The sequence below is a fragment of the Flavobacterium sp. genome (assembly GCF_036405015.1).
Lineage (GTDB): Bacteria > Bacteroidota > Bacteroidia > Flavobacteriales > Flavobacteriaceae > Flavobacterium.
Genome location: NZ_DASWYK010000161.1, coordinates 1 through 45,612, shown reverse-complemented (window position 1 = coordinate 45,612; position 45,612 = coordinate 1). Strand labels below are relative to the sequence as shown.

At 32.5% G+C, this 45,612-nt stretch carries 43 protein-coding genes; 32 read left to right on the top strand and 11 right to left on the bottom strand.

The annotated features are described in order from the left end of the window. Positions 1–359: 359 nt before the first annotated feature. Positions 360–1,436: a peptide chain release factor 1 gene (gene prfA, locus VGE71_RS13030; RefSeq protein ID WP_144214776.1), complete on the bottom strand. Its 1,077-nt coding sequence runs from the start codon at positions 1,434–1,436 to the stop codon at positions 360–362. Positions 1,437–1,757: 321 nt separating this feature from the next. On the opposite strand from prfA, the gene VGE71_RS13025 reads away from it, so the two are divergent. The 4 genes from VGE71_RS13025 (at position 1,758) to VGE71_RS13010 (ending at position 4,716) form a co-directional block, all read left to right on the top strand. Next, positions 1,758–2,297 (top strand): hypothetical protein, encoded by a 540-nt coding sequence (locus VGE71_RS13025; protein WP_331138720.1) that lies wholly within the window; start codon positions 1,758–1,760, stop codon positions 2,295–2,297. A 137-nt stretch (positions 2,298–2,434) separates the two neighbouring features. Further along, positions 2,435–3,640 carry a Shedu immune nuclease family protein gene (locus VGE71_RS13020; RefSeq protein ID WP_331138719.1) on the top strand — a complete coding sequence of 402 codons (1,206 nt, stop codon included), beginning with the start codon at positions 2,435–2,437 and terminating at the stop codon, positions 3,638–3,640. A 64-nt stretch (positions 3,641–3,704) separates the two neighbouring features. Continuing rightward, complete coding sequence (locus tag VGE71_RS13015) at positions 3,705–4,457, top strand: hypothetical protein (RefSeq protein ID WP_331138718.1); 753 nt, start codon at positions 3,705–3,707, stop codon at positions 4,455–4,457. A 100-nt stretch (positions 4,458–4,557) separates the two neighbouring features. After that, positions 4,558–4,716: a YodC family protein gene (locus VGE71_RS13010; RefSeq protein WP_331138717.1), complete on the top strand. Its 159-nt coding sequence runs from the start codon at positions 4,558–4,560 to the stop codon at positions 4,714–4,716. A 104-nt stretch (positions 4,717–4,820) separates the two neighbouring features. On the opposite strand, the gene VGE71_RS13005 is transcribed toward VGE71_RS13010, so the two are convergent. Beyond that, positions 4,821–5,135, bottom strand: coding sequence for a hypothetical protein (locus VGE71_RS13005; protein ID WP_331138716.1), 315 nt, complete (start codon positions 5,133–5,135; stop codon positions 4,821–4,823). 810 nt (positions 5,136–5,945) lie between these two features. Between VGE71_RS13005 and VGE71_RS13000 the strand changes: the two genes are divergently transcribed. The 4 genes from VGE71_RS13000 to VGE71_RS12985 all read left to right on the top strand — a co-directional run bounded on the left by VGE71_RS13000 (position 5,946) and on the right by VGE71_RS12985 (position 9,394). Continuing rightward, entirely contained in the window at positions 5,946–6,545 is a 600-nt protein-coding gene (locus tag VGE71_RS13000) for a hypothetical protein (RefSeq protein ID WP_331138715.1), read from the top strand. A gap of 84 nt (positions 6,546–6,629) precedes the next feature. Next, on the top strand, positions 6,630–7,427 hold the full coding sequence (locus VGE71_RS12995; protein WP_331138714.1) for a PhzF family phenazine biosynthesis protein: 798 nt from the start codon (positions 6,630–6,632) through the stop codon (positions 7,425–7,427). 272 nt (positions 7,428–7,699) lie between these two features. Next, positions 7,700–8,503 carry a hypothetical protein gene (locus tag VGE71_RS12990; protein ID WP_331138713.1) on the top strand — a complete coding sequence of 268 codons (804 nt, stop codon included), beginning with the start codon at positions 7,700–7,702 and terminating at the stop codon, positions 8,501–8,503. A gap of 165 nt (positions 8,504–8,668) precedes the next feature. Further along, complete coding sequence (locus tag VGE71_RS12985) at positions 8,669–9,394, top strand: DUF4304 domain-containing protein (RefSeq protein ID WP_331138712.1); 726 nt, start codon at positions 8,669–8,671, stop codon at positions 9,392–9,394. Positions 9,395–9,596: 202 nt separating this feature from the next. Here VGE71_RS12985 and VGE71_RS12980 read toward each other — a convergent pair whose 3' ends face one another. Then, entirely contained in the window at positions 9,597–9,989 is a 393-nt protein-coding gene (locus VGE71_RS12980) for a helix-turn-helix transcriptional regulator (RefSeq protein ID WP_144214786.1), read from the bottom strand. A 320-nt stretch (positions 9,990–10,309) separates the two neighbouring features. On the opposite strand from VGE71_RS12980, the gene VGE71_RS12975 reads away from it, so the two are divergent. The 9 genes from VGE71_RS12975 to VGE71_RS12935 all read left to right on the top strand — a co-directional run bounded on the left by VGE71_RS12975 (position 10,310) and on the right by VGE71_RS12935 (position 16,261). Next, positions 10,310–11,323, top strand: coding sequence for a hypothetical protein (locus tag VGE71_RS12975; protein ID WP_331138711.1), 1,014 nt, complete (start codon positions 10,310–10,312; stop codon positions 11,321–11,323). A gap of 197 nt (positions 11,324–11,520) precedes the next feature. Further along, entirely contained in the window at positions 11,521–12,153 is a 633-nt protein-coding gene (locus tag VGE71_RS12970) for a hypothetical protein (RefSeq protein WP_331138710.1), read from the top strand. Beyond that, on the top strand, positions 12,150–12,791 hold the full coding sequence (locus tag VGE71_RS12965; RefSeq protein ID WP_331138709.1) for a hypothetical protein: 642 nt from the start codon (positions 12,150–12,152) through the stop codon (positions 12,789–12,791). The genes VGE71_RS12970 and VGE71_RS12965 overlap by 4 nt, the downstream gene beginning before the upstream one ends. Before the next feature lie 132 nt (positions 12,792–12,923). Beyond that, positions 12,924–13,433 carry a hypothetical protein gene (locus VGE71_RS12960; protein WP_331138708.1) on the top strand — a complete coding sequence of 170 codons (510 nt, stop codon included), beginning with the start codon at positions 12,924–12,926 and terminating at the stop codon, positions 13,431–13,433. Positions 13,434–13,589: 156 nt separating this feature from the next. Next, positions 13,590–13,793 carry a YqaE/Pmp3 family membrane protein gene (locus VGE71_RS12955; protein WP_331138707.1) on the top strand — a complete coding sequence of 68 codons (204 nt, stop codon included), beginning with the start codon at positions 13,590–13,592 and terminating at the stop codon, positions 13,791–13,793. 148 nt (positions 13,794–13,941) lie between these two features. Next, on the top strand, positions 13,942–14,313 hold the full coding sequence (locus tag VGE71_RS12950; RefSeq protein WP_331138706.1) for a lysozyme inhibitor LprI family protein: 372 nt from the start codon (positions 13,942–13,944) through the stop codon (positions 14,311–14,313). Positions 14,314–14,352: 39 nt separating this feature from the next. Further along, positions 14,353–14,847 (top strand): SRPBCC domain-containing protein, encoded by a 495-nt coding sequence (locus VGE71_RS12945; RefSeq protein ID WP_331138705.1) that lies wholly within the window; start codon positions 14,353–14,355, stop codon positions 14,845–14,847. Between the two features lie 13 nt (positions 14,848–14,860). Then, positions 14,861–15,334 carry a DUF6998 domain-containing protein gene (locus tag VGE71_RS12940; RefSeq protein ID WP_331138704.1) on the top strand — a complete coding sequence of 158 codons (474 nt, stop codon included), beginning with the start codon at positions 14,861–14,863 and terminating at the stop codon, positions 15,332–15,334. A 66-nt stretch (positions 15,335–15,400) separates the two neighbouring features. After that, positions 15,401–16,261: a hypothetical protein gene (locus VGE71_RS12935; RefSeq protein ID WP_331138703.1), complete on the top strand. Its 861-nt coding sequence runs from the start codon at positions 15,401–15,403 to the stop codon at positions 16,259–16,261. A gap of 87 nt (positions 16,262–16,348) precedes the next feature. Here VGE71_RS12935 and VGE71_RS12930 read toward each other — a convergent pair whose 3' ends face one another. Continuing rightward, a complete protein-coding gene (locus VGE71_RS12930) occupies positions 16,349–16,720 on the bottom strand; it encodes a GreA/GreB family elongation factor (protein WP_331138702.1) in 372 nt (123 codons plus the stop codon). Positions 16,721–17,430: 710 nt separating this feature from the next. Here VGE71_RS12930 and VGE71_RS12925 point away from each other — a divergent pair. From VGE71_RS12925 to VGE71_RS12885, 9 genes are all read left to right on the top strand, one after another. Then, positions 17,431–17,859: a hypothetical protein gene (locus VGE71_RS12925; RefSeq protein ID WP_331138701.1), complete on the top strand. Its 429-nt coding sequence runs from the start codon at positions 17,431–17,433 to the stop codon at positions 17,857–17,859. Positions 17,860–17,881: 22 nt separating this feature from the next. Continuing rightward, the gene (locus VGE71_RS12920; RefSeq protein WP_331138700.1) at positions 17,882–18,466 is read left to right on the top strand and encodes a hypothetical protein; all 585 of its coding nucleotides are present in this window, start codon (positions 17,882–17,884) and stop codon (positions 18,464–18,466) included. A 72-nt stretch (positions 18,467–18,538) separates the two neighbouring features. Next, positions 18,539–18,949, top strand: a complete 411-nt coding sequence (locus VGE71_RS12915; RefSeq protein WP_331138699.1) for a DUF3997 domain-containing protein — start codon at positions 18,539–18,541, stop codon at positions 18,947–18,949. Positions 18,950–18,997: 48 nt separating this feature from the next. After that, complete coding sequence (locus VGE71_RS12910; RefSeq protein ID WP_331138698.1) at positions 18,998–19,984, top strand: toxin-antitoxin system YwqK family antitoxin; 987 nt, start codon at positions 18,998–19,000, stop codon at positions 19,982–19,984. A 115-nt stretch (positions 19,985–20,099) separates the two neighbouring features. Further along, the gene (locus tag VGE71_RS12905; RefSeq protein WP_331138697.1) at positions 20,100–22,406 is read left to right on the top strand and encodes a DNA topoisomerase 3; all 2,307 of its coding nucleotides are present in this window, start codon (positions 20,100–20,102) and stop codon (positions 22,404–22,406) included. A 396-nt stretch (positions 22,407–22,802) separates the two neighbouring features. Then, a complete protein-coding gene (locus VGE71_RS12900) occupies positions 22,803–23,276 on the top strand; it encodes a DUF6265 family protein (RefSeq protein WP_331138696.1) in 474 nt (157 codons plus the stop codon). Positions 23,277–23,278: 2 nt separating this feature from the next. After that, the gene (locus VGE71_RS12895) at positions 23,279–24,016 is read left to right on the top strand and encodes a protein phosphatase 2C domain-containing protein (RefSeq protein WP_331138695.1); all 738 of its coding nucleotides are present in this window, start codon (positions 23,279–23,281) and stop codon (positions 24,014–24,016) included. Positions 24,017–24,023: 7 nt separating this feature from the next. Next, positions 24,024–24,527 carry a DUF6265 family protein gene (locus tag VGE71_RS12890; RefSeq protein WP_331138694.1) on the top strand — a complete coding sequence of 168 codons (504 nt, stop codon included), beginning with the start codon at positions 24,024–24,026 and terminating at the stop codon, positions 24,525–24,527. A 159-nt stretch (positions 24,528–24,686) separates the two neighbouring features. After that, a complete protein-coding gene (locus VGE71_RS12885; RefSeq protein WP_331138693.1) occupies positions 24,687–25,112 on the top strand; it encodes a hypothetical protein in 426 nt (141 codons plus the stop codon). A gap of 69 nt (positions 25,113–25,181) precedes the next feature. Here the strand turns inward: VGE71_RS12885 and VGE71_RS12880 are convergent, their stop codons facing one another. Next, positions 25,182–26,342: an MFS transporter gene (locus tag VGE71_RS12880; protein ID WP_144214809.1), complete on the bottom strand. Its 1,161-nt coding sequence runs from the start codon at positions 26,340–26,342 to the stop codon at positions 25,182–25,184. Positions 26,343–26,594: 252 nt separating this feature from the next. Here VGE71_RS12880 and VGE71_RS12875 point away from each other — a divergent pair, with 252 nt between their 5' ends. The 5 genes from VGE71_RS12875 to VGE71_RS12855 all read left to right on the top strand — a co-directional run bounded on the left by VGE71_RS12875 (position 26,595) and on the right by VGE71_RS12855 (position 35,026). Beyond that, positions 26,595–28,916: a TonB-dependent receptor gene (locus VGE71_RS12875; RefSeq protein WP_331138692.1), complete on the top strand. Its 2,322-nt coding sequence runs from the start codon at positions 26,595–26,597 to the stop codon at positions 28,914–28,916. Between the two features lie 82 nt (positions 28,917–28,998). Continuing rightward, complete coding sequence (locus VGE71_RS12870) at positions 28,999–30,138, top strand: PepSY-associated TM helix domain-containing protein (RefSeq protein WP_331138691.1); 1,140 nt, start codon at positions 28,999–29,001, stop codon at positions 30,136–30,138. 165 nt (positions 30,139–30,303) lie between these two features. Beyond that, positions 30,304–31,029 (top strand): DUF4198 domain-containing protein, encoded by a 726-nt coding sequence (locus VGE71_RS12865; protein ID WP_331138690.1) that lies wholly within the window; start codon positions 30,304–30,306, stop codon positions 31,027–31,029. 249 nt (positions 31,030–31,278) lie between these two features. Next, positions 31,279–33,573 carry a TonB-dependent siderophore receptor gene (locus tag VGE71_RS12860; protein ID WP_331138689.1) on the top strand — a complete coding sequence of 765 codons (2,295 nt, stop codon included), beginning with the start codon at positions 31,279–31,281 and terminating at the stop codon, positions 33,571–33,573. Positions 33,574–33,712: 139 nt separating this feature from the next. After that, the gene (locus tag VGE71_RS12855; protein ID WP_331138688.1) at positions 33,713–35,026 is read left to right on the top strand and encodes an APC family permease; all 1,314 of its coding nucleotides are present in this window, start codon (positions 33,713–33,715) and stop codon (positions 35,024–35,026) included. A gap of 204 nt (positions 35,027–35,230) precedes the next feature. On the opposite strand, the gene VGE71_RS12850 is transcribed toward VGE71_RS12855, so the two are convergent. Further along, positions 35,231–37,864: a valine--tRNA ligase gene (locus VGE71_RS12850; RefSeq protein WP_331138687.1), complete on the bottom strand. Its 2,634-nt coding sequence runs from the start codon at positions 37,862–37,864 to the stop codon at positions 35,231–35,233. A gap of 277 nt (positions 37,865–38,141) precedes the next feature. Between VGE71_RS12850 and VGE71_RS12845 the strand changes: the two genes are divergently transcribed. Further along, a complete protein-coding gene (locus VGE71_RS12845) occupies positions 38,142–38,522 on the top strand; it encodes a DUF1573 domain-containing protein (RefSeq protein WP_223705182.1) in 381 nt (126 codons plus the stop codon). A gap of 99 nt (positions 38,523–38,621) precedes the next feature. Here VGE71_RS12845 and VGE71_RS12840 read toward each other — a convergent pair whose 3' ends face one another. From VGE71_RS12840 to VGE71_RS12820, 5 genes are all read right to left on the bottom strand, one after another. Next, positions 38,622–39,101, bottom strand: a complete 480-nt coding sequence (locus VGE71_RS12840; protein WP_331138686.1) for a hypothetical protein — start codon at positions 39,099–39,101, stop codon at positions 38,622–38,624. 67 nt (positions 39,102–39,168) lie between these two features. Then, positions 39,169–41,298, bottom strand: a complete 2,130-nt coding sequence (locus VGE71_RS12835; protein WP_331138685.1) for an OmpA family protein — start codon at positions 41,296–41,298, stop codon at positions 39,169–39,171. 10 nt (positions 41,299–41,308) lie between these two features. Beyond that, on the bottom strand, positions 41,309–42,235 hold the full coding sequence (locus VGE71_RS12830) for a type IX secretion system membrane protein PorP/SprF (RefSeq protein WP_331138684.1): 927 nt from the start codon (positions 42,233–42,235) through the stop codon (positions 41,309–41,311). A gap of 31 nt (positions 42,236–42,266) precedes the next feature. Beyond that, positions 42,267–44,900 (bottom strand): gliding motility-associated C-terminal domain-containing protein, encoded by a 2,634-nt coding sequence (locus VGE71_RS12825; RefSeq protein WP_331138683.1) that lies wholly within the window; start codon positions 44,898–44,900, stop codon positions 42,267–42,269. Positions 44,901–45,050: 150 nt separating this feature from the next. Next, the coding region (locus VGE71_RS12820; RefSeq protein WP_331138682.1) for a PDZ domain-containing protein at positions 45,051–45,612 on the bottom strand (562 nt) is incomplete at its 5' end.

The window sequence follows — 45,612 nt, the reverse complement described above, 5'->3', positions numbered from 1 at the left end:
GCGCATAAAAAAAGCTTCCAAAGAAGCATAAAAATAGTAAAGTTTTCTTCATAGATTTTAAAAATAGATTGGTTGGTTTGGCAAATATGAAGCAAAAAAAGTTTAAAAAAAACTTTAGATTTTATGAATTCGTTAACTTTTGACAATGAAAGTATCGGATTATAAGTTCGTTTATAAAAAGAAAGAAGGTTCTTTCTTTTTAGGGGCAAAGGGACAGAGTAACAAAGGGACAAAGGATTGAAAAATTTTCAATTTTTCTCGAAATAAAAAAAGCCGAACTGATGTTCGGCCTTTTTATTTCGACTCCAGAGAAAAACCTCTGAACCTATGTCCCTATGTTCCTTTGAACCTGTGTACAATTAGTACACCTCAGAAGCTTCCTTCAATTTCTCCATATTATTCACCAATTGAAGCTCGGCAACAATTTTCTGAATATCACCATTCATGATGTTTCCTAGATCGTAAAGTGTTAAACCAACTCTGTGATCGGTTACACGACCTTGTGCGTAGTTGTACGTACGGATTTTTGCCGAACGGTCACCAGAACTTACTTGTGAACTACGTTTAGAAGCATCTTCTTCTTGTTTTTTCGCCAATTCCATTTCGTATAGACGAGAACGTAATACGATTAAGGCTTTGTCTTTATTTTTGTGTTGTGATTTCTGATCCTGACATTGCGCTACCAATCCTGTTGGAACGTGCGTTAAACGTACAGCCGATTTCGTTGTATTTACCGATTGTCCTCCAGGTCCAGATGAACAGAAGAAATCTACACGAACATCGTTCATATCGATTTGAACATCAAACTCTTCTGCTTCTGGTAAAACCATAACAGTAGCTGCCGATGTATGCACACGACCTTGTGTTTCTGTCTGCGGAACACGTTGTACACGGTGAACACCCGCTTCAAATTTTAAAGTTCCGTAAACATCTTCTCCAGAAACCTCAAAAATAACCTCTTTGAAACCTCCCGAAGTACCTTCGTTCATATCTACCACAGATGTTCTCCATCCTTGTGACTCACAGTATTTGGTATACATTCTGAATAAATCTCCTGCAAAAATACTTGCTTCGTCCCCACCCGTTCCGGCGCGGATCTCCACCATTACGTTTTTAGCATCTTCAGGATCTTTAGGAATCAACATAAATTTGATTTCCTCCTCCAGTTGCGGCAAACGTTCTTTTGCTTCATCCAACTGCATTTTGGCCATTTCCACCATATCGGCGTCGCTTCCGTCTGCAATAATTTCGTTGGCTTCGTCAATATTGGCTAACACAAGAATGTATTCTTCTCTCTTATCAACCAGCGCTTTAATACTTTTGTATTCCTGGTTAAGCTGCACATAACGTTTCTGATCTGCAATAACATCCGGCTGAATAATCAAATCCGAAATCTCATCAAAACGCTGCTTTACATATTGAAGTCTATCTAACATTTTCTTTTTCCTTTATTTGGACTGCAAAATTACAAAAATTTTGTGGAAAATTCTAGTGTTGATTTTTTTGGTTTTTTGAAGAGGAAATTTAGTGGAATTAGGATTGTTTTTTGGAGCTGTTTCCTGCTATCCGCTATATCTTTTTAGGCAGAAAGTCTTCGGCTTTAATTAAGAAGTTTTGGTTTGCCTAAAAAGGATGTCGCTACTATCAGGGCTAGGAGTTTTCGTATTCATAAGATCGTTTACGGTTTTCCGTAATGTATTTAGATTTTAAGTACTTAGTTTTGAAAACCATACTAACCAACAACTACAATTTTATAAATGAAAAAACTATTTACTCTATTCTTATTACTCATTGCAATAACACAAAATTATTCTCAAAATAAGAATTCTAATGCTAGACAATTTATCGAGAATGCAGAAATCATGCAAGTAAATAAGGATTGGAATATAAAAGCCGAATTTACGACTGGATTAAAAGAGGTTTTAGTTTTCTTTCCTGTTGAAGCAATTGATTTAAAATCAAACAAAAAAATTAAAGCATTGCAAGTGGAAATGGCATTAACCGAAAATTATTTTAAATCTTCTTGGATTGATTTGAATGAAGTTGATGAATTTATTTTATTTCTTGAACAATATGTTATTCCAAATCTTAAAGATAAAACCGAAAAAAACCAATCAACCACATATATTTTTAATTCAAGAGAAATAACATTTAGTTTTCATATTCAAAAAAGTTCAAGAAGAATATCAATATACCTTAAAGATAATGGTTTGACAGATTATAGGCATTATTTCTGGACAGAAACGCAGGTAAGTAAAATTCCTGAGTTGCTTACGATGTTGAAAGCAATTAAATAAATATTTTATTATCAAACAATCAGGTGTATTTACTTGATAAATAATCTAAATTAAAGACGATTTTTGTTTTCTATCTATTTTTTTTTTTTAGATGTATTTATTATCGAATCTAAAATAATATTTTAATTTTTTTAAAGATGGATGAAGAATTAAATCAAGATGCATATCATGCATCACAGCGCACAGTTGGTAAAACGTATTTTTCAAAGAGTTTCATAGCCCCATACTCTGGTTTTATGAAAAAGTTTGCTAATAAAATTTTAGACTTTGAGGACAATGAATATCTCTTAAAAGATGAAAAAACCTTAGGACATTCTTCAAATGGACTAAGACAGCTTAAAGCTCTTTTTCTACATGATGATAGCCGCTTTATAGAAAAACTAGTAATTCAGCAATTTGACTTAAAAAATAGTCCTTTGAAGAATGCTCCTAAAGAAGCATCTTTTCGTGGTCAAGAAGTTGAAAATCTTTATAAATTTTTAAAAAGCATAAAAGAAATTGAATTTCCTAACAATAATACTTTTAATGTCACTGATGCAGAATTAACTAAAATGCTCCTCAATAAAGATCAGGCAACGAAATTAGTATCTGAAAATTTAGAAATACTTCAAGAAGCTTTAAATAACAATATAACTACTAGAGACATCATAAATTTTGGTTATCGCAAAGCACAACTTGAAATTTTTGAGAAACTCCTTTATAGAGAAAATTATTTTGATGAATATAAATTATCTGTAAAAGAAGAATTAAAGATCAATCAAGGAGACGAAGCTGTTTGGCAAAAATTCTTTGAAAAAAACACATGGATTCTTGGTTATGGATTAGATTACATTTTTAACGCTGAACTTGACAATAAAAAATTAGAGCAAATAACTGCTGGCTCTGATTTTATCTCTAAAGGCAAAAGAATTGATGCTTTACTTAAATCTAAAGGAGCCATTAATTCTCTTTGCTTTTGCGAACTGAAACTAGACATTCATCCCTTATTAAAAAAAGTTAAAAATGCATATCGAGAAGAGTCTTGGCAAATTTCAGATGAATTATGTGGAGCCATAGCGCAAGTTCAAAGAACACTTCAGAAGGCAATCACAGAAATTTCTACAAAAACGGAAATTAAAGATTCTGAAGATTATTTAACAGGTGAATCATTGTATTTGTACAATCCTAAAGCTTTTGTGCTTATTGGAAATTTAGAAGAGTTCAAAAAAGATGATAAAATAAACGAAATAAAATTTTCATCATTTGAAATCTTTAGAAAAAGTTTAAAAAATATTGATATAATTACTTATGACGAATTATATCAAAGAGCTTATTATATCTGCCATAAAAAAGAAACTGATTAAAACTTATTTATTTAAAAATCTTCACGCTCACCCGAGTGATGGAATTAAACAAACTTAATAACATATGAATAAAATATATAAAGTCCATAGTCTATACATTTTAAGTATTTTAATATCAATTATTATAGGACTTATAACCATAAAATGGGGAGAATTTGAAAACCTAGTTAATCTAATTTCTTTTGCATTAACAATAACTTCGTTAGTTTTAGCAATTCTCGCAATAATGTATGCAGTATATTCTAACAATTCTTTTATTTCAAACATAACAAAGCTCGATGTTTCATCAGAAAAAATAAAAAATTCTGCGACTGCATTAGATAATTTATCTACCACTTTAGTTGAAAAGATAGAACAAATTCCATCAATCTTAAATTCAATTGAACAAAAAACTGATGCAACTCAAATATTAATATCTAAGCTTAATTTACCAAATACAATTACTTCAGATAACAATTTTAATCCTAATGAAATAGATCTTGAAAATTTTATATATCAGAATTCAACAAGTGGACAAACATTACTTTATATTTTGTTATTATCATTACAAACCAAAAAGCAATTTAATTTAAAGGAAATATGTGATAAGCATTCACTAGGGTTTGATTATTATAATGGCTTTTTTGTTGCTGTACAAACTTTAAAAATTGTAAAAACTGAAATTGAATATAAAGATGGTGATTTTCATTATTTAATTTCCGAAATGAATTCTTATTTAGAAAAAAACATTATGGAATTAATTGGTAATGTAACAAATGAAGATGTCGACAAATATTTCAAAATCAATATACAATACATTGATGCTTTCTTTAAATAATTATACTACTAAATTCGATGGCGCAAATTTTTTCCCTTCGTGTCTTGTAGACTTTTCCTAAGCGCAACAATCTAAATATAAACAATTAAATAATATAAATATGAGTAAATTTAAAGTTGGTGACGTAGTCAAATTAAAATCTGGCAGTCCGTATATGACTATTTCTGAAGATTATAAAAATGGGTGGTACAAAGTCTTATGGTTTTTAGACGGTATGCCGAAAGAATATGAGTTTCATGAAGATGTATTAGAACTTTAATAGCGCGGATTTGCAATCCGTGCCCACAACAATGAGGCACAATACAAAATCACAAAATACAAAAGCTACAATAAAATCATGTAGCTTTTTTTTATGCCCAAAACTCAAACTCCAACCTTATAAACCTCATCCAACAACTCCATTTCCTCTTCTGGCAATAACTGCAAAGCAATTTCAAGCAAAGTCATTACATTAACATCATGGTCTTTTGTAAAACTCGACAAACCTTTTGCATCTGGATTAAGTAAAATAATACTTGCTTTTAGCAAATCTGAAACCATCATATTTAATTCGTTGTACGAAGATACTTTTAGTGATATCGTAAATGAATTATTTTCTTTAGGCTCTGGTTTTAGTTTGGTAAAATATCTTCCTTTATTTATTAATTCTTCCGCTCTTTCTTTGTTTTGTATTTCCATGATTTTTAGTTGTTTTTTCTTTCAAACGAAATTAGAAATACTAGATTATTTTTATGTGATTGTAAACAATCGAGTGTATACAACCGATTTTTAAAATCTAAAAAACATACGCGAATTATCTTATATTTGTTAAATCACATTTTAAAAACAAATCCTGATAATTGAATTACAGTTTTATTAATGAAAATCTCAAGGGCTTTACTAGAAACTATTCTTCCAATAACGATTGCAACTTTTATTGTTATTCTTTATTTTTTCATTAATCAATTCTTTTTTATAGAATCCAATATAGCTTGCGAAACGTATCAGCTAAGCAATACAACTTATTTGATCTACGCATTGATTCTCATCGTCTTTTGCAGTTTTTATCAAATACTTGTTGGAAATTTTATTCTTAAACAATGTAAAAACAGCTTTGCAATGCTCTTGCTTAATGGTCTTTCCTTTACATTATTTTTTAATGTAATTTTAATGCTAATAAATTTATTTCAGAGAAAAATAGAATGGGATTTCTTTTTGATTTTCTTCTTAATATTATTTATATATGGATTGTTACTTACAATAGTAATCAAATTGTGGCGGAAAATTATGTAACGCTTTTCTAATCTTAATTCTTTCCTATGGTAAAAAAGAAAAACTGGCTCAAAATATTTGTAGAGAACTTGTTTGATTTAATTTTAAGCTGGAAATAATACCCGTTAGCGTGGATTTATAACCCAATAACGCAAATTTTAAAATCTGTGCTCACAACACTAAAACACAAAACAAATCATCGTATAAGTTTGATAAAATTAGACCTCACATTTAAACATGAGTAACAACGACAGAATAATTGCAAACCCAAGTTTACTTCAAATTGGATTCAGCTTATTTGGAATGCTATTTTCCTTATCAGTGAGTTATTTGATTTATAATCCCGAAGTAGAATCATATGAAAAAGGAGACTATCTAGCAATGTGGATTTTAATTTCAATTTTTGGCATCTTCGCGTTAGGATGCATTTACATGTTGTTAAGTTCGAAAAAAGTAGAATTGACCGATGAATTTTTATCAATTGAATATCCTTTGCTTTTGAAAACGAAAAAAGTTTCAATAGACGATATCAAAAAGGTGACCGAAAGCAATTACAATATAAAATCTTCACATGATTTCAGTACAATTGAGGTGTACAATGGCAGACAAATTAAGATTGAATTTTTTGAGTTAAAAAAATTGACCATTACTTCATTTGAAGTAACGAATTACGAAATACTATCACAAAATTTAAAAAACGTTACTAAGTCTTATTTTAAGTTACATACAGGAAATAAAAGCATAAAAAACTTTCAAGGGTATGGATGGCTTATTTTTATCATTATTTTGACTGTTGGATTATTGTTTTCATTGATTCAGAAAAATATAGAACACTAAAACAAATAAAATTCCCGCTCGTGCTAGCGGTGAATTGGCTTCTTCTAAAGTTTGCTTAGAAATCAGTAAAAAGAAATAACAATTATGAAAACCTATTTTGTTGACTCATTTACAAATGAAAAATTTAAAGGAAATCCAGCTGCGGTTTGTCTTCCCGAAGTCGAACTCGAAGATGCGTTGATGCAAAATATTGCGGCAGAAATTGGATTTTCTGAAACTGCTTTTATAAAACAGATCGAAGAAAACACGTATAGCATTAGATTTTTTAGTCCGAAAATGGAAATTCCGTTATGCGGGCACGCGACTTTGGCTTCGTCTAAAATTCTTTTCAGCACGACTTCTTTAGAAACTATCCGATTTATTAATTGCAATAATGTCGAATTGTTTATTGAAAAAGAAGCGAATAAAATCAAGATGCAATTTCCGGTTTATGACACAGAGCAAACAGAAGTTCCTCAAAAACTTTTAGAAGCACTTGGAATTTCTGAAATCGTCGAAAAAAGATACAGCCTGAACAATAAAATAATTTTGATAGAAATTGAAAGTGCTCAAAAACTAGCCGATTTAAAACCCGATTTTACAGCCTTAAAAAATTCGCACAACGGAATAAACGGCGTTTTGGTAACTGCCATTTCCGACAACGAAAACTTTGATTTTCATTACCGCTATTTCTGGCCGTGGGCAGGAACCGACGAAGATCCAGTAACGGGCGGCGTTCAGACCTTTTTGACAAAATATTGGGCAACGAAACTAAATAAAACGAAGTTTAATGCCTTTCAATCTTCTTCTAGAACCGGAATTATGAGTACAGAACTTGTTCAAGATAAAGTCTATATTCTGGGTGAAGCTGTGATTGTTTTAGAGGGTAATTTTATTTTATAAAACCCACTAGCGTCTAATCTTTGCGGAGCTACTTGCGGAGATTTCTCGTTCCTCGAAATGACAAAACTGTACGGAAGAACTTTATAGAATCTATCGTGTTAGTATCTCTTTTAAATCAAAAGTCCTACACAAAATATGCTATATTTGTTTTTTACCAAATCATATCCCCACCGCTGGCGCGAGCGTCACGCTCGTGCCTATTGCTACGTTCACGAGCGGGACGCTCGCGCTAACCGAGGAGCTTATTTTAAAATTTATTACAAATACATTAAATGAAAAAACTTTTACTTCTTCTATCTTTAATCATTAGTACTATTTCGCAAGGACAAACCACTTCCTCGTTTTCTAATTATTTTTCTGGCAACAAAAGGTATTGCGAAATGAGCAAAGAAAACTTAGAATTATGGAAACTAGGGTTTGATGCACTGCAATTTGAAAAGTACTATAAATATTCTTCCGCAGCATTTCTAAAAATAATCAAAGCAGATTCCACAAACTGCGACGCCTATTTTATGGCTGGATACACTTGCCGAATTCAAAATATGCCAAAAGAAGCCCTGGTTTATTATTATATGGCTGATAGTTTAGCTCAAAATAAGTCTATTGAATTCAAACAAAATCTTGCCACAACCAGCTTTGCACTAGGAAATCTAAAACTTTCCAGAAAAAAATACCTCGAAATGGTCGAATTCTTTCCCGAAAGTCCTGAAGGATACTATGGTATTGCTTTAACTTCGACCATTATTGGTGATGTTGAAAATGGATTGGAAAACATGAACAAAGCAGCAAAAATTTATAATTCATTGAATAATAAATTAAATGATGACAGTTATTTACTCTTTGGTATTCTTCTCACAAGGAATGGAAAGTTTTCTGAATCGCTGCCCTATTTTGAACAATGTTATTCAAAATATAAAAAAGAAGACGGATTCAATACTCATTACTCTTACAGCTTGCTAAAAGTGTCCCAAATAAATAAAGACGAAAAAATGAAACAGAAAGCTCTTAAGATTTATGAAAAGATTAAAAATAAGGAGGAAATCACTGAAGAAATTAGAAATGAATTTAAAGTTTAAATCATTATTCAAATCAATTAATTAGTTAATAGAAACATATTATAATTCCTCCGCTGGCGCGTCCCGCTCTTGAACGCAATCTAAATCAATTTCAAAAACTGCATGGGCACGAGCGGGACGCTCGCGCTAGCAGGGGGAGCAAAATGACAATTCAATTGAAACATAATGGGAATTTTTGACTTCTTAAAAAACAAACCAAAATTGACTGACACAACATCAGATCAACCACATTTGCCAAATAAGGTCAACCATAAAACTCATTTAGACAACATTCAAAAAGAAATTTTTCTACACTTGAAACCATTAGGTTTTAAGAAAAAGGGACGCACATTTAACAGACAAACAGAAGACGGAATTTATCAAGTAATCAATATTCAGAGTGGTAAATATGAATTTGGCGACAACTATGTGATCCCAGGATTTAAGGAAAACTTTTATGGAAAGTTCACTGTCAATTTAGGAATAATGGTAAAAGAGATTTATGAACTTAGCGCCAACAAACCCAAAGACATTTATCAAGACTATGATTGCCAAATTAGAGAACGACTACCTCATTTGACCATTAAACAGGATCATTGGTGGATTATTAAAGGGGACGACAGTATAACAACAAAAGAAATTATTGACGGACTTAATTCGCACGGACTTGGTTGGCTTGACCAATTTGAAACCAGAGATAAAATTTGCAAAAACTTAGAAACTTATAAAGGTACTTTAGGTAGAGTAAAATTGGATGTAGCAATAATTGAACTTTATAGGGACAGAATAAAAGGAGAAAAATTATTTCAAGATTACTATGATAACATTGACATAAAACGCACACATAAGAAATACGTTAAAGAACTTGCGAACAGACTTGGAGTAAATTTAACGACAATAGAAGAAGCCTAAACCGAAAATCATTTAGCCCTCCGGAAACTTGATCTATAACAATTCCAAAAAATGCCCGAAACAAAACCCAAAAAGAAAAACTGGCTCAAAATACTTATAGAAAATCTATTAGATTTAATTCTAAATTAGAAACAAAAAAAATGCGCAAAACTCTTTCTAAAGACTTTTGCGCATTTCCTTTTATATTATCAAAAAATAATAACTACTTCCCTCCCAACATTCGCTCCAAATACTCATTCTTCTCCTTTTCTGCCTGAATCAAACGTTCATAAAGCTCTACCACTTTATCTAATGGATTGAAAGTGCAAGTGCTGCTATGTCCAAAATTACTATGAGAAACAGCTTCATTAAAAGTATTAAAATAGTTGATTACATTTTCTTCCGAAAAATTTTCAATAGCTTCAACCGTTACTTCGAGCGCTTTTGCAATTTCAATTAGTTTATCCTGATCAATCGTTTCACTTGCTTCAAGATTAGAAACCGTCTGCTGACTTACACCAATAGCAAGTGCCAAGGCTTCTTGTTTCATGCCTTTGAGTTCTCTGATACGGTTAATATTGCGTCCGATATGTCTTGTCTTTGCTGGTGTATTCATTAATCAAAGATATTTAAAATTCTAAATTGAAATAGGTTAATGGTAAAAAACAAATGCCGTTGGTACGATACAAGTTCTTTTAGTTCTGCACTTTGTAATCTTTTACTTGCTTTGCAATCGTTTTGTAAAATTAAACTTTCCAAAACGAATTCATTAAAAATTAACACAGCAATACCACAACAGCTGTGTAAATGGATATCTAAAATTACAATTTTCATTTGCAATTCCCTGCATCCTGCCCTTTTAAAGTTTACACGCCATCTCAAAATTGCGGAAACAAAAAAATAAAAAACAAACTAATAAAAGAAAAGAAAATGAAAATGTCTTTTAAACTAGCCCTGCTTTGCCTAGGGCTTAACCTGACTTGCATCAACGCACAAGTAGGAATGCCAACCAATAACCCAAACAAAGATGCAGTTCTGGATTTAAACAGAACAGACGGAACAAGTGCAAAAGGTCTTCTGTTGCCCAAAGTAGCACTGACAGGCTTAACCAGTGCTTCGCCAATGACAGCGCATGTTGCAGGAATGCACATCTGGAATACGGCAACCGTAACAGGTACAAATGGTGTTAGTCCTGGAGAATATTATAATAATGGTAGCAAATGGATTCGTGTTTCATCTGCTACAGATGCCTGGATTCAAGACGGAAACAGCAATGGCAGCCTAAAAGTACTTGGTACAAACGATGCTTTTGATTTACCTATTGAAACCAATGGTGTAGAAAAAATGAGAGTTACTTCTGGAGGACAAGTTTTGGTAAATACAACAACCTCTATGACTGGAGGTACTACTGCAAAAGTACAGATCAATAATGGTACAACTGCTGGAGCGCTTCAGATTAAAGATGGCACAGAAAATCAAGGCAAAGTGCTAACAAGTGACTGGAATGGGGTTGGAACATGGCAGTTTCCAGCCGTAACTCCCACTTATGTTGGTACTTGGGATTCTGCATATGCCTCTATCTCTGTTAAAACAGCCGATCAAACAACGCAAAAATACACTGGCTTAAGCATTACATTGCCACCAGGAAAATATTATGTAAATGCAAATTTTGGTTTCAATATAGGAAATACTACCTCATGGAGATATGCTAGCTACGGACTATCAGCTACCCCTTCCTCAGGAACTCCTCTTCAAGTTCACTTTATTGGAGGGAATCCTGCAATGGGAGGTAATACTGCAATGATATCTAATACATCATGGATAATTGATCTTTCATCTGCAACAGTAAATACTAAAATATATTTTTACCAATGTGATGTCACTGTCGGAAATACAACAACCAGTGGCTGTTGTGAAGATCAATTCTTTGCAGTTGCTTTAAGAATGTAATATGAAATAGTAGCATTTTATAGCATTACCTTGATCAATTAAAAAACTACGCAAATGTCTCTTAGACTTCGCGTAGTTTTTTATTTTTCACAAATTCTAAAGCAGAAAATAAAAATTGAACTTCCCAAAAAATTTGTACCAATACGTTTTGTTTCTATCTTTATTCTTTACAAAATCAAATAAATTATAAAGGCTAAATGAAGTTTAAACCTCTTTTATTATTGCTTTTTTTTAGTATCAGTTCTTGCATGGATAAAGACGATTACTATCATCGTGGAATCGAAAAAACACACATTGAGGATTATGAAGGAGCCAAAGCAGATTTTTCTAAAGCTATAGCGTTGGACCAATCATTTATTGATGCCTATCGCCTTCGCGGAAAAGTAAAATCATTTTTAGGCGAATACAGCGACGCTATCCTAGATTATTCGAAAGCGATTAAGATTAATCCACAAAATAATTATTCTTACCAAGCGTATTACGACAGAGGACTTGCCAAAATGGAACTGAGCGATTATAAGGGAGCCGTTAGCGATTTTTCAAAAGACATCCAATTCGAAAAAACTTCATGGATTACCTATGCCGAAAGAGGACTGGCAAAATATTATTTAAAAGAGTATCAAAGCGCTATTAAAGATTGCGATTCGGCCATAGAAATTCATAACTACATGGGCTATTCGTATTACATTAGAGGAATCAATAAACTAAAAATCAACGACTGGAACGGAGCCTGTCTCGATCTAGAAAAAGCCAGCGAACTTAATACTATAGACGGTATTCAATGTCGCGACACGATTGAAAAATATTGCAAACCGAAAAACCTGCCATGAAAAAATTAGCTTTTTTATCTATTATTATATTCGCTATTTCCTGCCATAACAACACTACAAAAACGGTCGAAAAATCGGATTTGCCAAAAGAAACAGAAGTCTTTTCTGAAACCAAACCCCAATCGGACAGCATCGTTACTAAGGATACAAAAAACGAAGTCATGAAGGAAGAGGATATTCTTTTTAACGGAAAACTAAAAAGATATTTTTCTCTAAAAGAATTTGAAAGCGTTCTGGGAAAAACAGACAGTATTAAATTAATGTCTGAAGAAGAACCTTGTTCCTATATTTTTGAAAACGAAGACGGCAGCAAAGATATGGAAGACAAATATCTTTATAAAGACGGTTCACGATTTGAAAACACAAAAGACAAAGTTGCTGTTGATGAATTCAGATTCACAAAAAACAATTTCATTCTCTTTAAAGGAAACAAATTAAACGCCAACACTACTACAAGCGATCTTCAAAAACTGTTTCCAAATGCCATTAAAAATATCGGAACCATGTATGTTTACCGAGAAGGAGACCTACAAGTAATTCAGTTAAGAGAAGACGACAACAATATCTCTGACGGACATATCAAGATATTTATCAAAAACGGGAAATTATATTATATGCATTGGTGGTTTCCTTGTTAAGATTAAACGTTTCCAAATTGCGTAGTTTTTGGATTTTTACCTTTGTTTCTATCTTTAGTCTTTAGAAAATCGGAAAAAAATTTGAATAACCCGAAACCTCGGATTTAAAACCGCGCCTGAAAAATTTAACAAATGAAAAAGAACATTGAAGAAGAAATAAGTAATCTAACAAATCAATTAATCGAATTGGTAAGTCTAGAATGCTGGAACGATATTTCGAACAATCTCGTGTTTATATTATCTAATATTTCGGAAACAGGAGAAAATGCTTTGGTTCATCGCCACAACAGAAACATCGCCAACAAAAAGAAAACACCAAAAAGCTTGAACGAAGCAGTCTCTGATCTGGCAAAAATTTACGATACCATTTACGATATAAACTTATACGTTTACAAAGCCGAAAAAAATCGAACGATACTTGATATTCGGTATTTTCTTAAAAGCGAACTCGATGCCGAGTATCTGAAAACAGTAATTAATAATTCTCCTATGCTGCATTGTAAAATTGTATTACCTCCCTATCTAAAAGAAAACAGCAAATTTGATGTCAATTGGGAATTGGGTGGCATCAGACATCACTGGAATATGTTTTGGTACAGAAGAAAATTTAGAAAATTGGCGCAAGCTAGAATTTCACGCTAGTAAAGTTTTTTTGATTTTAAGCTGTACTTTTCTATTAGAAACCTGCTGGGATTAAATACTATATTCTAGAAAGTTCTTCAGATTTTTTCAAGTTTAAAAACCAAGAAGAAATCTCTTATATTTGTTTATAATCAAATACATAAAAAACCAATCAAAATGATGACTCTAATTGCAATTTTCTTTCCATGCGTTTCTTTCTTTTTGAGAGGAAAAATACTTACTTCTATTATTTGTTTGATTTTGCAAATCACCTTAATTGGCTGGATTCCTGCGGCAATTTGGGCGGTTATTTCGCTTCAAAACGCAAGAGCTGATAAACGAAATGAGAAATTAATAAAAGCGATAAGATCAAAATCCTAACGAATAACGAATAGAAAAGAAAGATGATAATAATGAAATTTGAAGCTTTACTCCTAGAACGGTTTTACAAAATCTAATTCTGAAATAAAAACAAACTTTAGTAGTAAGCTTTCTTTTAAATCTAAAAACCATCAAAATTCATATAAAAATGAAAAAATTGTCACTGTATTTCTCGATACTATTTTTATTTAGTTTTAGCTCTACTTTACTGGCGCAAACACAAGCCGAAATGGATCAAACCGCAATTAACGATTATAAAAAAGCGGACAATGAACTTAATTTGGTTTATAAAAAACTGATGAAACAGCTCAGTGAAAAAGAGAAAAAATTACTAATCGTAGCTCAAAAAGACTGGATAAAATTTAGAGATTCAAAGTGCAATTTTGAACAGAAAGAATATGAGGGAGGAACTATTCAGCCTGTCATTTATTATGCCTGCCTGATGGAGTGCACCAATAAAAGAACAGAGGATTTAAAAGCCAATTTAGAAGATCGTGAAAAAAGATATGGCGCTAAGTAATGCAACAGAAAACTTTAATCAAATAAAATTCAGCTTAAAATGGAAAACTTCGACTGGACTTCATTCACCAAAAAAATAGCAATTAAAGCATCCCTTGAAGACATTTACAATGCCTGGACCATAGCAAATGAACTGGAAAAATGGTTTTTAGAAAAAGTATCTTTCTTTGATAGCATGCAAAATCCATTTAGCAAAGATCAAAACGTTTCTGAAAACAATACTTACGAATGGTTATGGTATTTGTATAAAGATGCCATGAAAGGAAAAATAACCGCTGCCAACGGAAAAGACCAATTGCAGTTTACCTTTGAAGGAACTTGTCTCGTCGATATAAAACTGAGCGAAAGTGATGGTTACACGATTGTTGAACTTCGTCATCACAATATTCCAACAGATGATTTTTCTAAGCAATACATCAGATTAGGTTGTTCAAACGGCTGGCATTTTTATTTGACCAATCTTAAATCGGTTTATGAGGGAGGTTTGGATTTGCGCAATAAGGACGAAAATTTGAATCCGATGATTAATAATTAAACAAAACCTACAAATGCCTCAATTAAAAAATCTTACAGAAAAGGAGTTGATGAAATTAAACTCTGACATCATGGATGAGTTAAAAGCAAGAGAAATAATTCGTACACGAAACAATCCAATTGCAGATTATTGTGAATGGTATGTAGCCAAAAAACTTGGATGGAAATTACAAAATAGCTCAAATTCAGGTTTTGATGCGATTGATTCCGAAAATCGTAGGGTACAAATAAAATGCAGAACTTTAATAAAAGGAAAAGGAACCAGACAACTTGGTGTTATCAGAAAACTGGACCAGGACACATTTGATTATTTAATTGCTCTTTTATTTGATGAAAATACTGAAGTCGTTAAAGGGTATAAAATTTCAAAGGAATTGATAAAAAAATATTCCACATTTAGTAAACATCAAAACGGACATATACTTTATGTGAAAGGGAATTTACTGAATGATGAAAAACTGGAAGATATTACAGAACTTTTGAAATAATAAAAAAGTAAGTTTTTTCTTTTGTTTTTAAATATATTTGCGTCTACTAAACTTACAGGCCGACTTATGAGAGATCAATTAAAAAAATTACAAGAAGATATATATAACTATTCATTAGCCAAGGATAATGATTACTATAACAATTATTCTCCAAAACTTTCTTTTTTTCCTGTTGGAAACCTTTTCGATGTAACCTTTTTTGGAGATGGATATGATGATGATCCTGATACTAAAATTTCGGAAATTAATTATGAAACTAATTTCGCATTTTGCAGTCTCTTAGATTTGTTAAGCGATCAAACCATTGCAGAACAATTAATTTCGATAAGTTTCACAGGTCCAGACGAAGGCGCAAATGGCACAAAATCATGGAACTTCAACAGACTGCTGAATTCAGATGCCGTTTTTACAAATCTTAAAAGTTTTAGTGTACAGTTAACAGATATGGGAGATCATAATCAAAATGTGATTGATAATGGTGATTTAGAAGAAGGCGGAATGATCGCTAAACTCATTTCAAAAATGCCTAATTTAGAGCAATTAGTTATTCCATCTGCTCCTGATTATTCTTTTTTTGAAATCGGTGAACATCCTCTTAAACATTTGAAATTACAGGCAGGTTATACTCACCAAAACTTTATTGAGAATTTGGCAAAGAGTAATAATTTTAAACAATTAACAACATTAGATTACACTGATTTAATTGATTTTTATGATTTTTCAGATGAAGAATATACCCACTTTGATAGTTTTGTTGAGCTTTTTAAATCACCCGCATTTTCTTCTATTCGAAGTTTCAAATTAAGAAATAATAATTTAAACGATGAACAGCTTTTTGAATTGGAACGATTAAAAAAAGTATCTTTTCTTATCATAAAAGCCAAAGGTGGAAGATATGTAAGTCATTTATTAAGAGAGAAAAAATGATTATAAACATCAATAATCAACTATTCAAAAACATCCCAAAAAGAAATTTCCTTTTGGGATGTTTTTTATAAGCTTAAAAAACTAAGCCTACTCTTCTACTTTCAGAATTTCTAATTTTAAATTTCCTTTTTTAGCAGGCCATTCGACCAAATCTCCTACTTTGTAACCTACCATCGCGATTCCTTCATCAGAAAGAACCGAAATTTTGTTTTTACTTACTTTCACTTTATCAGGACCAACCAACAAAATGGTTTTTTCTTCATTATTGATATGGTTTTTATACGTTACTTTTCGGTTTATCGAGACAATATCTTCTGGAAGATTCTTGCGCAATACCTGAGTGGCATGTTTTAATTCGTTCAGCAACAACTCCTCTTCTTTTGGCGTTACTTTTTTTCTTCTTACATGATCTTTAATTAAATCGTAGGTTCCTGTAGTTAAAATAATATTTTGTGACATGACTTTCTTGTTTGCTTCATTTTACATCGAAAAACGACATACAACTCTTCACCAAATATCCAGCGCTCCAACTGATTCAGTGATATCTATCCCGAATGAAAATTGAAGATTATTAAATGAGCAATATAAAAGGATGAATCCCTGTCTAGAGTTCCGACAGGGCAAAAGGAATAAACTCTTTTGAGCTTTTTAAGAAAGTATCATCATGCAAATACAATAATGTGTACATCAGGCACATTAAACAGCTATTTATCAAATAAAAATTGGCAGTTCCCATTATTGTTTCAACTCTAATAATCTTTCTGCAAGATACATATTTTTCTTATAAAAAAGAAAAGAAACTTTAGAAGAATATGGCTTCTCTTAAAAGTAAAATGCGCAAAAGTCGAATTGATTTTTGCGCATTTTTTATTTCATTATCTTTTTATATGCTTTGTATAAAAAATAAATTACAGCTGCGAAAAAAAGTAGAAGAAACAACTGCCATAACAACAAGCCTATCTCAAAATGATTAACTAGTTTTTCCATAATTTTATTTATTGAGCTAAAATAGCAATTAAAAATTAACAGGAAAAATAACTTTTAGTAAATACTTTAATTCTAATATGTCCGTTCTAATTACGGTTTCACGTAAGGATTTTGATTTGAAACCTATTACTTTTGGAAAAAAGCTTTAAAACTAACTTTCAAACAAACAAAAATAAAAACCAATGAAACTGATTCTGACTTCTTTACTTTTTATTTTTAACCTTCTTTTGTCGGCACAATCCAATCAATTGGCTGGCAATTACAGTCATTCGCTTGGAGAAAATGAAAAACATAAGCTTGAGTATCAACTCACTTTAAATCAGGATGGAACATTTGTTTTTCATTATTATTCCAAAATAGAAAATAGAACTCCTCTTGAAGAAAATAAATACGGAAAAGGTAAATGGACTGCAAAAGACAATGTGGTTACTTTTTCTGCAGACAAAAAAGAAGATTTAGACGAAAAATATACTTTAGACTTTAACAATTCGGCTGCCCGATTTGTTACTAAAAATCCGAGAGATAAAAGCGATAAAATAGTCCAAACCAGACTTAAGTTTTTAGACTCTGGAATCTTCTGGATGAAAGGAATTGATGTTTTTAAAATCTAAACTGAACTTTTTCATACCTCACATGAAATTAAGAAAACATCCTTTTTTTCAAAAAAACAAATCATTCAAATACTTTTTATTAGTTCATCTGGTAATCAGTCTGATTTTTTGTGTTTCGCAATTGATTCATGGTGCTCTAGAAGGTAGTCCTTTTAAAAGCCTTGCAAAACCTTTTGAAAATTTTAAAGCTTTAAGTAGTCGGGAAAAATATTTAAAAAGCGATTTCTTTTTATTGGATACTGCTTTTACAGAACAAAACAAATCCTCTGCAGGGGCTTCTACCAAATGCAGTAAATACACCATTATTAAAGGTCATGTTCAGCATTCTAAAACACCAAGAGAAATTACTGCTCAAGATAGTAACTGGGAAACTTTTTACCAGACTGAATATGCCTTGGTAAATAATATCAAAATGCCTGTTTATATTAAAAAAAAGGAACCAATAAAAATATGGAGAAACACCTTAAACGATGAACTTTTTCTGGACAATGAAAAGATGATACTGGATGAAAAATTCAATGCCGTTATCGGTTTGTATTTTCAGGTTTCGCTTATTCTTTTAACCATACAATTATTAATTCTAAAAAAGAAATCTGAAATAAAATAAGCTGCCCCCCAATCTACAAGCTTGATCTGATAAGTTATTAAAACGAATTTGAAACTTTACTTTGTATTATTCATGAAAAAATTCATTTTTATAGTTTTAGCCTCAATTCTTTTCACATCTTGTTTTGGTTTGTACGACTATGGAAGCGACATTATTGTAGATGATTATGAAGCACTTTGGATTGACTTGTACGAATCCAGATCTTTAAATAAGGGAGAAACATTGGTACCCGCTTATGTTGCTGCGGTGGGTTATGATTCAAAATATATTTATTCGAAACAACATCCGCTTTTAGAAAATTCTAAAGAAAAAATAAATTTAAAAGTAACAAATTACTACATCATCGAAAGAACAAAAAGCGGCTTTCAGGACAAACCTGTCTTTGGTCCATTTAATAAGTTAGGTTTTGAAAAAAAATGCCAGGAACTTTCCATCCAACCAAAATTTCATTTAACTTTTCCAACTGAATGGTATTTTGAGTGATGAATAGAATTGGAATGTCTCAGATCAAAGTACAACACCTATTTTTATATGACGAAAAAATTAATACTTCTTATTGTGTCAATTTTAGTCTATGGATGCAATAATGCTGACATAAATGACAGAGATAAAAGAAATGAAAACTGGGTTTACTGGATTGATTCTAAAACTGGTAAAAAATCTTGGATTCCTGTTAGTGATCAAACTACGGTTAAAGATGGAAAATATACTTCATTTTATAATAAAGGAACAATTTATGAAACTGGTAAATTAAAGAATGGCAAAAATATCGATACCATTTTTTGGTATGACCTCAATGAAAAACTAATACATTATGCGCTTTGTAAGTCTGGCAATTATATACAATATTATGTAAATAACGGTCATTATATTTCCTACTTTCAAAATGGAAAAGTTTTTGAAAAAGCAATCGTTAAAGATCACAAAATTAATGATAAATGGATAAGATATTATGACAATGGAAACATTGAATGGGTTAATGATCTAAAAGAAGGAACTGGCAAAAAAATGTGGTATTTTGAAAACGGGCAATTATCTCACTCTACTCATTTTGTAAATAACAAAATAAACGGTAAAAACGAAAGCTGGCATAAAAACGGTAAAAAAAAGGAAATATCTAACTGGTCTAATGGAAAACAAAATGGGCTTTATGAATCTTTCTATGAAAATGGAAAACTTGAAGAAAGAACAAATTGGCTCAATGATAAAACAGAAGGCAAAAGTGAAGTATGGTATGACAACGGACAGAAAAAAGGGATCCAGTTTTATAAAGCGGGACTAAAAAATGGAAATTATAAATTATGGCATCCTAATGGTAATTTAAGAGCCGATTTTAATTTTTCTTTAGACAAAAAAAATGGAAAAGCAGTGAAGTATCACAAAAATGGAAATCTACAAACTCAAGGAATTTACAAAAATGATAAACAAGATGGCATTTGGAATTGGTATGATGAAAATGGAAATTTTTTACAAAAAGACACTTATGCTAATGGAGAATTAATTGACGTTCAGAAATAATTTTATAAAGTTTAGCTAATTCAAAAAAAAAATACTTAAAAACCTTTGTCTCTCTGAACCTTTGCCCCTTTCCTATAAAATCCCTATTTTCGCTCTTCAATAAGAAAAGGAAAAAATGAAGGTCTGTATTGCTGAGAAACCAAGTGTAGCACGTGAAATCGCATCCGTTTTAGGCGCCAATACCAAACATGACGGATATTACGAAGGCAACGGTTATGCTGTAACTTATACTTTCGGACATTTATGCACCTTAAAAGAACCTAACGATTACAAACCGCACTGGAAAAGCTGGGATTTAAATAATCTCCCAATGCTTCCAGATAAATTTGAAACCAAAGTAGTTCAGAATTCCGGAATTCAGAAGCAGTTTAAAATTATAAAAACACTTTTTGAAAAAGCCGAATTGGTTATCAATTGCGGGGATGCTGGGCAGGAAGGAGAATTAATTCAGCGTTGGGTGATGAACGAAGCGCATTACAAAGGCGAAATAAAACGTTTATGGATTTCCTCCCTGACTACCGAAGCCATAAAAGAAGGTTTTGATAATCTAAAACCCTCTGAAAACTACGATAATTTATTCTATGCCGGATTTTCGAGAGCAATTGGTGATTGGCTTCTCGGCATGAATGCTACACGCTTATATACCGTAAAACATGGCGGTTACAAACAAGTTTTATCTATTGGACGCGTTCAGACGCCAACACTGGCAATGGTTGTGGACCGATTTAAAGAAATCGAAAATTTTAAACCTCAGCCCTATTGGGAATTACAGACTTTGTATAGAGAAACGCTTTTTAGTTATGAAGAAGGACGTTTCTTAAATAAAGCCGACGGAGAAATTCTAGCCGAAAAAGTAAAAGAAAGTGATTTTGAAATTGTTTCTGTGGATAAGAAAAACGGAAACGAATACGCTCCAAAACTCTTTGACTTAACAGGCTTACAAGTTTATTGCAATCAGAAATTTGGATTTTCTGCAGAAGAAACGCTGAAAATTGCCCAGACATTATACGAACAAAAAGCGATTACTTATCCCAGAGTAGATACTACTTTTCTTCCGGGAGATATTTACCCGAAAGTACCTGGAATTCTGCAAAAACTGAGCAATTACAGTCATTTAACGGAACCGCTTTTAGGAAAGAAAATCAAAAAATCGCCAAAGGTTTTCAATGATAAAAAAGTAACCGATCACCACGCAATTATTCCAACCGGAATCGAAATCAATCTGCCTCACAATCAGCAACAGGTTTATGACATTATTACAAAACGTTTTATTGCAGTGTTTTATGATGATTGTCTCGTTGCCAATACAACAGTAATCGGAAAAGCGGCCGATGTTACTTTTAAAGCAACAGGAAAAGAAATCCTGAAAAAAGGTTTTAGAGTGGTTTTTGAAGATCCAAATGCAAAAGAAAAAGAACCGGATTTATTGCCGAGTTTTGTTGTGGGCGAAAAAGGACCACACGAACCTTCATTTCTTCAAAAAGAAACCAAACCGCCGAATCATTTTACAGAAGCAACTTTACTGCGTGCAATGGAAACCGCAGGAAAACAAGTTGACGACGAAGATCTGCGAGAATTGATGAAAGAAAACGGAATTGGTCGTCCGTCAACTCGTGCGAATATTATTGAAACACTTTTTAAACGTCAATACATTGTTCGAAACAAAAAACAGGTTTTGCCTACTATAACAGGAATTCAGTTGATTGATACAATTCAGAATGAATTAATCAAATCGGCTGAACTTACAGGTTCTTGGGAAAAGCAGTTGAAAGATATCGAAAAAGGCACTTTTACAGCTTCTGCTTTTATTAAAAACATGAAACAAATGGTTGAAGCTTTGGTTTATGAAGTAAGAAGCGAAACTAAACATGCCAATATTTCTTATGCGGCAACAATTCAGAAACCAGTTGTAAAAGCAGAGAAAAAGAAAGCAGCAGGAATTTTGGCTGAAACTTGTCCGAAATGCCAAAAAGGGAATTTTATAAAAGGTAAATCCGCTTTTGGTTGCAGCGAATACAAATCGGGTTGTGACTTTGTTCTACCTTATGTTTTTCATGATAAAAAAATTACGGAACCTCAATATTTACGATTGCTTCAAAAAGGTTCAACGGTAAATATAAAAGGCTTCAAAACTGATTCGGGAACTGTGGAGGGTTTAATTCGTTTTGAGGAAAATTATAAACTCAAATTAGAGCCTAAAAAAACAGATAAAAAAGCCGAACCTAAACAAGAAGGTTCAGATGCGTTGGTTTGTCCAAAATGCAAAAAAGGAACTATTCTAAAAGGCAAAACTGCTTATGGCTGTGCCGAATATAAATCGGGTTGCGATTTTAAAGTGACTTTTGATGAAGTTAGAGCTAAACTTCAAGATCAAAAACCAACTAAAGAATTGGTTTACTCGATTTTATCTGCGAGTGTATGATTTTTTTTCAGCCACGAATTCACGAATTTTTCTCTAAATGCTAAGTGTTTTGTTTGCGGTTAATTTCACAAATTAACGTGGTTTCTTAACTTACTATTTTCATTCACAATTAGTGTAATTCACCACAAACCATTAATAAATAGGTTTCAAGAAAAATTCGTGAATTCGTGGCTAATTTTACATGCTACAAATTTGCTCTAGTTTTTTTCACAATAAATTTCCATAAATTCATTTTTTCACGTTCCAATAGTTATAGAGAGCATGAAAAAAATCTTTTTAATCCTTTTAATCTGTGGCAGATATTAGATAAATTTTAAAGTAAATTAGTGGAAATTTGTGTAATTCGTTGCAACCATTTTTTTATTACTTTAGTGCCAACAAACCAAACCTTAAAATATGTTTCAGAAAATTACTCTTATTGCACTTCTAATCGCTTTTGTTTCCTGCCAGAAAAAAGAAGCAGTTGAAAAAGACAAAATCAAATTGGCCGACTGGTTAATTGGAAACTGGGAAAATACTTCTGCAGAAGGCATTTTAAGCGAAAACTGGCAAAAACTAAACGACAGTACTTTTAGCGCTTCTTCTTATTTTATAAAAGGAAAAGACACTTTGCATTTTGAAACTATTATTTTGGCACAATTAGGAGAAACGTTAACTTACAAAGCAACAGTAAAAGGCCAGAACGACGACAAACCTGTTTTCTTTCCTTCTACTTCTGAAACAGATAAACAATTAGTTTTCGAAAATCCTAAACACGACTATCCTCAAAAAATTACTTATACAAAAGGCGCAAATACTTTGACAGCCGAAATTTCTGGTAATTTGAATGGAAAACCAAGTTCTGAGAAATTTGTGATGACGAAGAAATAAATATGAAAATATATTCAGCACTACAAATTGGTGATTACCATCAAAATAATTGCGAGGATCACTTTTTTGTTGGTGAATACGGAAAAAATAAAATTCTTTGCGCAGTAATGGATGGCTGTACAACGGCGCTGGAAAGTCAATTTGCTTCTTTGTTAGTTGGAAAAATTCTAAAAAAAATCTGTACCGAAAAGGGCTATAGAGAATTTGTAGAGAAAGAAACAAAACCTCTTACTCTTGAAGAAAATTTAAAGTTTATTTTAAAAGATGTATTAAACGAGCTTCGACTGATTCAAAATCAGCTAATGATGGATCAAAAAGAGCTGCTTACAACATTAATCCTTCTTTTGTTTCATAAGGATCAGGAAAAGGGAATTGTCTTGGCGATTGGTGATGGTTTTGTAAATATCAACGGAAAAACGACCGAATTTGAGCAGGATAATAAACCTGATTATATAGGTTTTCATCTACTTGAAGATTTTGAAACTTTTTACAATTCACAAAAACAAAAAATTGAGTTTAATTCACTTATTGATGTTAGTATCGCAACGGACGGAATTTTTACATTCGATAAATTAAAACGAAATGAGTCTAAAGAAGAAATAGATGTGATTCACTTTTTAACAATCGACAAAGTAAATTCTGAAAAAGAGGACATGATTGCTTTAAAATTAAAAAAACTAGAAAACGAATATGGACTAAAACCAACAGATGATTTTTCTATAATTAGAATTTTAAAATAAATATATTATGAAAGCACACACTATTCCATTATTGGTTATTTTAACTTTAACAGTTTTAACCTCTTGCAAAAAAGAAATCAAAACCGAAATTCCAGTAAAAACTTATCCTAATCTTGCCAAAGCCGAATGGTTTATTGGTGAATGGGGAAATAAATCGGCTGAAGGTGAACTTACGGAGCGTTGGAAAAAAGAAAATGATTCGGTTTATTTTGGCGAATCTTATTTTGTTGTGGGCGAAAAAGACACCGTTTTTGGAGAACATGTAAGTCTTGAAGACAAAAATGGCAAACTATCTTTTATCGTTACCGTTCCAGGACAGAATGATGAACTTCCAGTAACTTTTGTGATGACGTCATCTACAGACAATCAGATTGTTTTTGAAAACCCAAAACACGATTATCCATCTAAAATTGTTTATAAGAAAGTTGGAAATGATTCTTTAGTAGCAGAAATTTTCGGAGTGAAAAAAGGAAAAGTGGCTTCTGAAAAATTTCTAATGGCGAAGAGATAATTCTATTAGAATGTTGATTATATTAACTTGTTTTTTCTTTTTAGGTCTTCGTATCCTAGTGAATAGTATCTTATATTAAAAGTATTCGTTTATTCCAAAATCATTTATTCCCCTTGAAAGTAATTTATTCACAAAAACTTATCTACTCTAAATAAAAAAATGGAATACAGTATTACAGAAGAAAACAAAGCAAAAGCAATTAAAAAAAACAGACTTTTCATGTCTCTCAACTATGGAGTAGGTATAGTAATTGCGACTTATGCTTTGTCTGACAGCCCTGGTTCAGGTCCTTTAGTCTCTACAATATATTTTATCTCTATTATACTTTTAGCTCCATTTGCTTGGTTTTATTTCGACAGAAAATTTAGAAACAAACTTACTATAACTTACGAAATTGATAACGAAGAAATCATTATAACTGAAAAAGAAAAACCTGTACAGACCATTCCTTTAAATTCGATCTTTTCTATCACGAAAATTCCTTCTGGGTATAGAGTTGTATCAAAAAAAGGAAAGTTTTATGTCATAAGTATGGTTGAAAATATTGCCGAATTGATAAACGAGTTAAACAAGCAAATTAGTTAAAAATCTATACAATAATGTATCAATCTTAATCTTCAGAGTTTTTCTAATAAACTTATAACTTCAAAAAAACTACTCATTCTCCCCAATTTTATTCACCATAAAAATCATCAGTATTCCTAAAAGTGCCATAATCAGGAAAGCCCATTTCATACTTAGGTATTCCGAAATAAAACCAACCATTGGCGGAACCAATAAAAATCCTAAATAACCAATTGTAGATATTGAAGTCAAGGCAGAACCGCTACTTAGTTTTGATGATCTTCCTGCAATGCTAAAAACCAAAGGAACTACACAGGAAACCCCAAATCCGATTAAAACATAACCAAAAATAGTTGGATAAGCGTACGGAAGAATAAAACAGATTCCAAAACCTATTGTGATTAAAATTCCGCTGTACAAAAGGATTTTTTTAGTTCCAAATTTCATTACACCATAATCGCCAAAAATACGTCCCAATGTAACTGCAGAGGCGAAAAAGACAAATGCGGCACTGGTTAATTTTGGAGAAGCTTTTAGAATATTTTCGAAGTAAATTCCGCTCCAATCGTACATTGTATTTTCGCAAGCCATAGAAACGAAACAAATCAAGGCAAATTTTACCAAGTTTTTTTCTGGCATTGAGAAGAACTTCTTTTTAACCGGAACAGGTTCATTATGAATACTCATTGGGTAAAAACAAGCCGTTAGCGCCAGCATAAAAACACTCACTCCCAATAAATGGTGTGATGGTGCAATTTTCTGTGTTACCATTACATACCCTAAACCAGCTCCTGAGAAGACCGCAATACTCCAAACAGCATGAAAACGTGTTATGATAGATTTTGGATATAATTTTTGTACTTCGAGAGATTGCGCATTAATCGACAAATTGAAAATATTACGAGAAGCTCCAAAAATTAAAAGTACAATTACGAGCTGCCATACAAAAGCTACCAAACCTGGTAATGAGAGCACGATATTAAACATAATCGCTCCCAAAAGCATAATATAACGGCTGCTGTATTTATTCAACAGTTTTCCTGTAAAAGGCATGGTCAACATTAACCCAATCGGAAAAGCGAATAAAACGGCCCCAAATTGTGCTTCACTTAAATGCAATTGTGCTTGTATATGTGGAATTCTCGATACCCAAGAAGAATATCCAAAACCTGAAAGAAAGAAAAAAACTGTATTGGCTATACGATATCCTCTAGGCGTGTTTTGAATTTTTTTAAAGAAAGATAAAATCATGAATTTGTTTTTCAGACTGCAAAATTAAGGCTTTTTTCAGGGTAAGCCTCTTTCTTTTTTCTTTTTTCATAAAAACTTAAATTTCTTTCAAATAATTCAAAAAACAGAATCCCCTTACTTTCTTAAAAAAACCTTAAGATTCGCTAAATAAATCCTTAAAATAAAGTTTGTTAAAGGAAATATAATTTTTACATTTGCCCTGTTTTTATTTATTCTAAATAAGAACTAATTATAAACCAATAAAAATTAGCAATGAATTATGTCAGTTTGAAAACTTCACGTTTTCTATTTACACTCAGTTTTTTATTTTCTTTCCTATCCGTTTTTGCACAGAATCACGGGAAAATCAAAGGAACTATTACTACCTCAGACGGCGAAGCAGCCGCAGGAGTAAACATTATTCTTAAAAACACTAAATACGGAACCGTTTCTAATGATGACGGTACTTTTGACTTCAATAAAGTAAGAGCCAATTCTTATACATTACAGGTGTCTTTAGCGGGTTATGAAACCGCAGAAACTGAAGTTACAGTTTTAGAAAACGAAACTAATACCGTTAATTTACAGCTTAAAGTTTCTAATAAAGAATTAAAAGAAGTTATTATCAGCAGTCCGAAAAGCATTGTCTCAAAAAAAACAGACTATGTTGCCAGAATGCCTCTTAAAAATCTAGAAAATCCACAAGTTTACAGCGTTATCCATAAAGAGCTTTTGACGGAACAAGTTGCAGTAGATATTAGAAGTGCGGTACAAAATGCACCAGGAGTTGTTTCTATCAGCTATCCGTCCGGAGGAGTTGGTGTTATTTTTAGAGGATTTTCAACTGGAGTAAATGCCAGAAACGGAATGGAAACGGCTTCGGGTCGTTCTTCTGTTGATCTTGGAAATGTAGAACGTATTGAGGTATTAAAAGGGCCATCTGGAACTTTATTTGGTTCTACTGTTTCATCATTTGGAGGAGTAGTAAATTTAGTGACTAAAAAGCCTCACGAAACTACTGCAGCCGAAGTTTCATATACTACAGGAAGCTACAACTTAAACCGACTTACTGCCGATGTTAATACACCATTAAACAAAGATAAATCGGTACTATTTAGAGTAAATATGGCCGTGAACAGAGAGAAAAGCTTCTTGGATTATGGTTTCAATAATGCATTGCTTTTTGCACCAAGTCTTACGTATAAGGCTTCTGAAAAACTTACTTTCAATATCGACGCTGAAGTTTATAATGTGAACAACACAAGACGTACTTATAATACTTATGCTGCAACTTCTGGAATCACAAATCCAAATGATTTAAAAATAGATTATAGAAAATCTATGTTCCATGATGATAACGATGCGAAAACAAAGTCTACTAAAGTTTTTGCCCAAGCAGAATACGAAATATCTGAAAACTGGAAATCTACAACTCTCTTTTCATTTGTAGGAGAAGATGTAGAACGTAGTTATCAGAGTTATGCGGTTTGGAGTTCACCAACACAGGCTGCAAGAAGAGTTGGACTTTGGGGACCAATTTTTAACAATTACACTAACATTCAGGAAAATCTAAACGGAAAATTCTCTACCGGAAGTATCAAACATAAATTTCTTACTGGTATAAATTACAGACTTTACAGCGGTTCTTTTTCAGGCGGAAGTACTTTTACTCTTGACAATATTGATGTTACTGCTCCATTTGCTCCTATTAGAAGAAAAGCAGTTGATGCTGGACTTGTTCTTACCACCTCTCCTGTCGCAGATCAAAAAACATTTAGTGTTTATGCTTCTGATGTAATTAATTTTACAGATCGTCTTTCTGTGATGCTAAGTTTACGTCTGGATAATTTTGACCGTGAAAAAGTGGGTACTACAGAAGGCTATAGCCAAACGGCTTTGGCTCCGAAATTGGGATTAGTTTACGAATTAGTAAAAGACCAAGTTTCTGTTTTTGGAAATTACATGAATGGTTTCCAAAATATGCAGCCTGTTACGCAGCCAGATGCTTCTTTATTCGTCTTAGACCCTATTTATGCGGTACAATATGAAGGAGGTATTAAAGCAGAAGCATTCAACAAAAAATTAACTGGTTCTGTAAGTTATTATAATATTACAATTGATAATGCTACAAGAGTTAATGCTTCAGGTTTTACAGAACAAGATGGTAAACAAGTTAGTAAAGGTTTTGACTTTGAATTGGTAGCAGCTCCAATTAACGGATTAAGCATTATTGCAGGATATGGTTATAATGACAACCGAATTGTAAAAGCTTCTGATGCTTCTATCGAAGGAAACAAAGCTACATCTTCACCAGAAAACGTAGTTAACTTTTGGTCTTCATACACTTTCCAAAACAAACTAAAAGGTCTTGGTTTTGGTATTGGTGCAAACTATATCGACAAGAATTTCTTTACTGCCGATAATACTTTCTATATGCCATCTTATACAACTTTAAATGGATCTGTATATTATGATCATACATCGTGGAGAGTTGGTTTAAAATTCAATAATATTACTAATGAAAAATATTGGGATTTTTGGGGTACATCGCAAGCTCCAACAAATATTTTAGCTAGTTTGACAATTAAATTCTAAAACCAAATTTAAAAACTAAAAAAACAAAAGCACCTCTACTAAAAGTCATGAGGTGCTTTTTTGATAACACAACTTATAGCAAATGACTTTTAAAAAACTCATTCTTAAAATTCACCTTTGGCTGGGATTAGCTTCTGGCTTAATTGTGGTAATATTGGGTGTTACAGGATGCCTGTATTCTTTTGAAGAAGAATTACGCCCCATTGTTCACGATTATTACCAAGTTGATCAGGTTAAAGAAAAAAAACTGCCTCTTAGCCAAATCATAGAAATTGCAAAAAAAGCCAACAAAAACCAGAAAGAATCAATTTCCGGATGCCGAATTGTTAATGAAGATAACCGCACTGTTATTGTTTGGTTTTTTGAAGAATTAAATCCAGATGCCTTTTGGTATTGGAACCAATATCAAAGTACTTATCTCTATGTAGATCCTTACAGCGGAAAAGTAAAACAACAAGAAAATGTCAATTTTGAGTTTTTTGTCTTTGTTCGAATGTTGCATCAGACCTTATGTTTAAACAGCAAAATTGGAGATTACATTACAGGAACGGCAACGATTATATTTATAATTTCTTTAATTACAGGCCTCATACTTTGGTGGCCCAAAAACAAACAAGCAGCCAAACAACGTTTTTGGTTTAAGTGGAAAGACTCCACAAAATGGAAGCGTAAAAACTACGATTTACATAACATCATGGGTTTTTATTCTCTATTTTTTGCTTTACTAATTGCCTTAACAGGTTTAGTCTGGGCATTTAAATCGTATGACAAAGGAGTACAATGGCTATTGAATGGAGGAAAAACATACGAAAGAGAAAAAATCGTTTCTGACACTACTCAATACACAAAAATCAATTCGACCGATAAAGTTTTCGCTTCACTTAAACAATTGCATCCAAAAGCAAAAAGTTATTATTTATTTGCCCCAAAAGAAAATGACTCTCTAGCGACTTTTAATACTTTCATCAGATATCAAAATCGCTTTGATGATACCTCTGTAGATTTTGATCGATATACGGCTAAACCAATTAGAACAATAAAATATGAAGACAAGAATAATGGTGACAAATTCCGTTTTATAAACTATGACCTGCATGTGGGTAGTATTCTTGGGTTTCCAGGAAAAGTACTCGCTTTTTTTGTCAGTATGATTTGTGCAAGTTTGCCAATCACAGGATTTCTGATTTGGTGGGGAAGAAATAATAAAAAGAAAGCTAAATAGTGATACCATTCACCACAATAAATTATACTTTGGAAAAATTCAAAACAGATTCTTTACGAAGTGTGAATTAATTTGGAGTTTTTTAGACTTTTTTATTTTTAACTATTCTAAATAAGCTGTATGTTTGTAAAAAATATCATTCAACTAATTTTTAAACTTGATCTTATGAAATCAAATACTCTAAAAACATTAACTTTTTTATTTTTAATGCTTTTTGCTGCACCACAAATTTTTGCTCACGCCCTTTGGATTGAAACTAAAGCAACAGGAACAAAAGGAAAAGCTCAGGAAATCTCTGTTTACTTTGGAGAGTTCTCTGATAATGATATTACAAAAGCCGACAAATGGTTTTCTGATTTAAAAGATTTCACTTTAGTTGTAATTTCTCCTTCAAAAAAAGAAACTAAACTTACTTCTAAAGCATTAGACAATAAATATCAAGCTTTCTTTACTCCAACTGAAGATGGCGTTTATACTATTGTAATGCAACATACTGTAAAAGATGTTTACGGAACTATGAAATTAGATTACAATTCAAGCGCAACAGTAGTGGTTGGAAACAAAGCAACAGGAAACAATATTACATCAAACACGAATAAAATTGCTGTATTCTCAGAAAATGCAGACGTTGCAAAAAAAGATACTAAAGTTACAGGAGTTGCTTCTTATGAAGGTGCTGTTGCTAAAGAAGCAAAAATAAAAGTAATTGCTCCAAACGGATGGGAAAAAGAATTATGGACTAACGATAAAGGAGAATTTTCTTTTACACCAATCTGGTCTGGAAATTATATGGTAGAATATGCTCACACAGACAAATCTGCTGGAGAACACAATGGAAAAAAATACGACGAAATCTGGAAAATGGCTACATACCAGATTGTTGTAAAATAATTTTATAAGAAACTCATTCTTAGATTTTAATTTCAATTGAAAAAACCTTGCCAGAAAGCAAGGTTTTTTTTTGCTTAATTAAGAGCTACATTAATACAAAATTAAAATATCATTAGAAAATTCCTAAGCAAATCTTAAGAAAAGAATAAGCAAGGTTTAAGTAAGAAAACCACTTCATAATTTCGTGTTAAAGAACATGTGTATTTATATTTGCAACCAATAATTTTTATTGAATCTAAATAAATACCAATGAAATATAATTTACTATTAGTATTAGGATTATTAAGTTTTGCCTCTTATGGTCAAGATTATTCAAGTAATGAAAATACCTCTTCAGTTAGAGATACTGTAAAAAATAAAAAAGGAGAAATTCTGAACGAAGTTTTAATTACAGCAAATAAACCTAAAAAACCAATTGAAGCGGCTCGTTCTGGAATCAAAGTAATGGACTTACCGCAAAGTGTTCAAATCGTTGGAAGCGAAATTATAGAACAGCAACAAGCCATCAGATTGAGCGAAGTAGTAAAGAACTTAAATGGTGTTTATGTAGGATCTGCTCGTGGTGGCGCACAAGAATCTTTCTTTTCGAGAGGTTATGATATGAGCGCCAATAATATGTTTAAAAATGGTTTCCGCTACAATGCAGGTTCTATCCCCGAAGTTTCTTCTTTAGAAAAAGTAGAATTCTTAAAAGGAGGTTCTGCTTTATTGTACGGAAATGTTGCTCCTGGCGGAATTATGAATTTAGTGACCAAAACACCTAAATTCACCCAAGGTGGCGAAGTATCTATGCAAATTGGAAGTTATTCTTATTACAAACCTACTATTGATTTTTACGGTCCTTTAAACAAATCTATTGCATACCGTTTTACAGGATCTTATGAAAACTCTGAAAGCTTTAGGGATTTTGTCAAAAACGAACGTATTTATGTTAATCCTTCGTTTTTATTTCATCTATCAGATAAAACGCAAATTACAGTACAAGGAGATTATTTAAGCGCAGATTGGACTCCTGATTTCGGTACTGGAATTTATGGAAAAACAATTTTAGATTTACCTCGTAACGAGTTCTTCGGAGCACTTTGGTCAACTGCAAATACTAAATCTTCCAGCGCTTCGATGTTATTTAATCATGACTTCAATAAAAACTGGAAATTAAACTTCAATTCTTCTTATCAATATTATAGAAGAACACAAACTTCTACTGCACAATTAAGTACAATTGATGCTAATGGAAACTGGAAACGCGGTTTAACAAAATCTGATGCTGCTGAAAACATTTTCGGTGATCAGTTAAGTTTACAAGGAACTTTCAATACTGGAGAAATCAAACATCAGATATTTACTGGTGCTGATTATGAGAATTCTATGGCTCCAAGTTATACTTACGGTTTTTACGCAACACCAAATGGTACAACTGCTATTACTACAGAAGCTACTGCAATAAATCTTTATACATATGATTACAGTACACAAAGTCGTGATATTCCATACCCAACAAGAGCAACACAATTAGCGACTACTAATACACAGCGTTTTGGTGCTTATGCTCAAGATTTGATTTCAGTTACAAAACATATCAAAGTTTTAGCAGGATTACGTTGGTCATGGCAAGAAAGTTATGTTGCAACAGCGAAAGAAACAGTAAAACAAGGAGTTATCACAACTTCTCTTGAAAATGCCGAAACAGTAGACGGAGCAAAAACAATAAATAAAGCTTTTTCTCCTAAAGCGGGATTAGTTGTACAACCTACTAAAGATTTATCATTATTTGCAAGTTATTCTAACTCTTTTACTCCAAACACTGGAACAACAGTTGATTTAAAACCTTTAGATCCGTCTATTATAGATCAATATGAAGCGGGTGTAAAGAAAGATTTCTGGGGAGGTCTTTTGAGTACAAACGTTACCGTTTATCAAATTACAAACAACAATTTAGCACAAACTGCTCCTTTTTTAGCAGACGGTGTTACACAAAATGCCAACACTTCGCTTAAAGAATTAGTTGGAGCTACAAAAGGAAAAGGAGTTGAGATTGATATTACTGCTTACCCTCTTGAAGGCCTTAACATTATGGCTGGTTATAGTTTTAACGAAACCAAAGTATCAAAATCATCTGGAACAAACGGAAGTCTTGTTGTTGGAGATGTTTTAGCAAGAACACCAAGAAATACTGCCAATTTGAGTTTTTTCTACAAATTACCTAGCGGTTTCTTTAAAGGAGTAACTTTTGGAGCTATCGGAAATTATATTGGCGATCGTACTGGAGGATGGAATGATGATTATCTTTGGACAGCAGTTACTCCTACTCCAACCAATCCAAATCCAGATCCGGCTTATACCATCACTATCAGAGATCGTGATATTCCACTAGAAGGATACGTTACTGTAGATGCTTCTCTTGGTTATGAATGGAGAAAATTCTCGATCTTATGTCGATTATCAAACATTACAAATGAATTAAACTATACAGTTCACGAAAATTATAGTGTGAACCCAATCGCTCCTCGTCAGGTTATGACAAGTTTGCGTTATAAATTCTAAAGACTTTTGAATTAGTATTCTTTCTATTTTTTTTTGAATATTAAAACCTCATCTTGAAAAAGGTGAGGTTTTTTATTTTGTAAAAAAATATCTTTAATATAAGTACTTTTGTCTTAAAATCGCCTTTTATATTTTATATATGTCAAACACGACCAAAAACCAATTGACAAAAACTTTAGGACTTAGTTTCAATATTGCCGTACTCATTGGAGGAACAATTGGAGTTGGAATTTTAAGAACTCCGGGAACTATTGCCGAAATGCTTAACAATTATTGGCTTATTCATGCCTGTTGGTTATTTGGTGGTTTGTATGTTTTACTTGGCGCCAATTCCTATTCAGAGTTGGCAACAATGCTTCCAAAAGCCGGAGGATCGTATAATTATATTAAAAGAGCTTTAGGTGAATATGCTGGTTTTTTATCGGGCTGGTATGATTATATTGTCAATGCCATTCCGCCCGCTTTTTACTGCATTGTAATCAGCGAATATACTATTATTTTATTTCCTCAATTAGCCAATTATTCGACTGTACTATCCATTTCTTTATTACTTGCTTTTGTTTTATTGCATTTGAGCGGTGTAAAAAACGGTAGTGTAATTCAGCAGATTACCAGTTTCTTAAAAGTAATTTGCTTTGTGGCTTTAGTTGTTGCTTGTTTTATGTATTCTGGAGTTGAAGTTCCTGCAATAAAAACAGACAGTTCGGTTTTTCAAATCGGTTTAATTTTTGGTTTTTTCAAATCATTACAGCTTATTATCGGAACTTATAATGGATGGAATGCCGTTTGTTTTTTCGCAGAAGAAAATGATGATCCTGGTAAAAATATTCCGAAATCCTTATATAGTGGCGTTTTACTTGTTGTAGCTATTTATATTTTGGTCAACGCGGCTTTCTTTCATGTTTTACCTCTTGAAACGTTAGCCAAATCAAATTTGGCAGCAGCCGATGTTGCTAAGATTCTTTTTGGACAAAAAGGAGCCATAATAGTTACCGTAATTTCCATTTTTTCCTTAATCAGTATTTTGAATGCTTTTATGATGATTCCGCCAAGAATTCTTTACGGATTAAGCCGTGACGGATTTTTCATCAAAAAAGGAACTCAAGTAAATAAAGGTGGAACTCCTATTGTTGCACTATTAGTTTCATCTTTTTTCAGCTTGTTTTTAATTTGCATTGGCTCGTTTGAAGTATTATTTTCATTCGCTGCTTTTATCTCAATAATTGTATGGGGACTAGCTTATTATTCACTTATAAAACTAAGAAAATCAGAACCTGATTTGATAAGACCTTATCGTTCGTTTTGGTATCCGTTGACTACTATAATTGCAATTATTATTTCGATTGGATTATTATTAGGCTTTATTTATAGCGATCCTATTGCTTTTGCTGTAATTGTTGGAATTACACTGGTTTCTTATCCTTTGTTTTTGTTTTTGAAGAAGAAAAAATAAATCATTTAATATTTATACACCATTCTTGTCATTCCGAGGAACGAGGAATCTCCACGAGTAGCTCTACAAAGATTGGCGACATTCTGCATGGAGCCACTTACGAAGATTCCTCGTTCCTCTGAATGACAAGATTGTTAGAAAACAACAAACCCGACAAATTTTTAAAATTTGTCGGGTTTTGTAATATAAACTAAGTTTGATTTCTTATTTCAAACCAGCCAAGCTCTGCTCGATTGTAGCAATTTTTGCTAAAGCATCGGCTTGTTTTTGTTTTTCTAAATTAAGAACTTTCTCTGGAGCTCCGTTTACGAATTTCTCGTTAGAAAGTTTTGCTTCAACAGATTTCAGGAATCCTTTAGTGTAATTCAATTCTTCTGTTAGTTTTGCGATTTCAGCTTCAACGTCGATGTTTCCTGTAATCGGAATAAAATATTCATTTGATTTTACACGGAAAGACAATGCGCCATCCACTTTTTCAGAAACATATTCGAAAGCAGAAACGTTTCCTAGTTTCGTTATGATTGAATCGAAATAAGTTGAAACATTCTCACTGTTGATTCCTTTTAATTCTATTGCATCTTTAAACGGAATATTTTTGTCTTTACGAATCGTTCTGATTCCAGAAATTACTTCAATTGAGTTTTCAAAATCTGAAATTAATTTCGCGTCAAATGGTTTTACTTCTGGCCAAGTTGAAACAATTAAAGCTTCTTCTGGAGTTCTTTCAGTAATTAACTGCCAAATTTCCTCTGTCAAGAAAGGCATGAACGGATGCAATAACTTCAAATTGTTTTCTAACATTTCGATCGCTTTCGCGAAAGTTACGCTGTCAATTGGCTGTTGATATGCTGGTTTGATCATTTCTAAGAACCAAGAACAGAAATCATCCCAAACCAATTTATAAATTGCCATAAGAGAATCTGAAATTCTGTATTTCTCGAAATTATCTTCAATATCAACTAAAGTTTGCTGTAATTTCGCCTCGTACCATTCGATTGCCACTTTTGATGATTCTGGTTGTGGAATAGTTTCTGAAACTTCCCAACCTTTAATCAATTTGAAGGCATTCCAAATTTTGTTTGAAAACGCTTTTCCTTGGCTGCATAATTCTTCGTCAAACATGATATCATTTCCTGCAGAAGCACTTAAAAGCAATCCTACACGAACTCCGTCTGCACTAAATTTCTCAATCAAGTCTAAAGGATCAGGAGAGTTTCCTAATTGTTTAGCCATTTTACGGCCTTGTTTATCACGAACTAAACCTGTTAAATATACATTTGTAAACGGTTTGTCTCCTGCATATTCGTAACCAGCAATGATCATTCTCGCCACCCAGAAAAATAAAATATCCGGACCAGTTACTAAATCATTTGTTGGATAGTAATATTTAAAATCTGGACTTTCTGGATCCATTATTCCACCAAAAACAGACATTGGCCATAACCAAGAAGAAAACCATGTATCTAATGCATCAACATCCTGCTTAAGGTTAGAAGTCATAAGTTCTGGGTTATTCGTTCTTTCCTTTGCTAAAATTAAAGCATCTTCAATGTTTTCAGCAACTACGAAATCTTCTTTTCCGTCTCCGTAATAATACGCTGGAATTTGTTGTCCCCACCATAATTGACGAGAAATATTCCAATCGCGAATATTGTTCAACCAGTGCGCATAAGTATTTTCGAAACGTTTTGGATGTAATTTAATATCTCCCGTTTCTAAAACCGACTTAATTGCTGGTTTTACTAATTCTTCCATTTTCAAGAACCATTGGTCTGATAATCTTGGTTCGATTACCGCTTTTGTTCTTTCAGAAGTTCCTACTTTATTTAAGTGAATTTCTGTTTTTGCTAAAGCGCCAATTTCTTCAAGTTCTTTTTCAATCTCTTTACGAACTACAAAACGGTCTTTTCCTTGATAATTTAATCCGAAGCTGTTTAAAGTTGCATCTTCATTAAAAATATCAACGATTTCTAGGTTGTGTTTTTCACCCAACGTTTTATCGTTCATATCGTGCGCAGGCGTAACTTTCAAACATCCTGTTCCGAATTCTACATCTACATATTCGTCTTCGATAATTGGAATTACTCTTCCGCAAATTGGAACGATTGCTTTTTTGCCTTTTAAATGTGTAAAACGCTCATCATTCGGGTTGATGCAGATTGCAGTATCTCCAAAAATAGTTTCTGGACGAGTTGTGGCAATGGTCAAAAATTCCTCAGTGCCTTCGATTTTATATTTTAAGAAAAATAATTTTCCTTGTTGTTCTTCATAAATTACTTCTTCGTCAGATAAAGTAGTTTTAGCTTCTGGATCCCAATTTACCATTCGGTATCCTCTGTAAATTAATCCTTTGTTGTATAAATCAACAAAAGAACGAATTACAGATGCAGACATATCTGGATCCATCGTAAATTTAGTACGTTCCCAATCGCAAGAAGCACCTAATTTCTTAAGTTGCTCCAAGATTGTTCCGCCGTATTTATCGGTCCATTCCCAAGCGTGTTTTAGGAATTCTTCGCGGGTCAAATCGTTTTTATTGATTCCTTCTGCTTTTAATTTCGCTACCACTTTTGCTTCAGTAGCAATAGAAGCGTGATCTGTTCCAGGAACCCAACAAGCGTTGAATCCTTTAAGACGCGCACGACGAATTAAAACATCTTGAATCGTATTGTTCAACATATGTCCCATGTGAAGGACTCCAGTGACGTTTGGCGGCGGAATTACAATGGTGTACGGTGTTCTATGATCTGGTTCTGAATGAAAATAATTATTTTTCATCCAGTAATCATACCATTTACTCTCAATCGTCTTAGCGTCAAATTGTGCTGGAATTGTCATTTACTTGGGTTGTTTAATCGTTTATTTGTTTAACTGTTTAATCGTTATGAAATTTAAACCTTTTAATTGATTTTTTTGTCCAATGAGATTATTTACAATTCAATCAAAAAGATTAAACAAATAAACGATTAGACAGTTAAACAAAAAATTGGTTCAATTTTTGTAATTATAACTCACAGCAAAAGTAAATAATTAAGTAGACTATAAAAAGCGAATTAATAATTTGTGTGTTAATTAAAAGAATGTATATTTACTTACAATTAAAAACTAATTTCATATGAAAAATGCAGCCTCTTTTATTGCAATCTTATTGTTTAGCGCAATAGGTTTTGCACAAAATGGCCCAAAAATTGAATTTGCAGCCCCAGACAATACAATTGATTATGGAAAAATTTCTAAAGGTGACAACGGACTTCGTTCCTTTGAATTTACTAACACCGGAGACGCTCCTTTATTAATTACAGGTGCAGAATCTACAGTAAGTTCTATCATTGTAACCAAACCAGCGGCAGCAATTCAGCCGGGCAAAAAAGGAAAAATCGATGTAAAATATAATATGGTCGCAGGACCTATTCGTAAAACAATTACTGTTGAAACCAATGCAGTAAACTATCCTGATGGACGAGTTGCTCTTAAAATAAAAGGAGAAGTTCAGTAAGGTTTTTAAAAATAATAAAAACAAAAAAGCCGTTTCTTAAATTAGAAACGGCTTTTTTGTTTTAGATAAATCAGATAAATCTTATTCTCAGTCTTATCTTTATTTAGCAGCGCATTCAACTGTGTCAAATTTATATTTAACCTTTTCAAAATCGATTGGTTTGTCTTTTACTAAATAGGTTACGCCCATTGTTGTCTGCATCGTTCCATTTCCTAAAATAAGTTGATTGTCACGTTTTAACAATGCCATTGGGTTTTTGAATGTTTGATTTTCTTTATTCACTTTAAAAGTATAGTCTACAAATAAGGTATCTCCGTGAAACTCTCCTGCAACTTCACCAGTTCTAACTGTCGAAGGAGCTACTTTCATAGTCATATCTCCCGATAGTTTTCCGTTTTTTAAGGTATTCAATTTTAAATCTATAGTATCTTTTTCATAAATTGCTTTATAACAAGCAGTGCTTACTACTACTTCGCCTTCTGCTTTAGCAGCTTCAACAGCTTTTTGTTTTTCTTCATTTTTACAACTTTGCAATCCGATTACGGATAAAAGCAAACAAGACAAGGCTAGATTTCTCATAATTATTTCTATTTTTTTGATATACTATAAAATTAACGAAAAAAGGTTGTTCTTCTTGCAACAAACTTTATAAATTTTTAATTACAAATTCAGATCTTCTGTTTAATTCGTGATCTTCCTCAGAACAAGCATCATCCGTTTTGCATTTTATAATCGGAACCGATTCTCCATAACCTTTTGCAGTAATTCTTTTGGCTTCGATTCCAGATTGAATAATAAACTCTCTTGTTGAGTTTGCTCTTTTTTGAGATAAATCTTCATTGAATTTAGCATTTCCTCGTGAATCAGTATGCGAACCAATTTCGATTACCATTCCAGGATATTTCTTCATTAATTCGACAACTCTTCCTAAAACTACTTTCGATTCTTTACGGATATACCACATATTATAATCAAAGTAAATCGGATCTGTTTTAATTAACAAGCGGTCTTTGTCTTTCACAACATCTTTTTCTTGTGCCAGAATTTCTTTTACCTTTTCTTGCTTTTTTACCTCTGCAGCAGCAATTTCAGCTTCTTTTGCTTTTTTCTCTTTTTGTTTTAATTCTATTGCGGCAAGCTCTGCTTTTTTCTTATTTTCTTCTTCGATAATAATTTCCTGCTTCCTCTTATTTTCAGCAATTTGTTTTTCTTCTTTTTTAATTGCTTCTAAAGATCTTAACGCCAACGAAGCGTCATTAACTTTATCTCTTGTTTTGTCTAAAGTCAGTGTTTTTGACGCATTGGTGTAATTTTCTTTAAAAGCTGCAATTTTATAAGAAGCCTCACACGGAACTGTAAAGCTGAATTTTCCATCAATAGAAGTTGTGATCGTATTTAAAGTTTTATTTTCAGCGTCTTGCAATAATACTGTAGCATTTTCCAAAGTCAATTGTGTATCTACATCTGTAATTGTACCTGCAATAAACTGTTTACAATCTTCTACAATTAAATCTTTAATTTCTTTGAATTGATAAATATCGTCTCCGCCCTTTCCTCCTTCTCTATTGGATGCAAAAAATCCTTCTTTGGTATTTGAATCTATATTAAAAGCAAAATCATCTGAATTTGAATTTAAAGGCAAACCAATGTTTACTGGTTTTGAATATTCATTTCCATTTATTTCAGCAACAAAAACATCCAATGAACCATAACCTAGATGGCCATCAGAAGAAAAATAGAGTTTATTATCTGCTGATATAAAAGGAAATTGTTCTCTTTTATCGGTATTAATTTCTGGTCCTAGATTTTTAGGAGTATCAAAGGCTCCTTTATTGATATTAACCGAATAAATATCAAAAGAACCTAACGAACCCGGCATATCAGAAGCAAAATACAATACTTTTTCGTCAGCGCTTAAAGCCGGATGCTCTGTTGAATAATTTGGACTATTAAAAGGAAGTGAAGTTATGTTCGTCCATTTTCCATTTACTAATTCGGCTTTAAAAATCTGAAGATTGGAGATTTTCTTATCGTCTTTCTTTTTTCTTTTATTTTTAGAATTATTTCGAGTAAAATAAATCGTTTTGCCATCTTTTGTAAAAACAGCATTCGATTCGTGCATTCCTGTCTTTAATTCTTTAGCAAAATAATGAACAACAGAATCTGCTGAATTTATATTCTTCAATGGAATTGCTACTAAATTTAAATAGGTCTCATTATCCCATTTATATTTTTTATCGAATAAACTTGGTTTTAATTTAACTCCAGCAAAAACCAACTTATCGTTATACTTCACCGCTCCAAATTCTGAATTTGGAGTATTTATAGCTAGATTTTTAATCTCAAAACGCTTTCCTATCGCACTAACATTCTCTAGGGTTTTAAAATCCTTTTCAAAGGCAGCAAGATCTTCTGGATTTGATGATTTTGAATAATATTCTTTCAAAATAGTATTCGCATCCTCATAACTATTAGTCGCTTTTAAAGTTTGAGCATATCTAAAATAGTATTCTCTATCCAGATTATTACTGTAGTTTTTCACCAAAAGACGGTAATAGCGTTGTGCTTTTACTAAATCGTTGGTATAATAATATGAATCGGCTAAATTCTTTATGACTTCTTGAGAAGGTCTTTCGTCAGCTAATTTTTGATATAAAATAATAGCTTCACTATAATATGTTCTGTCAAAAAATTTCTTTGCTCTTATCAATTCCTGATCTTGGGCACTTATAAACTGTATTGAAAATACGAATACAATAACGAGTAGTTTTTTCATATTTTTCATTTTAAAAGAATCTTGGTGATTTATCAAACCCTTTCCCTAATAAATCTAAATCGAACAACAGCATAATTTCGTGTGTCCCCGAATTAAACTGCCCAAAATTCGTTAGTGTATAATCATATGCATATCCAACTCTTAGTGTTGGCGTGACATTGATATTAAATAATGCACTTACCGAATCGTCGATTCTATAAGCTGCACCAAATTCAAACTTTTCGTTATACAAAACATTGGCTGTTACGTCTAAAGTTATCGGAGCTCCTTTAACAAATTTGGACATAAAGGCAGGTTTTAATTTCAACATATCATTCAGCTGAAAAACATAACCAGCCGTTAAAAACGTATGTATTTCTTCAGAACCAAAAGCATTAATTCCAGCTTTTTCCTGAATATATTTCGATTTCAACAAATTAGGAACCGACAATCCAACATAAAGATTATCTCTAAAGTAATAAGCTCCAACTCCAATATTTGGTTTTGTAGCATTTATATTTTCTGCAAAGGCAACATCGGTTTGAGAATCTGTAAAACGAAAACCATTAAAATTGCTTTGCATAGACGAAAATCCGGCTTTTAAACCAAGCGATAGTTTATTCTTTCCGCTTAATTTTAAAACATAAGCAAAATCGGCGTAGACATTGTTTTCTTTTTTAGCACCGTCCCCAATATCGTCTGATATGAATGAAATTCCTGCTTCAATTTTATCTGTAATGGCACTGTGTCCAAAAAATGTAAAGGTTTTAGGTGCGCCATAAGCTCCAACCCACTGCGTTCTGTACAATCCTCCAAAATTCATCATGGCGGGCACTCCAGTTGCATACGCCGGATTGACAACACTCATATTATACATATAATGTGTATACTCTGGATCTTGCTGTGCAGCAACTGATAAATAGAAAAGGAAATTTATAAAGAGTAGTATTTTTTTCATTTGAAAATTATATTAAAAATATAAAAGAGATTTAGCGATTTAAATAAAGACGACCTTGTTTTGGTGCTTTATTGTCTTTATTAAAGTGAAGCACATAAAAATAAACTCCGTTGGGCGCTATTCCGCCAGCAACACCACTCTGTTCGTAGTTCTTACCATCCCAGGCGGGTTTATTTTTATCTCCTTTATACATCCCATTTCCGTATCTGTTATAAATTTCAATTGTATAATTTGGATATAAAAACTCAATATCTTTTATTACGAATGAATCGTTAACGCCATCTCCGTTTGGAGAAAAACCATCGGGAACAAAAAAGTCATTCGGTACATTATCGCATGCTGTTAAGGTTACAGTGACTTCTAAATAATCTGATGAAAAACAATCTGTATTGGGTAAATTAAAACCGTAATAAGAACCTCTTTCAATCAAAGGAGTTGTCGCCGATAGTAAATTTCCATTGTTTGGAGCATCATACCAAACCACGGTCGAAGGTATATTCGTATTATTTGATAAATCTGCAATAGTCGGATTCTTTAATCCACAAAAATTTTGTCCGTCTGAGCTTAATACCGGAGCAGGCGAATCGTTTATAGTAACAACAACCAACGAAGCTTCTGAAGTACAACCTGCCGCAGAAGTTTCTCTTACATAATAATTACCTGATTGCAGAAGCGCAGTAACTGCTAATGGTGTGGTAGCTGTTTCTGAACTATACCATTTATACTGACTTCCGTTTGGAACTAAATTAGCAACGGTGGCTTCTTCTACTTTACAAAATGACTGAGGATTTACAGTTGGAGCTACTGGAATTGGATTGACTAAAAAATCATCAAAAACATTTTGCAATGCATTTTGACAACCTGTAGCATTATTTGTAACGGTAATTCCTGTAATTGTTGTTGCGCCAGAATTTGCTAATAAAGTCAAAGGAATAGGAAAACTGGCATTTCCGTTTACCACTCTCAAACTAACAGATTCTAGTGCTGAGGAATTACTACCTGAAAGGCTATAAGAAAGCGTTACATCATTAAGATCTGTTAATCCTGAAACATTTGCAGTAAACTGTTGGTTTAAACAATTATCATTCACTGCTATTTTTACCGCTGCTACATTAGGCAGAGGATTAATAATTAAATTTCCTATTACATTTGCGGTATTACTACATTGTGGAGTAGGATATGTAATATTGACAATATTTATAATATTAATTACTGTTAATCCGCTTTTTACATTTAAATTTCCTGGAATTTCAAAATTACCTTTTCCTTCTTCTACATGTAAAACAGCTGTTTGTGCTGTTGCCAAATTATCGCCATAAAGATTATAAGTAATACGATAATCACCATCGGATAATTGAGGTGCTGTTACCAAAACCGATGCTGTATCGTTTTGACATGTCGGATTAGCCGTAAGGACCGCTCCGTCTAAACGTGGCAAAGGATAAATATTCAACTCTGTTGAAAATGGGCTAAAAATATCTATACAAGATCTTTTACTTGTAGTAGACACAATTCTTCCAACGGTAATTGTATATTTCCCAACTTGTCTAAAATACGCTGAACGAATTGGAAAGCTTAGAACTCCATTTGCAAAATTTGCTGTTACTGTTTCTGATGCCGAAGATGGTCCGGCTACAGTAAATGAAACATTATATTGTCCATTCGGAATAGAATCTGGTCCTTGATTAATTCTTGCAATGTAGGATGCCGTTGCAATCTCAGATTCACAGATATCTTTTTCTACTACAATTTTTGAACCTGTAAAATCTAGTCTTTTTTCTAAGGTAATAACTACTGAAATAGTCTTATTAGGACAAACCTTATTATCAGGCACTGCTAAAACAGTATACTGATAGGTATAATCGAAAGCACCGTAAGTATCAAAAATTTCCTGAAGATTTACATTGTGATCTGTTTCTGAAGTTATACCAAGACCTGTCCAAGTTCCTCCCTTGTCTTGACCAGCTAGTAATTCGTTTAAATCATAATTGGTATATCCGGCCAAATCTGTAGTACCACATAAAGTTAAATTTGTTGAAGTTCCTGTTCTTGGAGCTCTTAAAACGGTAACAAATACGGTAGATGAGAGTTTTGCAGAAGGGCACTCTGGCATTCCTGGTACAGTATATATAAGTTCGTATGTTGTTTTTTCGTTAATATCACCTACAAAGATCGGAGATTGTACCACTTGACCATCAACAGTTGTCCATATACCGTTAGAATGTGGCCCCATTATCTTGCTATCAAAAGCATTAAAAAGATTATATCTGCCTTCATCACTACAGATTGTAGCCTGTGACCCGACTCCTGCATAAGGACCAATTACAAGTGTCACAACAGCAGTATTATTTACACATCCTGCAGTAGCGGGAGCAGTATAAGTATACTTATATGTTCCTGCCTGACTGATAAACTGGGCATTTAAAATTCCTGTAACAGGATCAAGCCCTCGTGAGGTATTATTAGCTGACCAAGTCCCGCCCGGAACTGGAGATCCGCCCAACAACGAAAATAAAGATAATGATTGATTCACTGGATTTTCAATATCACAAATTATTTTTTGTGAATCGATTCCAGCGCATTGGGCACTAAGTTTTGCAGAAAAGAAGGTTAAAAAAATAAAAATCGTTACAAATTGTAAGAAATTAATGTAGTTTTTTACCATGGATTAAATTTTTGTTAAACATAATAAAATATCTATGTACAAAACTAATTTTAACAACCGTTTTTTCACAAAACTAAAATCCGTTTAAAAATTACAATTATAAAATCTTATTATTCATTGCTAGGAAATAGATCTTCTTTTTCAATAATTTTAAAGTTCATCTTCCAGTTTAAATCTAAATTTCAACACTACACTATTGCGTTCAACCTCTAGATTTATCCAGATATCTTCTTCAGATTTTAGAAGATTATTAATCTGTTGCAAACTGTATTTATAAGGTTGAATCCTATTTATGCTTACAATAATATCTCCTTTACGTAAACCACATTTTTCGGCTGCCGAGTTTTTACGCACATTCACAATTTCGTAAACAGGCTTAAGGGCGAATTTATACTTAAAATTATTGTTGTTTTTTTCTCTTTCCTGAATTTCGTCAATAGTTGAAGCCACCCGAACAGTCTCTAAATGCACCGTTTCCTGAACCCACTGCAATCCATTATGCTGAATCGTAATACCACTTTTATTATAGGTAAAAGGCTCCGAAAATCGACTGTTTTTCTTTAAATAAAGTTCCTTTTCTTTATAATTCAATACCAAAGTAAAACGCTTAAGCACTTCTCCTCCAACCGAACCAATACGTCCTGGGACCATCTTTACATTTCGAATAGAAATAGAATCTGGAAATGAGACAATAGGTTTTTTGAAATCAAAT

What these genes read in the sequence shown, in the direction of transcription:
- VGE71_RS12975 (WP_331138711.1), top strand. Translation starts at nt 10,310, where the DNA reads ATGTCTTTTAAACTAGCCCTGCTTTGCCTAGGGCTTAACCTGACTTGC.
- VGE71_RS12970 (WP_331138710.1), top strand. Translation starts at nt 11,521, where the DNA reads ATGAAGTTTAAACCTCTTTTATTATTGCTTTTTTTTAGTATCAGTTCT.
- VGE71_RS12995 (WP_331138714.1), top strand. Translation starts at nt 6,630, where the DNA reads ATGAAAACCTATTTTGTTGACTCATTTACAAATGAAAAATTTAAAGGA.
- VGE71_RS12825 (WP_331138683.1), bottom strand. Translation starts at nt 44,900, where the DNA reads ATGGTAAAAAACTACATTAATTTCTTACAATTTGTAACGATTTTTATT.
- VGE71_RS12925 (WP_331138701.1), top strand. Translation starts at nt 17,431, where the DNA reads ATGAAACTGATTCTGACTTCTTTACTTTTTATTTTTAACCTTCTTTTG.
- VGE71_RS12990 (WP_331138713.1), top strand. Translation starts at nt 7,700, where the DNA reads ATGAAAAAACTTTTACTTCTTCTATCTTTAATCATTAGTACTATTTCG.
- VGE71_RS12830 (WP_331138684.1), bottom strand. Translation starts at nt 42,235, where the DNA reads ATGAAAAAAATACTACTCTTTATAAATTTCCTTTTCTATTTATCAGTT.
- VGE71_RS12965 (WP_331138709.1), top strand. Translation starts at nt 12,150, where the DNA reads ATGAAAAAATTAGCTTTTTTATCTATTATTATATTCGCTATTTCCTGC.
- prfA (WP_144214776.1), bottom strand. Translation starts at nt 1,436, where the DNA reads ATGTTAGATAGACTTCAATATGTAAAGCAGCGTTTTGATGAGATTTCG.
- VGE71_RS12885 (WP_331138693.1), top strand. Translation starts at nt 24,687, where the DNA reads ATGGAATACAGTATTACAGAAGAAAACAAAGCAAAAGCAATTAAAAAA.
- VGE71_RS12890 (WP_331138694.1), top strand. Translation starts at nt 24,024, where the DNA reads ATGAAAGCACACACTATTCCATTATTGGTTATTTTAACTTTAACAGTT.
- VGE71_RS12980 (WP_144214786.1), bottom strand. Translation starts at nt 9,989, where the DNA reads ATGAATACACCAGCAAAGACAAGACATATCGGACGCAATATTAACCGT.
- VGE71_RS13005 (WP_331138716.1), bottom strand. Translation starts at nt 5,135, where the DNA reads ATGGAAATACAAAACAAAGAAAGAGCGGAAGAATTAATAAATAAAGGA.
- VGE71_RS12880 (WP_144214809.1), bottom strand. Translation starts at nt 26,342, where the DNA reads ATGATTTTATCTTTCTTTAAAAAAATTCAAAACACGCCTAGAGGATAT.
- VGE71_RS12940 (WP_331138704.1), top strand. Translation starts at nt 14,861, where the DNA reads ATGCCTCAATTAAAAAATCTTACAGAAAAGGAGTTGATGAAATTAAAC.
- VGE71_RS12920 (WP_331138700.1), top strand. Translation starts at nt 17,882, where the DNA reads ATGAAATTAAGAAAACATCCTTTTTTTCAAAAAAACAAATCATTCAAA.
- VGE71_RS12985 (WP_331138712.1), top strand. Translation starts at nt 8,669, where the DNA reads ATGGGAATTTTTGACTTCTTAAAAAACAAACCAAAATTGACTGACACA.
- VGE71_RS12855 (WP_331138688.1), top strand. Translation starts at nt 33,713, where the DNA reads ATGTCAAACACGACCAAAAACCAATTGACAAAAACTTTAGGACTTAGT.
- VGE71_RS12935 (WP_331138703.1), top strand. Translation starts at nt 15,401, where the DNA reads ATGAGAGATCAATTAAAAAAATTACAAGAAGATATATATAACTATTCA.
- VGE71_RS12850 (WP_331138687.1), bottom strand. Translation starts at nt 37,864, where the DNA reads ATGACAATTCCAGCACAATTTGACGCTAAGACGATTGAGAGTAAATGG.
- VGE71_RS12835 (WP_331138685.1), bottom strand. Translation starts at nt 41,298, where the DNA reads ATGAAAAAACTACTCGTTATTGTATTCGTATTTTCAATACAGTTTATA.
- VGE71_RS12955 (WP_331138707.1), top strand. Translation starts at nt 13,590, where the DNA reads ATGATGACTCTAATTGCAATTTTCTTTCCATGCGTTTCTTTCTTTTTG.
- VGE71_RS12915 (WP_331138699.1), top strand. Translation starts at nt 18,539, where the DNA reads ATGAAAAAATTCATTTTTATAGTTTTAGCCTCAATTCTTTTCACATCT.
- VGE71_RS12870 (WP_331138691.1), top strand. Translation starts at nt 28,999, where the DNA reads ATGACTTTTAAAAAACTCATTCTTAAAATTCACCTTTGGCTGGGATTA.
- VGE71_RS12865 (WP_331138690.1), top strand. Translation starts at nt 30,304, where the DNA reads ATGAAATCAAATACTCTAAAAACATTAACTTTTTTATTTTTAATGCTT.
- VGE71_RS13020 (WP_331138719.1), top strand. Translation starts at nt 2,435, where the DNA reads ATGGATGAAGAATTAAATCAAGATGCATATCATGCATCACAGCGCACA.
- VGE71_RS12950 (WP_331138706.1), top strand. Translation starts at nt 13,942, where the DNA reads ATGAAAAAATTGTCACTGTATTTCTCGATACTATTTTTATTTAGTTTT.
- VGE71_RS12840 (WP_331138686.1), bottom strand. Translation starts at nt 39,101, where the DNA reads ATGAGAAATCTAGCCTTGTCTTGTTTGCTTTTATCCGTAATCGGATTG.
- VGE71_RS12960 (WP_331138708.1), top strand. Translation starts at nt 12,924, where the DNA reads ATGAAAAAGAACATTGAAGAAGAAATAAGTAATCTAACAAATCAATTA.
- VGE71_RS13010 (WP_331138717.1), top strand. Translation starts at nt 4,558, where the DNA reads ATGAGTAAATTTAAAGTTGGTGACGTAGTCAAATTAAAATCTGGCAGT.
- VGE71_RS13015 (WP_331138718.1), top strand. Translation starts at nt 3,705, where the DNA reads ATGAATAAAATATATAAAGTCCATAGTCTATACATTTTAAGTATTTTA.
- VGE71_RS12945 (WP_331138705.1), top strand. Translation starts at nt 14,353, where the DNA reads ATGGAAAACTTCGACTGGACTTCATTCACCAAAAAAATAGCAATTAAA.
- VGE71_RS13000 (WP_331138715.1), top strand. Translation starts at nt 5,946, where the DNA reads ATGAGTAACAACGACAGAATAATTGCAAACCCAAGTTTACTTCAAATT.
- VGE71_RS12895 (WP_331138695.1), top strand. Translation starts at nt 23,279, where the DNA reads ATGAAAATATATTCAGCACTACAAATTGGTGATTACCATCAAAATAAT.
- VGE71_RS12860 (WP_331138689.1), top strand. Translation starts at nt 31,279, where the DNA reads ATGAAATATAATTTACTATTAGTATTAGGATTATTAAGTTTTGCCTCT.
- VGE71_RS12910 (WP_331138698.1), top strand. Translation starts at nt 18,998, where the DNA reads ATGACGAAAAAATTAATACTTCTTATTGTGTCAATTTTAGTCTATGGA.
- VGE71_RS12875 (WP_331138692.1), top strand. Translation starts at nt 26,595, where the DNA reads ATGAATTATGTCAGTTTGAAAACTTCACGTTTTCTATTTACACTCAGT.
- VGE71_RS12930 (WP_331138702.1), bottom strand. Translation starts at nt 16,720, where the DNA reads ATGTCACAAAATATTATTTTAACTACAGGAACCTACGATTTAATTAAA.
- VGE71_RS13025 (WP_331138720.1), top strand. Translation starts at nt 1,758, where the DNA reads ATGAAAAAACTATTTACTCTATTCTTATTACTCATTGCAATAACACAA.
- VGE71_RS12900 (WP_331138696.1), top strand. Translation starts at nt 22,803, where the DNA reads ATGTTTCAGAAAATTACTCTTATTGCACTTCTAATCGCTTTTGTTTCC.
- VGE71_RS12845 (WP_223705182.1), top strand. Translation starts at nt 38,142, where the DNA reads ATGAAAAATGCAGCCTCTTTTATTGCAATCTTATTGTTTAGCGCAATA.
- VGE71_RS12905 (WP_331138697.1), top strand. Translation starts at nt 20,100, where the DNA reads ATGAAGGTCTGTATTGCTGAGAAACCAAGTGTAGCACGTGAAATCGCA.